This is a genomic window from Chryseobacterium sp. MMS23-Vi53 (genome assembly GCF_047651245.1).
Lineage (GTDB): Bacteria > Bacteroidota > Bacteroidia > Flavobacteriales > Weeksellaceae > Chryseobacterium.
Genome location: NZ_CP180265.1, coordinates 1,901,371 through 1,959,041, shown reverse-complemented (window position 1 = coordinate 1,959,041; position 57,671 = coordinate 1,901,371). Strand labels below are relative to the sequence as shown.

Sequence of the window (57,671 nt, the reverse complement as noted above, 5' to 3'; positions counted from 1 at the left end):
TGGGCTTCTATTACTGGAAATATTGGAAATATAAGAATTACTAATCTGGATTATAGACCTGCAACGAGAACAGTTTTGGTGTCCACTTACGGAAGAGGAGCGTGGACGACGCAAAATACTACTGTTACTTTAGCAACGGGAGAGGTAAAATCTAAAAAAGATGAGGTAAGAATATATCCGAATCCTTCAAAAGGCATCTCGCATTTAAGATTTGATGCAGCTAAATACAGCACTGTAGATATCAGTATTTTCGATGGGTCGGGAAGATTGGTATACAGTAGAAAAAATGTTAAATCTGATGAAGAATTTGGTCAAAGACTAACACCTGGAAATTACGTCCTGAAAGCTGAATCAAAAGGACAGATTATTTACAGCGGAAACTATTTGGTTTTAGGAAAAGTGAGTGCTGACGGCGATGATGATTAAAAATGAATAATCAGTTATTAATAATGATATTTTGGATCCTGGCGTTTTCTTGTAAAGCGCCGGTTTCCTCATTATATCAGGATGGAATTTCTGTGATTTCTGCAGAAAAAACAGATTGGTTTGGCGGCAGACCCGGAATAAGAGGAACGGTTTATACCATTCGATTAAAATTAAAAGATAATAAAGATCTTATCACAATAAAATCTTTAAAAGCCGAAGGAAACAACATCAGTTTTACTCAGGCCCGTTCAGGAAATACGATTACCGTAAGAGGAAATTTGCAAAGTACACCTCAGCTCGAAAATTATGGAGATACAACTTCCGGATCTTCTGCTGAAAATTCTAAAGATTCGTCAAAATTAAATCCAAAAGACAATAGGATAGAATACACGACAAAAGATTCAAAAAAAACGTATAAAATAAGCATTCCGGAATTCGTTCCGGTAGAACCTATCGGAGAATTAATTCCCCAGAGACAATAATCATCTTTTTTTTGCATAAAAAACTATTCTTTATATTTTTATTTATTCCTTTAGCGATCGTATTTCTCAATATGATTCATCCTTTTATTTCCTTTATTAAAAACGAAGTATACGAAAAGACACAATACAATATTTCAAAAAAGACATTCGATAAATCCAAAACAATCTGCTTTTCAGAAAAAGATTTAACGAAAGCTGAATGGAAAGAGGAAAAAGAATTTATCCTGAATGATTTTTCTTACGATGTTATCAGCATTAATGTGGTCAATGGAACAAAATATTTTTATTGCTATGTGGATAAAAAGGATTTAGTCATCAATTCAATATTAAAATTATCAGGATTTTTTACATCTAAAAAAGTATACGCGTGGCGACATTTCGAGTTGCCGATGCAGGGAAAAAAACTGATCAAAACATCTAATTCCTTTGCAATATTTGATTACCGGGAATTTAATTTCAATAATTCATTTTATTTAAAATCAAAATCAGATTATTCTAAAAGATTAGAAAATACGTTTGATTTGTCGATAGTTATTCCACCACCGGAAAAAGTTCTAGATTCGATTCTGTTTAATGTAATTTAAAATTTAACCGCAATAGAAACAGAAGATCTTATTGAATGAATGTAGAGCATCTTTAAAAGTCTATAAAGAAAAAAATCTTTGATTTTTTAACTTATGTGTACTTCTTTACAGTTTATTATAAGCTTGAAATAACTAAAAGTGCCGAAATCTTTTGTGGTAAAATAAAAACTTAAACAGGGTTATTATAAGAAACTTAAACGACAAATAATTAATTTTTAATCAATGAAAAAATATATATGTGTTGCGGCTTTATTAAGCTGTATCATCGCTAATGCACAACAATCCCCGGACAGCACGATTGAGGAAGTAGCCATACAGGGAAGAAAAAAATCAAACAGGAACGCGCAGAATTCAAAAGGCACGGTCAGTCGGTAGAAACACTCTCCGAAGAGGAACTGAATAGAAACAATCCTGCAGCAATAGACCAGACTTTATCCACAATGCCAGGCTTACAAGTGGATAAGAGAACAAATTTCGGAGGGCAGAGACTGGTTGTTCGTGGTTACGGAAACGATCAAAAATTCAATAACTGGGGTGTAAAAGCATACTGGAATAATATGCCTTTGACAAATGCCGAAGGAATTACCATTCTGGATGACATCGATTTTGCTTATGTAAATAATGTTGAGGTCATTAAAGGACCGGCTGCAACGATGTACGGCGGTGGCGTTGGTGGAGTAGTACGCTTCTATACGCGTCCCGACTTTACAAAGGGAGTTACTGTTTCAGAAAATGCTTTGGTTGGAGCTTTCAAGACTTTCCAGACAAGAACACAATTGAATGTGGCTGATGAAAATTATTCTGTAAATGCCGCTTACGGACATCTGGAAACCGATGGCTACAGACCAAACGGAAGCGGACTGAAAAACTTTTTTAATGTAAACGGAACGGTTAAGCTTGGGAAAAATGATCAGCTAAGTTTCTTCGGAAGTCAGGCCTATTCGTACGAACATACTTCGGGGCAGATTTCTTACGATGATTATTATGCCGGGATCGATAACGGAAATCCTGCTTATATCCGTAAAAATTCTGGAACAAAGATAAAATCTACAAGAGTAGGACTAAGCAACTCCGTGAATATCCTTCCGAACCTTAGAAATTATACAACATTGTTTTATTATAACGGAAATACAGAAAGTGTTTCTGCGGGAGCTTATGGAGTGACAAGTGCGCCGAACGTCGGATTACGTTCTACATTTACCTTGAAAAATGATTTCAAAGACTTTGAGAACAGATTAGATTTCGGTACTGAGATTCAGAACTCTATGTCTACGGCTTCAAGTTACCGTTTCACGGGATCCATTACCAATCCTTTGGAAACGACGGGGATTTCCGGAGCTACCTATTTTAAGTTTAATAACAATCAGGCAACGTATTTTGCAATAGATTATTTAACGTACAAACCTTGGGGTGTAACGTTACTTGCAGGAATAAGTGCGAATAAAACAAATTACGACAGAAAAGATCTGTATGCTGTTCCCGGGTTAATTCCTGGTAAAAAAGACCAGTCATTCGGAAAGCAATATGAAACAGCCTATACGCCACATTTTGCACTACAAAAAGAATGGAAACATCAGATTTTTAATCTAAGTTACAGTGAAGGATATAATGCACCTACTGCAGGTTCGTCTTTCATTAATTATACCAATACAGCGAACAATGATCTTAAACCGGAACGCGCAAAAATGGTAGATTTCAGTGTGCATGGATTGTTGTTGGATACCAAATTGGACTATCAGGTTTCTGTATTCAGAATCGATTATTCTGATAAATTAACGCAATTAACTATTCCGAATTCCGGCAATCAGACATATTGGGCAAACACGGGAAACCAGAAAAACACTGGTTTGGAAGTAAGTGTCGGTTATCAGTATAGAAACGATAACTCATTTATTAACAGGGTTGTACCGTTTGTAAATCTTTCTTATTACGATGCGAAGTATAAGGATTTTAAAACAAGATTATTAGGAGCAGATCAGGTGTATGATCATCAGACTGTAGTAGGAGTTCCGAGAAATAAATATGCAATTGGTTTGGATGTGTACACGAAGCCTGGCTTTTATCTTGTAAATACATATAACTACTTAGGAAATGTATATACAGATTTTGCAAATACAAATATGGTAAAAGGTTTTGGATTGCTCAATTCAAAATTGGGATACAAAAAATCCTTTGGAAGGTTTGATCTTGATGCATATGTAATGGGAAATAACTTAACGAACCAGATTAATTATACATTCTTATTCTTAGGAAACAGTATCAATGATTCAGATACAGGAAATGGCTATCCGAAAGGTGTTGCGACCGATCTCAACCCTGGACCAAGTAAAGCATATTTCTTTTATGGTTTGAATTTAAAATATAGATTATAAGATTTAAAGTAAAAACTGTTTCATGGATAAATGAAGCAGTTTTTTTATTTCATTAATTGTTAAACCTTTTCGGTATTCTTATATTGATAATTGTTTAAATTTGTTTTTAGATATGATACACAGGATATGATAAATAATCAATTTATTCTTAATAAATTCGGCTTTTTGGGTGCAGATTTTTCAAATGAACTTCATAAGCATGCAATTGTCACGGATATTAAGGCAAAGACGGAAATCGTAAGAGAAGGTCAGAAAAATAAATTTGTACCCTTTTTAATAAAAGGATCAATCAGAGTTTTCACGCTAAATGATGGTCGCGAACTCATCTATTATTACATCAGGGCAAATGATAGCTGTCTGATGACGTTTTCATCTATTTTTACAGACTATGTAAGCAGAATTTATGCAGTAGCGGAAGAAGATTCTGAAGTGATGCTGATTCCTGTTTCGGTTGTTCATGAATGGCTAATTAAGTATCCGGAAATCAACAAGCTTTTTTACAGCGAATACGACAAAAGATTTTCGGATGTGATGAATATGGTAAATGATGCTGTTTTCCATAAGCTTGATAAAAGAGTTGTGAATTACATCAAACAACAGATTTCGCTCACAGGAAACAATCCTGTAAAGCTTACACACCGTGAAATTGCCAATAATCTGGGAACTTCAAGGGAAGTGGTAAGCCGTGTATTGAAAAAAATTGAAAATGAGGGAGAAATTATTCAAACAAAAGAAGGGATAAAAATACCTGTAAATGAAAATGTTAGACAGGTCTAATAAATAATGTTTTAATGATTTTAAAATCGTGATCGATAAAAACTATATAGTCGGTGACTTTTATCACACGATTTTGAATTCATAAGTCTATAAGTTTGTCATACTAATACTCTAATTAAAATTTTGTATGACAAAAACTCTCTTATTTTTGTCAGTATTTGCTTCAGGTCTTGTCTTTGCACAGGAAGATCTGCTGAAAGATATTGACACCATTCAGACCAACACTGAAACTTCCCAACCCGCCTTTAAGGCGCTCCAGATTGTCACGGGACAATCGACAAAGCTCCCCGCAAAGAACGAATGGTACATTGTTGTAGCACACCGTTTCGGAGACGTAAGCAAAGGTTTTAAAGATTTTTTCGGGTTAGATGATGCTTCTACAAAGTTAGGGGCAATTTATGGTATTACTGATGGAATTTCAGTAAGCCTTTCCCGAGAAACAAACTTAAAAACTTTCGAAGGAGCCGTAAAATACAAATTGGTGAAGCAAAGTGAAAATTTCCCTGTTGATATTGTGGGCTACAATGTTTTGGCGGTGAATACCGATCTTAGCAAAGACAATTATCCGCACCTTCAATTTGGAGACAGACTTTCTTATCTTACACAGGCTTTAATTTCAAGAAGATTCAGTGATAATTTTTCTTTGCAGTTAACGCCATCTTATGTTCACAAAAATCTTTATGAGCCGGCGATTGAAGACAAAAACCAATTCCTGACGGGTTTGGGCGGTCGTTATAAGATTTCGAAAAGAATTTCCATCAACGCGGAATATTTTGTGAATTTCGACAATCACAGTTTTTATAAAAATCCGCTCTCTTTGGGGATGGATATAGAAACCGGGGGACACGTTTTCCAGCTTTTATTCACGAATTCCCAACTCAATTCAGACATTGGTTATTTAACCAACGCTGCAGGAAAGTGGGAGAAAGGACAGATTTTCTTTGGGTTTAATCTTTATAGAGTTTTTTAAGTTATGAAAAAATTAATGTACTTAATTTCATCGGCAGTTGTATTCGTTGCTTGTGAAAGCAGAACCTATGAAGAAATATCGGATGCAACTCCTATCACGGAACAGGTGACGTATACAAAAGACATCAAACCTATTATAGATGCCAATTGTATCAGCTGCCATTCGCCGGGAGCACAGGCTTTAACCAATTACAGTCAGGTTAAAAACAATATCGATAACATCATCGACAGAATAAGCAGACCTAATGGAGATCCCGGAAAAATGCCTCAGGGCGGAAGCTTATCACCAACACAAATCAATATGTTCACCAAATGGAAAGCGGACGGGCTTACCGAAAATTAAAAAATTAATATGAAAAAGCTAGTATTACTAATGGTTTCGTTGCTTTTTGCCAACCTTGTTTTTGCTCAGAAGTATATGTCGAAAACAGGAAAAGTAACGTTTGAAGCGAGTGTGCCTTTATTTGAAGATGTTTTTGCACAAGATGATAACAATGTAGGCGTTATCAATGCAGATACGGGAGATTTTGCCTCGGTTTCTGTAGTTAAAAACTTTCATTTTAAAACAAAATTAATGGAAGAACATTTTAACGAAAGCTATGCTGAAACCGGAAAATATCCAAAAACAACTTTCACAGGGAAAATCGCTAATTTTGATAAGTCTAAATTATCTGCAACACCTCAGAAATATACTGTTCAGGGAACTTTAAATTTTCACGGTGTAGATAAAGCATATACTTCAACAGCAACAATTTACGCTAAAGACGGGAAAATCTATATGACAGGAGGTTTTGTTGTAAGACCGGCAGATCATAAAGTTGCAATTCCTAAAATGGTAACGAAAAAGATCGCTGAAAGTGTGAATGTTCAGTACAATTATGTTCTTTCAAAACAATGAGAAATTTAATTATATTCATAGGAATTTTTCTGAGTGTTACTTTCGTTTCTGCTCAGGAAAAGGCAAAATCTATTTTTGATATTGCCAGAACCGGAACTGTTACTGAGGTAAAAGAATTGATGAAACAGAATCCGGATATTATCAATCAAACCAACGAGGGTGGCTTCTCTCCGCTGATTTTAGCATGCTACAGAGGTAACGTAGAAGTGGCTAAGTTTTTGATGGACAATGTGAAAGATGTAAATTATAAAAGCCAGGAAGGAACTGCTCTTGCAGGACTTGCGGTGAAATATAATAAGGATTTGGTGGAGTATATTTTAAATAAAAAAGCCAATCCTAATATTGTGGATGCAAACGGAGCTACCCCTTTATTCTGGGCTGTGAAATTTGGTAATAAAGAATTAACAGAATTATTATTACAACACAAAGCCGACAAATCTATAAAAGATTCTCAAGGGATGACCCCTTTTGAATATGCCTTACAAACAAACAATACAGAAATCATTAACCTACTTAAAAATTAAAATATGAAAAAAGTTTTACTTACATTATCAATGGCTCTTGCATCTTCGCTGGGAGCGCAGTTTTTCTCGACAGGAACGGTAAATTTACCGACAGCTTCTATGACTGTAAAAATCGTTACAGATCCTACAACAGTTACAATGACTCTTACAGGTGATAGTACTTCAATGTTAGGCATTGGTTTCGGATCTAGTGGAATGGCAAGTGGAGCAGACGGATTTATTTATAATTCTTCCGCAAACAGAGATTATACTTTTAGTGGAATAGGAGTTACCCCTTCTGCCGATGCTTCTCAGGATTGGACAGTAACTTCTAATAGTGTTTCTGGAAGTACAAGAACGATTGTTGCAACAAGAAGTTTAGCAGGCGGATCAGGTGATTTTGCCTTTACAAATTCTAACTCTAGTATAAATATTTTCTACGCAAGAAGATTAGGAAATACAGGTTTGGGTTATCATAATGGAGACAGAGATTATGCAACGTTAACAAGGACATCTGTGCTAGCTGTTAATGATGTAGTTGCAGAAAGTAAAAAAGTTACTCTTTATCCAAATCCTTCTAAAGGTGAAGTAAATTTCAAAAATGCAGATAAAATTAAATCTGTTGATATTTATGAAGCCACAGGAAGAAAAGTGAAATCTGTAAAAATGGATGGACAAAACATCAGTATTTCTGATCTGAAATCCGGAAATTATTATCTTGAAATTACGTTGAAAGATGGTTCTACTTCTTTTGAACAGTTGATTAAAGAATAAGTTTTTTCTTTTTATAAATCTTGAATCCTGCGTTATTGGCAGGATTTTTTTGTATTGCCGAGACGAATTTGTTTATATAAAATCAGGCTGCCTTGAAAAGACAGCCTGATTGGTTTTATTCTGTTATACGAGCAAGACGCTTACATCTGCGGGTTGTACTTTTATTTGATGATTTGGAAAGGATTTTTTCGGTTCCAAAAATATATTTTCAAAATTGAGGATAAAATAAAACAGCTTCTGCTAAAAGCAATTGTTCTTCTATTTAGACGTTTTAGATGGGGTTCTAAGATTGAGGTTTTGTCTTTCGATTCCGTTTGTTCCGTATTTTTTGTTGTATGAATTTTCTTTGGAATCAGATATTGATAATTGATTAATCTGTCGGTATAGATTTTCTCTGCTTTTGCATTGAGTAGGGTCTTTACAACAGCATTTAAAGTCTTATTACTTCTTCTTCCGATATAAAAATTGGCGACTTGTTTTGTGTTTTTATTGATTGCATATACTAGCCATTGTGGATAGGATTTTTTACGGATAAAGAATCTCATTTCATCCAGTTCATACTGTTGATGGTTCAAAGTAATGGTTCGTTGAATATTGTTAGCAATAGAAATAATTCTTCTAAGCAATGTTGTTGCTGAAATTTTTAAGATTCTTGCTGTGCTGCGAATACCTAAACCTTCTTTTGTCAGTTGAATTATCTTGTAAAGGCTGCTCTATTTTTATGAATTGTTGAGTATTATTTTTTTGTTTGTGTTGATTGATAAAGGAAACCAACATGTTTGGTACATTACCACCTCCTGAGCGTAGACCAAAACTGTGCATAAGAAAAATGCACTACTGTAGAATTTCTTCATACTGTGTTTTTTTGAGTTGTTAATTATTAATTTTATAAGTTGTGCAAAAATATTATTTTTACTTCACGCTGAGAAGATTTATGAATAATATTTAATGTGAATGTTATCACATTTTTAATCCGTCTAAATATTCTGTCAAATATATTTCTACGAAGCGACAAAACCTGTCGTATTATTTATAATATATTGGTAAATTAAATTTAATGCAGGTGTTTTTCCGGTTTAAGAATTTATTTACACTAATTCCAAAAAATATTTTTAAAGTTTTTTTAACCCACAAAACTTTCCCCAACAAAACAGACACAGTAACTTTGACAAAAATTTACAATGAAGCGAGGATTACAATTTTTATTATTAATTATTTCATTCACTGTTTTTGCCCAGAAAGGTAATGTGGATACGACTCAGATCGTTATTCCTAACCGATATAACAGTTCTGAAGCGCAGACAAAACCTTATGTAATCATGATTTCTACAGACGGTTTTCGATACGATTATGCTAAAAAATATAATGCAGAAAATCTTTTAAAATATTCAGGTGAGGGAGTTCAGGCAAAGGCAATGATTCCCAGTTATCCGAGTATTACTTTCCCTAATCACTGGACTTTAATTACCGGATTATATCCTTCTCATCACGGTTTAATTGATAATTATTTTTATGATTATAAAAGAAAAGAAGCCTATGCAATGAGCGACCGCAAAAATGCAGAAGACGGAAGCTGGTACGGCGGAACTCCACTTTGGGGATTGGCTGAAAAGCAAGGAATGGTCTCTGCTTCTTTAATGTGGGTTGGCTCTGCAAGTGAAGCAGGAGGGAAAAGACCAACCTATTATTATCCTTATCATGAAAAATTTTCACCTTCTGAAAAAGTGGATAAAGTGATTAGTTGGTTGAAATTACCAATGGACAAAAGGCCTCATTTTATTTCATTATATTTTCCTGAGGTTGACGGAAGCGGACATCATTTCGGACCCGATACAAAAGAAACAGAAGATGCCGTTCATTTGATCGATAAAGCGATTGGTGAATTGGTTCAAAAAGTAAATGCCTTAGGATTAAAGAATGTAAACTTCGTTTTCGTGTCAGATCACGGAATGATAAAAGTAGATGGTGGAAGTCCTTTAGAAATTCCAGAAATGCTGTTGAATAAAGATAAATTTGATATTTATAATTCTCAAACTTTGTTAAGAGTTTACGTTAAAAATTCTGCTGAGGTTAAAAACGTTTACAAAGAATTAAAAGCCAATAAAACAGAAAACTACGAAGTTTATTTAGATAAAAAGCTCCCAAAATATCTTCACTTTGCAACTAGAGACGATAAGTATAATAGAATCGGGCAGATTTTACTGATTCCAAAAGCTCCGAAAATATTTCTGGAAAAAGGAAAGAAAACATCAGTTGGAAAACATGGTTACAACCCAAGAATTGTTCCTGAAATGAAAGCAACTTTCTTCGCTTGGGGACCAGAATTTAAAAATAATCTGGTAATCGATGAATTTGAAAACATCAATGTTTATCCTTTAGTAGCCGATATTTTAGGTTTAAAAATCGATCAACCTATTGATGGAAAATTAAAGGTTTTGAAAGAAACATTGAAAGAATAAATGGGAGTCCCGAAGGGACGACTTAAAACAGGGTAGAATTAAACTCTATCAACCCATCAAAAATAAAAATACAAAAATTTCGGCGAGCCAAAGGCTCGCCGAAATTTTATCTGATTAGCAAATAAATTAAGCATTAAACTTATCAGCAAATTCCTTCGCAAACTCCTCCAATTTAATCTCTCCATCAACCACAGAACCATGCTCAACAAAATCTTTCTGTACAACACCCGTTCTGATTCCTCGTCCCATTTCCGTGTACAAATCAGCGATTTCCTGTGGAAGACCAGCTTGAAGCATTCCATTTAGAGAATCTTCATCTTTAAATTCAACCCACGGAAGCTCTAGTTTTCTGATTGCGCTTCCAAAAACTTTAGCAAAATCACTTCCGGAACGAACATCACTTACAATATATCTTACATTTTTACTTTCAGAATTTTTCACTAATTCCTGTGCCGCTACTTTAGCAATATCTTTCGGATGAACTAATGGAATTTCAACATTTTCAGGGAAGTTTGCTCCAATAATTCCTGCATTTTTAATCAATGGAATATCGTTGAAGAAATTGATATAAAAATATCCGGCTCTCAAGAAAGTCACTGAAGTATTTTCCAGTTCATTGTAGAATTTTTCAATAAAATGAAGACCTTTGATGGGACCATTTTCGATTGGAGATTCAACACCGATGCTGCTTAACATAACAACTCTTTTTAAACCAGTTTGTTTTAAAGCTTCAGCATAGTTTTTCCCTGCATTAATGGTGTTTTCAACAATGTTTTGAAATCCCATATTCGGAGGAGTCATTAAAAATGCGGTATCGTTTTCTTTAAAAGTTTCAATTAAGAAATTTAAATCTGTAATAGAACCAATCGCTGCTTTTGCGCCTAAACTTTCAATTTCACTTTTTTTAGATTCGTTACTGCTGATTATAGTGATATCATGTCCTTCTGCAATTAATTGTTGTGCAAGTGGTTTTGCTACATTTCCTAATGAACCTGTGATTACAATTTTCATAATAATTTTTATTGTTTTTTGTTGATAAATATTTTTTTATTTCCTGATACAAAGTTATATTTGTACTTACTTTTATACAAGTACTTACCCTAAAGTATGTATTGATATGGCAGAAATTAAAGAAGCATCAACGATTCAGCAAAATAAGAAATACGCACTCGATTCTTGTCCGGTAACCTATGTAATGGAAAAAATCGGTGGTTTTTGGAAACCCATTATTTTGTATCATCTTTCAAACAGTGATAAAAGATATAGCGAATTGAAACGTGCAATTCCGGCAGTAACAGAAAAGATGTTGATTCAACATTTAAAACAATTGGAAAATGACGGATTGGTGATAAGAACAGCAAAACCTGTCGTTCCTCCACACGTAACTTATGAATTGAGTGAAGCAGGAAAAGGTTTAATTCCTGTTATCAATTCAATGGCGGAATGGGCGTTTAAAGATATGGAAGGGAAATATGAATTAATGTAGCAATTTAAAAATGTAGCAATCTAACAATGTAATAAGTGTAAATAATTTCAATAAAATCATCAATAGGAAGGGGTTTTTAGCTCATTTTCAAAAAAATAAACAAGTAAACTTGGCTTTAGCCAAAACATAAAAAAACAAAAAAGGCTCTCAAAAAAGAGAGCCCTAGTTAAAAAATATACGAAGAATTACAAAGATTGCATATCAATTACAAAACGATATTTTACATCGCTTTTCAGCATTCTTTCATACGCATTGTTGATGTCCTGAATTTTAATCAATTCAATATCAGAAACGATATTATGTTCACCGCAGAAATCCAATAATTCCTGAGTTTCAGCGATACCTCCGATCAAAGATCCTGCAACAGAACGACGTTGGAAAATCATTGGTCTTGTGCTTGGAGATTCATTTTCGAATTCACCTACAAATCCTACCAAAACTAAAGTTCCGTTCAATGCAACAGTCTGCATATAAGGATTGATGTCGTGTTCGTAAGGAACGGTATCGATAATTACATCAAATTTCCCTGCAACTTCTTTCATTTGAGACTCATCTGTAGAAATTACTACATGATCTGCTCCCAATTTTTTAGCATCGTCCGTTTTTCCTGGTGTTCTTGAAAATAAAGTCACTTCAGCACCTAAACCTTTTGCTAATTTAATCGCCATGTGTCCCAAACCTCCTAAACCTACAACGGCAACTTTAGAATTAGGACCAACGTTCCAGTGTCTCAAAGGTGACCAAGTCGTGATTCCTGCGCAAAGAAGTGGTGCAACTGCCGCCAAATCTAAATTTTCTGGAACGCTAAGAACGAAATGCTCATCAACAACCACTTTCTGAGAATATCCACCGAAAGTATGACCTCCCAAATGTTTGTCCTTTCCATTATAAGTGCCTACAAAACCATTTTGGCAATATTGTTCTAAATCTTGTTTGCAACTGTCGCAGTGTCCACAGGAATCCACCATACAACCAACTGCGGCTAAGTCCCCAACTTTAAACTTAGAAACCTCGCTTCCAACATTGGTGATTCTTCCTACGATTTCATGTCCCGGAACTACAGGATACAAAGATCCGCCCCAGTCGTTTCTCGCTGTGTGAAGATCCGAGTGACAAACCCCGCAATATAGAATTTCAATTTCTACATCTTTTGCCGTTACCTCTCTTCTTTCGATATTAATTTCCGCTAAATCTGCAGTTTTAGATTCTGCTCCGTAAGCTTTTACTGTGAGTGTGCTCATTTGCTTTTTTAATTTAAGTGTTAATTAAGTTTAGTTTAAAATATATTTTGTGAAGAATTTTTTGAAATTAAACAGCTTGAATTTACGACTAAATTTGATTTCATTTGATTTAAAATTTCATCACGGTTACAAAAGTCGAAACTTTTAGATAAACTCAACTTATATAAATTACAGAAAGATTTACCAATTTTACAGACCTTATAAAATGTCAACCGAGAAAGTGGTAATTTTGAATTGTAATAAAAATGTACTTCATGGAAAATCAGAAGGTTGAAATATTTAATACCGTTGCCGAATATAATAAAATGATGAATCACGAAACGATGCATCCTTTGGTAAGCGTGGTAGATTTTTCTAAAGCTAATCCTATTTGTCAGTACATCAGGCAATTTGGCTTTTATACTGTTTTCTTAAAAGATGTCATGTGTGGAGATATGCAGTATGGAAAACACAGTTATGACTATCAGGAAGGAACGTTGGTTTTCATTGCTCCGGGACAGACTTACGGGATTTATAACGCTGATACATATATTCAGCCGGCAGGTTTTGCCTTAATTTTTCATCCAGATTTATTGAAGGGAACCAATTTGGGTAAAAATATCAACAATTACAATTTCTTTTCTTATGAAGTTCATGAAGCACTGCACCTTTCAGAAAAGGAAAGAGAAATCATTCTGGAATGTTTTAAAAATATCAAACACGAACTTGGACAGGCAATCGATAAGCACAGCAAATCATTAATTGTGAATAATATTGAGTTATTCTTAAATTATTGTATGCGCTTTTATGACCGCCAGTTTATCACAAGAGATCACATTAATCAGGGGGTTATCGGGAAGTTTGAAAACTTATTGAATGATTATTTAAAATCTGATAAACCTAAAAATATTGGTTTTCCAATGGTGAATTATTTTGCGGAACAACTCAATCTATCAGCGAATTATTTTGGTGATTTAATTAAAAAAGAACTTGGCGTTTCCGCACAGGAATTTATTCATAATAAACTGATTGATGTCGCAAAAGATCAAATTTTCGATCCTGCAAAATCCATCAGCGAAATTTCTTATGATTTAGGATTCAAATATCCGCAGCATTTTACAAGATTATTCAAAAGTAAAGTCGGGGTTTCTCCTAGTGAGTACAAAACTCTGAATTAGCCTAAACACAAATTTCTACAAGTATTTTTCAGAAATAACACGAATATTTTAAGTAATCTATTAGTAAAATTAGTGTGAAAAATTGTGTCATTTGTGTTTAATTCAAAACAAAAAATCACTAAATTTAATATGAAAAAATAAATTTTGTTTCTGTCATGACCACACAGCAAAATATAGGAACTCATACATTTTTTACATCTTTCGGAAAAATTTTAGCTTTAAAAGAAAATGGAGTTATTAAAGCTAAAAGTATTCGTTATGCTCGTTCGGAAAGATATAAAATGCCAATTCCTTTAGAAGCTGCAGAGTCATATGAAATTTTAGATAAAACTCCTGTTTGTCCGCAACATATCAGTCCGTTGTTGGAAAGATTAATTGGTAAAACGGATATCGATAAATTCCTGCCGGATGAATCTCCACAATTTCTAACGATAACGCGTCCTGAAAAATTTAATGAAAACGAAAAATTACCCGTCGTAGTCTGGATCCACGGAGGTTCGTATGAAATTGGGTGTGGTGATTTACCGACTTCCGATCCTACACTTTGGGTAAAGGAACAGAATATCATTTTCGTTTCTATTTCTTATCGTCTCGGGCTTTTCGGATTTCTCGGCGGCGATGAAAACAGACCTGCTAATTTGGGGTTGTTTGATATTATTGAATCTCTAAAATGGATTAAGAAAAATATTCAAGATTTTGGAGGAGATCCGGAAAATATTACACTTTTCGGACAATCCTCGGGAGGTGATGCAATTGCCCACTTGATGATTTCTGAGGGTGTGGATAACTTATTTCAAAGAGCAATTATTCACAGTGCACCCCTTGGCTTTCGTATCAAAAGAAGCAAAATGTCATTTGATTTTTTTCAAAAAACAGAATCATTAAAAAACGAAATTGATGCATTGAAAATGACAGAAAGCTATGCGGAATTTTTACCATCATTCATGAAATATGGTTTAAAAACTTCGATGCCTTTTTGTACGCAGTATGGCTATCCTCCTTTATGCAAAGAAGAAGAAAGCCTTCTGAAATGGAAAGAAAATGCAAAAAAATATGATGTCTTAATTGGCTTAAATAACGACGAAACCGCTTTCTACGTAAAAACTGCCGAAGAAGGTTTATACACTTATTTACATGAAAAAATTCTTAATAAAATAGTTCGGAAAACGACAGAATCAATCTATGAAAAGCCCGCGAATATTTTTGCTCAAAACTACAAATCAGGAGATGGAAATATTTATCAGTTTAAAATTAAATCAACTTTAAAAAATAATTATATCGGAGCATCTCACTGTGTAGACCTCCCTTTAATTTTTGAAAACGAAGCAGCATGGAAAAATTCAGGATTACTGAAAGATGTTCCATGGACTCATATTCAGGAAAACGGAAAAAAATTACGCTCACTTTGGGCGGAATTTGCCAGAACCGGAAAAATATCTGATCATTCAGAAAGACCTGAAATTCTGAATCTCCGAAAAGTTTAGTTTTATATTTAAACAAAAATACCAAGAATTTTACACAAATAAAATATTCACAAATTTGTCTTTCTATAGGAACCCAGAGATAGTATTAGAGATAAAAATTATAAAAATATCAGTCTAGATTCCTACGGAATGACAAACGTTGGGGAAATGTGTGCGTATCAAACTTCCATTTTCCAGCACTCATCTTCCGGTCAAATTATTTAGCCACCCAAACACTCACATTTCCTGCCGGAGCCGGAAAATTTCCCCAACCATTTTCATCGATCGTTACTTTTTCTTCAAACCTTCCCAACAAATCATAAAAAATTTTTCCAACATATCTATTGCCCATTTCCATTGGCTTTTCGTAGGCATCTTTATTGCTTAAAACAACCGCACAACCCGAATGTTCGTCGTCTCCTTCACGAGTCCAGCCAACGCAGTTTGTGTCTTCAAAATAATCTCGTTGTTCGCCGTAAGCATGATCTTTTCTGGCTTTTAAAAGTTCTTCAATTCCATCAACTTTATTTAAAAATATTTCCTGATCGTTGCCTTCCTTATCTTTATCAACATAATGTGCACCATACAAATCAGGATAAAAAACGCAAGGATAGCCGTCTTTTCTCAACAAAATCAAAACATAAGCGATTGGTTTAAACCATTCTTCAACAGGCGCTTCCAAATCCTGCAAAGGTTGTGTATCATGATTATCCACCAAACTCACCGAATGAAGCGGATCTGCTTGGGTAAGGCTTCCATCAAAGATTTTACTTAAATCATAAGAATCTCCTTCTCTGGATGCATTGTGAAAATTGTTTTGCAAAGAACTGTCAAATAAACTCATGCAACCCTCAGTCACTTCAATATATTTTTGGAGTAAATTCAAATATCCGGGAGCCCAATATTCGCCTACAGCAAAAATGTTTTTTCCTGAATTGGAGCGGAGTAGGGTGATCCATTCTTTGTAAAAATCAAAGGAAATATGTTTTAAAGCGTCGAGTCTTACTCCATCAAAATCGGTCTGTTCAAAATACCATTTCGCCCAATTGTTCAGTTCTTCGCGTACGAAAGGGTTGCGATGCTCAATGTCGTTATACATCAAATAATCATAGTTCCCTTTTTCGTCGTCGATCATTTCTTCCCAGTCGGTTCCGTATTCGTTTTTAATTTTGAAAATATGAGAATCCATTCCCTCGGCATAGTCTACACCGCTGAAACAAGTGAAATTCCATTCGAAGTCTGAATATTTTTTATTTCTTCCGGGAAAGGTAAATTTTGTATAAGATTGAATTTCAATTTCTTCGGAAATTATTTTTTCGCGATTTTCCTCGTCTACTTTTACTGCCTTAAAAGTTTCGAGTTCGTCGCCGCCACCTTTGTGCCCCAAAACAATATCAACAATAATTTTAATATTTTTCTCTTTAAGCGCTTTTATGGCTTTTAAATAATCGTCTTTTGTGCCGTATTTTGTTGGGATTGTTCCTTTTTGATCAAATTCTCCGAGATCGTAAAGATCGTAGGTATCATATCCGATCGAATATCCTCCGCTTGTACCTTTGTATGCAGGTGGAAACCAGATTGTTGTGATTCCTAAATCAGATAAATATTGTGCTTGTGTTTCGGCTTCTTTCCAGAGCTTTCCTTCTCCTTCCGAATACCAGTGGAAGAATTGAATCATCGTTTCATTCATAAATTGTAAAATTTGGTTACTACAATGTAGTGAAAATTTTTCAACCACTGAACTTCAATTTCTTTAAACGAGATTTTTAGTTTAATGAATTGACTATGAATAAACAGAAAAATAATATTTTGGGATTTAATTATTCGTTTTCGAATTCTTTAAATGGTATTTTTAGTTGGACAGAAACCAATTTTTTTTCTTCTGTATTAAGATGAGAAAGAGACAATCCCAACAATCTTACTGGTTTATCGAAAGGGCGAAGTTCCCAAAGTTTTTTTCCAGTATTAAAATATTGCTCAATTGATGAAAAATATTCTTCTTTTGTAATGCTTCGTGTAAAAAGCGAGAAATCTTTATATTTAATTTTTAAAGTTAAAGATCTTCCGAGAATATTATTTTTCTGTAAACGCTGATGAAGCTCTTCGCTTAAGCTTTGTAATTTTTCGTTAACCTGCTGTTCATCAAAAAGGTCTTCAAAGAAAGTTCTTTCCACCGCAACGCTCTTTTGAATACGATGAGGTTTTACTTCAGAATTATGAATTCCACGAACGACATTGTAATAATACGCTCCAGATTTTCCGAACATTCTTGTTAGATCTTCAATGGATCTTTTCTTTAAATCTTTTCCTTTATAAATACCTAAACTAAACATTTTGTTAGCCGTAACCTTTCCGACACCGTAAAATTTTTCAACGGGTAATTCTTCCAGAAATCCTTCAATTTTATCGGGATGAATGGTTTTTTGTCCGTTGGGTTTATTAATATCAGAAGCTACTTTTGCTAAAAATTTATTCACTGAAATTCCGGCAGAAGCGGTCAATCCAGTTTCCTCGAAGATTTTCTGACGAATTTCTTTCGCAATCTGATTGGCAGATTCTATCCCTTTTTTATTTTCCGTAACATCTAAATAGGCTTCATCCAATGAAAGCGGTTCTACCAGATCGGTATATTCATGGAAAATTTCTCTAATTTTTCGCGAAATCTCTTTATAGCGGGGAAATCTAGGGGGAACAAAAATAAGATGCGGACATTTTTCTTTTGCCGTTTTACTCGGCATTGCAGAACGGACTCCGAATTTTCTGGCTTCATAACTCGCCGCGGAAACAACACCGCGATGTCCTCCTCCTACAGCAATGGGTTTTCCCTTTAATGCAGGATTATCATGCTGTTCCACGGAAGCATAAAATGCATCCATATCAACATGAATTATTTTGCGGATAGGAAAAGAAGAATCCATACCGCAAAGATATGGATTCCTGTATTTTTAATTATTTTCTTTTGACTTGAATTATTTTAATCGCAAGGCTACACAAAGATTGATAAGATTCAAATGTTTTTAAGATAAACAATGCTATTTCACTTATTTACTAAATACAATTGAATAAATTTGGTATTACCTTGTTAAGCGAAACACCATTGCATAACTTAAAAATAAATATCATTAATAGTAAAAAAGGCTTTGTTTTACTTTGCGATAAAAATAAAAATTATTTCAAAAGCTTATCAATAGTAGTTTGAATTTCAGGGTCTTCAGGAGAAATAGCGTAATATTTTGCAATGGCAGATTTTTGATCAATCACCATATATCTCGGAATCCAATTAAGATCAACGTAATTATTGAAATCATTTTTCCAGCCGGAAGCGAACCAATAATTTTCTTTGTCTTTCATTTCAAATCTTTCTAGACTTCTATCGAAACCTTCTTTAGAACTGTCTAACGAGAGGAAAACAAAATCAATATTTTTATTGTTTTCTTCTAATTCTTTGGCTTTGGGAAGGGCTTTCAAGCAATCTCTGCACCAACCTGCCCAAAAATCAATCACTAAAACTTTTCCTTTATGTTGATCTAAAATTTGCTGAATTGTAATGCTTTTCCCTTCTTCATCTTCCAGTTTTTGGTTTAGTGCTTCTTTAGAAAAGCTAGTTTTATTCGTATCTGGAACTTTTTGCGAGCAGCCTAATCCAAAAATACTTAACGTAAGAATTAATAATAACTTTCTCATTTCTTCAATTTCATTTTATGCAAATCTAAACAATGAAATGCAATTAGGGATTTATTTTTGATGATTTAGTAAAAATTTATGAGATTGAGGATTTCTATTGAGTTCAGGTTTTAATAGAGATGACCTTAATATTTAGCAATATTCAAAGCATTTGTCATCTAGGCACGAATATTTCCATACTATTTTTCTAATACTATATTTAGATCCTGTTAGGATGAGAAACGGAAAATAATTTATAATAAAAAAGTAGAGAATAATTTAAACTAAAATCTATGAATAATTTTTCACCAGACCTTTTACAACAGTAATCACATTCGGCATTGCTTTATTGGCAGCATTCAAAACTTCCTCGTGAGAAACAGAATGCGCAATATCCGGTCCGCCCAGATCTGTAATAATAGAAATTCCGAAAACATCCATTCCCATATGTTTGGCAACGATTACTTCAGGAACGGTGCTCATTCCGACCATGTCACCGCCCATAGCTTTAATCATGCCGTACTCTGCGGGAGTTTCGAAAGTTGGCCCTTGAAGAGCAAGATAAACACCCTGATGAATTTTAATATTGTTTTCTGAAGCAGCTTTTTCGGCAACTGAAATCATTTTTCTGTTGTAAGGTTCGCTCATATCAACAAATCGAGGACCGAAAGAATCGATGTTTTTGCCACGAAGCGGATGTTCGGGCATCATGTTGATGTGGTCTTTTATAATTGCGATATCTGCAACGTTATAATTTCTATTAATACCACCGGAAGCATTAGAAAGAATCAAATTTTTGATTCCTAATAAATGAAAAACACGAATCGGGAAAACTACCGTTTCAATGGAATGCCCTTCGTAGTAATGAAAACGGCCACTCATCATCAAGACTTTTTTACCTTCAAGAATTCCGTAAATAAGCTTTCCACCATGACCGGCAACTGTCGTCTGAGGAAAGTGTGGAATTTCAGGATATTCCAAAGTGTGAATTGCTTCAACTTCTTCCTGCAATTTTCCTAATCCCGAACCAAGAACAATCGCGAAATCAGGGGTTTCTTTAATGATGTTTTTAATAAACTCGGCGGTTTGCTTAATTTTTTCTAACATAATCTAAGATGATTTGATTGAATTCTTCCTTTCTATCAATAATCACATTGATAGGCCAGTAGTAAACAATGTCTCTAAGATAGTCAAAAGTTTTAAGACGAACGTAGTCTTTTTCGGTGGTTAAGATTAATTTATATTCACCTAATTTCTTATATTCTGCAACGATATTTTTGATATCCGCATCTGTAAAATTATGATGATCCCTGAATTTTAAATGCTTTACCCTTTGCGAAAACTTCGCAAGATGCGTCAGTAAAGGTTTCGGATTGGCGATTCCTGTGATTAAAAGAATGTCGTAATAATTCAGGTTGTTATCGGGAAGCATTTTTTCTCTTCCGTAGACATTTTCGTCGTATCCGATGGATGAAAAGAATACTTTTTGGGTACGATCCGGACGTATTCTGGAAATATAATATTGTTTGGTTTCCTCCGTTAATTCATCAGGACATTTGCTCACCATGACGATGTCTGCTCTTTTGGATCCCGCTCTGGATTCTCTCAAATCTCCTGCAGGAAGAAGATGATCTTTAAAATAAGGATCATTAAAATCCGTCATCATAATATTAAATCCTGGTTTGATGGCTCTGTGCTGCATCGCATCGTCCAACACCAGAACATCAAGATCCATATCATCGATTACTTTCTTTGCTCCGGGAACTCTTTCTTCGGAAACGGCGATCACAAAACGGTTTTTGAAACGTTCGAATAATTGCATCGCTTCATCGCCTACCATTTTATAGTTGCTTTCGTAGTTGGTGACGGCGTAACCTTTGGTCAGTCTTCCATAACCTCGGGAAAGTACTCCTGTTCTGTAATGTTTGGATAAAAACTGAGCAAGATACATCACCATGGGTGATTTTCCGCTTCCGCCCACAGAAAGGTTTCCGACACAGATTATCGGAGTTTTGAATTTCGTTGATTTAAAGATTCCCAGATCATACATTGTGTTTCGGATACCCGTTACCATGTGATAGCCGAGGGAAAAAGGATAGAGGTACCATCTTTTCATACGTTTGCAAAAATAGGAAATTTCGCATGGATTTTACTTAATATGGTAGCTACTTTTCAATATTTATTTTAAAAATTCGATTATTGATTATCATTAAATTAAAGTATTTTTGTAGAGTTATTTTATTACATTGAGGTATTTTATTGAATTTTCCTACAACGGCAAGAATTATTTCGGCTACCAGATCCAGCCGAATGCGATTTCCGTGCAGGAAGAACTGGAAAAGGCACTTTCCACGATTTTAAGAGAAGAAATTAAAACAACGGGAGCGGGAAGAACCGACACCGGAGTTCATGCGAAAAAGATTTTTGCACATTTTGATACAGAAAAAGTATTGGGCAATGAGCTTTCAAGAAGACTGAACAGTTTTCTTCCGGCAGATATTTCCATTAAAAGAATTTTTCCTGTTAAGGCTGATTTTCATGCAAGATTTGATGCAACTTTCAGAACATATGAATATTATATTTCTCTGGAAAAAAATCCGTTTACCGAAGAATCGGCGTGGCAACACTGGAGAAAGCCTTTAGATATTAATAAAATGAATGAAGCCTGTAAAATTCTATTTGAATATGAAGATTTTACAAGTTTCGCAAAACTACATACCGACAACAAAACCAACCTTTGTAAAATGTACAAAGCAGAATGGGAACAAAACGGAAGCGAACTGAAATTCACGGTTTCGGCGAATCGTTTTTTAAGAAATATGGTGAGAGCGATTGTCGGAACAATGGTAGAAATCGGTTCAGGAAAATTAAAACCTGAAGATTTACGAAAAGTAATCGAAGATAAGCATCGTAATTCAGCAGGAACTTCTGCACCGGCTCATGGATTATATTTGGTGGATGTTGGGTATGATTTTGATTGATATTTAAACACAAATGTCACAAATAATACCACGAATATTCACTAATAATTTGAAAATTGCTTTAAATAGATTTGTGTTATTTGTGAAAAAATTAGTGTAAGTGTTTAAACAAAAAACAAAAAACCATGGATGAAATCGAAAAACTAGCCTTTGCCCTCAATCATTTTGCCGGACTTACGGAAGAAGATTTTAAACTGTCTGAAGATTGCTGGCTTCCCAAAAGTTACAAAAAAGGAGATTTTTATAATCTTCGCGGAACAGTTTGCACCTATTTCGGATTTATTGTAGATGGTGTTTTCCGTTCTTACACAATCGACGAAAAAACAGGCGAGGAGAAAAATGTTTTCCTGTATTCTGCCAATGGTTTTGTGGTTTCTTTTAAAAGTTTTATCAATCAGATACCCTGCGATTATCATACACAGGCTTTGACGGATGCTTCTATCATTTATATTAGGTATACAGATTTGCTCGGGCTTTATCATCAGTCGCACCGATGGGAAAAGTTTGGAAGGCTTCTCGCGCAGGAAGCGTTTAATATTACGATGTCTAGGATTGAAGGATTTATTTTAAAATCCCCTGAAGAACGCTATTTAGACCTTATCAAACAGCATCCGGATATTTTTAACAATGTTCCGTTGTATCATATTTCCTCTTATTTAGGAATTCAGGGACCGTCTCTTAGCAGAATACGGAAAAGAATTTCGGGCAAGTAATACGATTTTAACCAAGGTTAAAATTATCCTCATTTAATTCGCGGAACTTTGTCTCATAATTTAAAACCAATAAAAAATAAAAGTTATGAAAACAAAAACTATCGTATTAATTCATGGATTATTTGTGAACAATACAAGCTGGAAAGAATGGAAAACTTATTTCGAAGCACAGGGTTACACCGTACATACACCTGCAAATCCGGGACACGCCGGAAATCCTGTTGATCTAAAGAAAAATATTCCCGCAGATCTGAAAGATGTAGGATTTGATGATGTAGTAAAATATTTATCAACATTTATCGATACCCTTCCGGAAAAACCAATTATTATTGGTCATTCATTCGGCGGATTGATGGTTCAGAAATTAATTGATATGGGGAAAGCGGTTGCCGGAGTAAGCATCGACGGCGCTCCTCCAAAAAATGTAATGGCTCCTTTTTCTACCGTGAAAATCGTTTGGCCTGTTGTAAATTTCTTTAAAGGAAACACCGTATTTATGGGTTCTAAAGAATGGTATCACAAAGCATTTTTCAATAATTATTCTAAAGAAGAAAGCGATAAATTATATGAAACCGTTGCTGCTCCTGAAAGCAGAAAACTGGCAAAAGATCCTTTATTTAAATCTTCCGCTAAATTAGATTTAAAGAAACCTCACGAACCATTATTGTTTATCGCAGGCCAGAACGATCATATTTTCCCAGCCGAATTTTCAAGAAAGATTGCCGGAGCCTATAAAGATAAAAACAGCATCGTAGATTTTAAAGTATTCCCCGGAAGAAGTCACTTTATTGCTGGTGAAAAAAACTGGGAAGAAGTTGCAGGATACGTTTTGGAATGGCTGAAAAAAGTAAATTAATAAATATTTTTCTTTAAAATCGAACCTTCAAAGTTTTCAAAACCTTGAAGGTTTCGCTATCTGTAAAAACCATCTACTCCATAAATAACACCGATCAGAATTTTTCATCACGAATTCATAAAGTTGTAAAGGCAGACAAATTATAAAGTCTTATTTTTGCATAGAATTTTATTTAATTCTTTTCTTCAATTCGTACAATGAAAAAACAAGATACCTGGGGAATTGTAAAGAGGCTGTTCTTTATCGGAATGAAGTTTCGTTCTTGGTTCATCCTTACTTTAGTCATCTCCATCATACTGGCAATGGTTTCCACGTACAGACCTTATCTTACTATGGAAGTGGTGGATAACGACATCACCAAACTGAAAGATAAAGCTCTGATGATGAAGCATATCTACATTTTGGTAGGTTTGGTGTTTGCGGAAACTGTTTTAAACTTTTTCTTGGTGTATTTCTCCAATTATATTTCACAAAATGTAATTCGTGATATACGAGAAAGGTTATATAATAAACTGATTTATTTCAAGACTTCATTTTTCGATAAAACTCCGATCGGGCAATTGGTAACAAGAGCGGTTGGTGACGTTGAAACCATCGCAACGGTTTATACAGACGGATTCCTGATGGTTTTCGGGGATGTACTGAGAATTGTTTTCGTTTTGGTAATGATGTTCAGTACAAACGTTCACCTGAGTTATATTACGTTGGCAATTTTACCTTTAATGGTTGTAATCACAAGATTCTTTCAGAAAAGATTGAAAACGGCTTTCGGAGACGAAAGAAACTGGACGTCTAATCAAAACTCTTTTGTTCAGGAAAGATTGGCGGGAATGCCAATTATCCAAGTATTCAACAGACAGGAATCTGAGTTTAAAAAATTTGATGATATTAATATTACATTAAAAGGAGCTTTGCTGAGAACGGTTTTTATCTTCTCATTGTTCTTTCCTGTGGTTGAATTAATTTCGTCACTTTTCATCGGATTTATTCTTTTCTACGGAGGTTATATCACGATCAGTGCGGGAGTTGTGATTGCATTTATTCAATATATTTCGATGTTGATTCGTCCTTTGAGACAGATCGCAGATCGATTTAACAATATTCAGAGAGGAATTGTAGGAGCTGAAAGAGTTTTGGGATTAATGGATGAAGACAATGCAATGCCTAATACCGGAAAAGTAGAAAAAGATCACTTTGACGGAAAAATTGAATTTAAAAATGTTCATTTTGCCTACGATGAAAAGCAGGAAGTTTTAAAAGGAATCGATTTTAAAGTGAATCCTGGAGAAACTGTCGCGATCGTTGGAGCAACCGGAGCCGGAAAATCTACAATTATTAGCTTGATTACAAGATTGTACGATATCAATTCAGGAAATATTTTAATCGATGATGTGGATTTGAAAGATTATGAACTGTATAATTTAAGAAGCCACATCGGAGTCGTATTGCAGGACGTTTTCTTATTTCACGGAAGTATTTTTGAAAACCTTGCTTTTGGTGACGAAACCATTACTTTAGATAAAATAAAAGCCGGAGCAAAAGAAATTGAAGTAGATGAATTTATCGAAAGTCTTCCTGGTGGTTACGATTATGTCGTAAGCGAGAGAGGTTCATCGATTTCTTTGGGACAGAGACAATTACTGTCCTTCCTGAGAGCTTATTTATCCGATCCGAAGATTTTAATTTTAGATGAAGCGACATCTTCCATCGACCACGAAAGTGAAAAATTAATCCAAAGAGCGACTGAGAAGATTACGAAAAACAGAACGTCCATTATCATTGCGCACAGACTTTCTACCATCGAAAAAGCAGATAAGATCATCGTAATGGAGCATGGTAAAATCGTTGAAGAAGGAAAACATTTGGAACTTCTTGATAAAAACGGATATTATTCTACTTTATATAAAGCTCAGTTGAGACATGAAATAGAATTGGAAGAGGAAGAAAAATAATCTTATTAGTTCAATTAAATAAAATTAAAAAAGTAGTTTGTAAATTTCAAACTACTTTTTGTTTATTCAAGATTTTGCCAGGCAGATTTTCCGTCTTTTGTAATTTGAAGGATTGCAAATAATACTCCAACTCCCACCAAACCTATTAGCGACTGAACAATTCCAAAATTTATATTAATATTAATTATCAGAGCACAGATTCCTGTGACTGTAAATCCCCAAAAACCAATTTTTTTCCACTGTAGAAGCATTCCTGCAAAAACTGCATTGGCTAAAGCAAGTAAGCCTAATAAATAAATCATTAGCGGAGATGCATCTGGAGCACTTTCACGAATTCGATCATTGGCAAGAAGATACAGAAGTGCTGTAAGTGAGTTTCCAAGAATAATTAATACAAGCCATGCTGTAACACAGCCGTGTCTTTCTTTGTTGTAGTTGTAATTTTGATTCATGAATTAATGATTTTTGTTAAAACTACAAAAAAAAATAGCTTTATCAATCAAACATTTTCCCATAAAACTTGCTTACATTGAAGTACATTCCTGGAATTTTGTATTTATCTTTTTCAAATTGCTGATAATCACATTTTCCATCAAAACTTTGTGATTTTGATTCCAGCTCAAACATATTCATCAAAACATATTCGTGGGTAACGGAAATGACATGGAAGCCTGTTTCGCATTTCAGTCCGTCTCCGGAAGAGAGAATTGCACCCAAAAGCCCATGAAGATTTCTTGAGATTTTTTTTGCTGTATTATCATCATTATTCAAATGATTCAGATACGCAAAATAATTCATCGCACGCATATCCAAAGGGTTTTCATCCAGTGCTTCTTTGAAAAGTTTAATTCCTCTTGGAAGATCCTTTTCAGTAATATTTTCACCACTTAAAAATTTTTGCATTTCATCCATTTTCTTACTTATTTTATAAGGTTTGTAATCGGGTTGAAATATTTGTCCGAAGTATAAATGACGATACTGTTCTGCTGTCATCACTGTATCGTTTTCCTTTAGTTGCTTTAAAAGATTAGGATAATAAAATTCTGATTTTTTGTTCTCAATATTTTTATGAATTAAATCATAATCAGGAGCTTTAAATTCCGGTTTCTGTGCATGGAAAATATTAATTAAAATTATAAGTAGTAATGTAAAAAATCCTTTGTTGTTCATGGTTTTAATAGTTTTCTTGTAATTTTTCTAAACGTGAAAAATATGAATTGCGTATGTTTATTGTAAAATTAATTTCATATTTTAAAATAAATTGCAAAAATGTTAACGAAATGTTATATTTGTATTGATAAATTTATTAACTTTAATGAGAAATTAAACATCACCCCTATAAAATGGTAGGGTGTTTGATATAAAAAGATAAATTTTCTAATTAAATCCAAAAATATAGATGAAGAATATCCACGACGAATTTCAAGTTTTTAAAGACGAACTGAGAAAATTGAACATTGATGTACAAAAAGTAGTGAAAGTAGGAAACGGAAGCATGGATTTCCATGAGGTTTTTTACAAATCGCCGCGGTACGAGGAAGTGAAGAGTGTATATGTTCAGCGTCATAATCTGGACAATATTCTTGCAAAGTTCAAGCAAGCTTATCATTAAATAAAAAAATGCGGCTCAGGAAAACCTGAGCCGCATTTTTTTAGGTATATCAATTAAGATCAATCTTTATCCAAAGTTGAGGTTTCTTTTGTGTCTTTCATTCTTGCGTATACTACGAACGAAAAGAAAATACAGGCGGTAATGTACCAGTAAAAATAATGCTCAACATTTTCCTGCTTAAACCAAAGTGCAAGATATTCTGCAGTTCCTCCAAAAATGGCCACCGTCAAAGCATAAGGTAATCCAACACCCAGAGCTCTAACTTCTGAGGGGAAAAGTTCGGCTTTCACCACGGCGTTGATGGAGGTATAGCCGCTCACAATAATTAAAGAGGACATGATTAAGAAAAATGCACCCCACATGGATGTTGTATGGCTCAAAGCATTTAATAAAGGATAAGTACAAAGCGTTCCCAAAATCCCGAAACTTAAAAGCAAAGGTCTTCTTCCGATTTTATCCGACAAAGCTCCGAAAACAGGCTGTAGGCAAGCGAAAATAAATAATGAAATAAAGGAAATTAACGTAGATTCTTCTTTTGTAAGATGAACCGTATTCACTAAAAATTTTTGCATGTATGTGGTGTAAGTATAAAAGGCAAGGGTTCCGCCCAGAGTCAATCCAACAACCGTCAATAATGCTTTTGGATGCTTTAATAATTCCGAAATCGATCCTTTCTTTTTTTCGCTAATGTCTTTTTTATTTTCAAAAGCTTCGGTTTCGTGAAGGTTAGCTCTTAAATATAATGCGATCACAGAAAGCAAAGCTCCGAACACGAAAGGGATTCTCCATCCCCAATCTTCGAGTTGAGCTTCTGTTAATAACAATTTTTGTAAAATTAGCTGGATTCCCAAAGCGATCAATTGTCCGCCAATCAGCGTTACATATTGAAAGCTGGAATAAAATCCACGTCGGTCGTTGGTTGCCATTTCGCTGAGGTAAGTTGCAGAAACGCCATATTCGCCGCCAACGCTCAAGCCTTGTAATAATCTTGCAATCAACAATAATAATGGTGCTAAAACGCCAATTGTTTTATAAGTTGGAGTTAAGGCGATTAATAAAGATCCGAATGACATTAATAAAACAGACAGCGTCATCGCTTTTTTTCTCCCGATTCTATCGGCAATGCTTCCGAAAAGCCATCCTCCGACTGGTCGCATCAAGAAACCGACTGCAAAAATTCCTGCTGTATTCAGCAATTGAGCGGTAAGATCCGAATCCGGAAAAAAAGAGTGCGAAAAGTAAATAGCAAACGCTGCATAGGCATACCAATCGTACCATTCTACCAAGTTTCCGATTGATCCGCCGACAATAGCTTTGATTCTTTGGGCGGTGGTGATTTGTGAAGTGTTCATGAATTTAATAATTAACCTTTACCAAAAAGCTTTTTAATCTTACCCAAAAATCCTGAATCAGATTTTTGTACAGTGGAATTTAATTTCGTGGATTCCTTAACAGGTTTCTGTTCGTGATTATTGTAATGAGCTTCTTCTTTTTGAATATTCTCGCTAAGATCCTTTGCGGCTGGACTTTCGTTGATATGAACTCTTTTGGGCTCTTCAATTTTTTGTCCTGTTAATCTTTCGAAATGCTCTTTTGCCAGATTATGAATTGCGATTTCACTTTCGGGTCTTTCGTCTGTGTAAGAAATTTCAGGGAAAAGCCCACTGCTTAATTTTACCGATTCACTTTCAAAATCATTCATAATTCCCTGATAAATTCTGATTGCGGTTTCAGTTTCTCCTACACTTTCATAAGAACTACCGAACTGAAGCATATCTTCTCCAATTTGATATTTCTCAATAGTATGTCCTATACAATTGCTTATTCTGGCTTTTGCAGCAGCTAAATTAGCAATCGCTTTTTTCTGATCAGAATCATTTTTTAAAATTTCAATAAGCTCTTGTATTCTGTCTCTAAGAATGGGATCAACTTTGTAGATATGTTCGATGTGTGATAAATTCAAACCTTTATTCATCGCATTTTCTGCCATAAGCTGAATAAAACCACTCATTTTAAAGGTTAATTCTACCAGCATGTGCAGAAATTTTTGTAGATATTCTTTATCAATTGTTGAAGTTTGAAGTGCTTTGTAAATTTCAAAACCTTCCAAAAATTCTTCCTGATATTTATCTGCATCAAAAGTTTCCGAATCAACTGCTACTATACTATCTCCATTTAAGATTTGGAGGAAATAGGTATGAATTTTTAAGTCTTTTGAATGATGTAGAATTTCTTTTAATTCCTCAAATTTATTTTGTTTAATTAAATCAATCATGTTGCCAAGATACAAATTTCAACAAAATAAAAACCGTCCTCAAAAGAACGGCTTTTAAAAAATATTTAAATAAAATATTAAAATCTATATCCAAGCGAAACCCCGCTTCTGAAACCAATCCAAGGACCATCCACTTTTACAACAGCTCCATTAGCATTGGTTTCTACGGTATAATTTATATAAGGAATATCAAGATCCTCAATCTCTTTTTTCAGCTGAGCCTGCATATCGGGCGTTAAAACAACATCGCTGGTCATCGTAAAATCACCTTGTCCTTTTCCGTAATGTGCTCCTGCAATCCATAAATCGAGCACTAAATTTCTACTTGTTGTAAGGAAAAACTGAACTCCGACCATCACTCCGCCACTGTGTGCGCTTGTATTTCCATTGCCTTTGACCGGAATTTGATACGTTGTTCCGCTAAAAGTATAATCATAATAAAAATCAAAAGTATTGGATGTTATTTTTGAATATCGGTAATAAGGAGCTACATAAAATCCTTTTCCGTAACCTGCTCCGAGATAAAATCTAGGTTCGATGGTGAAATTGAAAGATTTTACTTCAAGATTCTGAAATCTTTTTTCATCCGCATCACTCAAAAAAGCGTTGATAAAAGGAACTTTTCCTTCCGGCATGGCTCCAAAGCCCATATTTACGGAAAACCATTGATTGAAAGCTCTTTCATAAGAAAGATTGATATTTCTGAAAGCATAAGCTGTAACGTTCGTTTTAATGATATTCATCTTTTCCGAAGATTCAGCGCCTGATGTTTCCTGTGCATTTATTCCTGAAAAAACAAAACAGGGAAGTAGAATGAGGTATTTTTTCATGATTTTATATTTTAAGATGGGTGTGTTTCATAAGTGAGTACAAAAAACGGGCAAAGATGAAAAATTTACATTTTTTAATAAAAAAATAATTTTCTGTTTACTAGTTAATTACAATTTAATTAAAGATTTAAAGTTGCTTTGAATGTAACAAATATCGGATATTGACTGTCTTAAAGAATATATTATTCTATTTTAATATGAAAAAAACTATAAGTTCATTGCTTTTTCTTTGTGGGATTTTTGTGTTTTCGCAGGAAAAAGTAAAGAACGATACCATCGACGAAACCAAAACCGCAGAGATTCAGGAAGTGATTTTAAAATCTCAACGAAAAAAACAATTCGCAGATAAATCGGTTTATACTTTTGATAAAGAAGCACTTGATAAAGCACGTTATGCCAAAGATTTGATACAAACTTTACCGGAATTACAGCTTGACCCGATTTCAAACACCTTAAAAAGTACAAAAGGCGGAACAACTTTATTTTTAATCAACGGAATTGAAGCAACCGATATGCAGATGCGAAGTGTTGCGCCTTCGGAAGTTGTAAAAGTGGAGTATTACGACATTCCTCCTGCTAGATGGGCAACGAGAGCCGATGTTGTAGTGAATTTAATTACACGTTCTACCGAAACGGGATATGTTTTTGGAACAGATGTAAGTTCTGCTTTAAATACAGGCTTTGTTAATGGAACAGCGTATGCGAATTATACAAAAGGAAAGAACAATTTAGGTTTAGAATATTCCCTTAATTTCAGGGATTATGACAACCGTAAAGTGAACAGCATTTACGATTATTATTTGAATAGCACCCACTACCGTTCTGATGAAGATAAAACCGATCATTTTGGATACACTTCTCAAAATGTTGCGCTGAGGTATACAAGAATGGTTCCCGATAATTACGCTTTTCAGGCCAAAATGGATGTAGATATTTTCTCAAGTTTTGTGAAGGGAATTGGACAAAGTATTTTCACAAAAGATAATCTTTCGGAAGAACATGCGATGTTGAAAAATGGGTCTTCTAATTATACAATACCGAAATTAGATCTTTATTTCTCAAAAAATATTGGAAAGAAAGACGAATTCAGCATCAATATCGTAGGTTCAACTTTTAAAACAAATACGGTAGAATTTGCGAAGAAATGGATTATTTCTTCGGGAGATTCTGTTTTCGATAATGATATGAATCTCCAGACCAAACAAACAGGAATTGTTGGAGAATTGGCTCACGTTCATACTTTTGAAGCAGGAAAATTATCTTCCGGTTATCGAGTTTCAAATACGAATATATCGAATGATCTTCAGAATTTAGCAGGATTTTCAGAATACAATGTAAATTATCTCGAACAATATTTTTATACAGAATTTTCAGGAAAAGTTGATAAATTCAGTTATCGAATTGGAGCGGGACTTACGAATATTCACAACAAAAGTGCAGAAAATACTTTCGATCAGTGGTCTTTTACTCCAAAAGTAATTTTGGGGTATCAATTGAAAGATAATCAAAGTCTTCGTTTTACGAGCAGTTACCGACCAGTAAGTCCTTGGAGTGCGGCTTTGAGCAGCAATATTGTACAAATGGCTCCGAATATTGTACAAAAAGGAAATCCGTTTTTAAAGTCTCAGCAAATGTTTGCGAATAATTTTATTTATTCATTTAATAACAAAAAGTTTGATTTTAATGCGAATGTATTTTACAGATACACAGACAGAACGATCAATCAATATTATGTGTTGGATCAGGATTTTGGATATGCTTTGACTTATGAAAATGCTAAAAATTCTCAGCAATTTGGGGTACAATTGTCTGGTTTTTATAAACCTTTCGGAAACAGCCTTCTGGTGGCAAAATTGTATTTAACTCCGGCTACGGAAACGATCCGAACAAGTAGTGGAGCTTTGATTAAAAATAATTATCTAGCGAATAATTTGGTGTTGTCGTCGGAATACAAATCTTTCAGTATTCAATATCAATTAAATATTCCTGTTTACACTTTGAATGGAGCTTTTCTAAGTACGAATGAAAATCAGAATCACGCTTTCGCGAGTTATAAAAATAAGGAATGGACTTTCATGGCGGGAATGTACTGGATCGGAATGCCATCGGAATATAAAACAAAAAGTTTACCCGAAAGTTTGGTAAATTACAGTCGTGTCAACCAGATTATGAATAACAAATCAATGTTTGTTCTAGGTTTCAGCTATGATTTTTCAAAAGGTAAAAAGACCGAATTACAAAAGAAACTCAACAATTATACAGCTCCGGCTGCGACTTTCTAATTTTTTATCTTGATTAAATAAAAAGTCCGCTCAGAATTTTGGGCGGATTTTGTTTTTTATTGAGCTAATTTTTATTTGGAGCAATTTCCCGCTTTCTGCTATATCTTTTTTGCCAACGCCTTTGTCTCTGCAAAAAAAGATGCCACGGCAATCGGGGCTAGGTGTAGCCTATCAAATCTGTACCATACAATAACCACAAAGTTTGTCATCCTGAAAGGATCTAAACATAAATTTTTTATTTTCTAATACTACGCCTAGATTCCTACGGAATGACAAACTGCGGGGTATAAATTTTATTTCTTGATAAATTTCGTTGTCTCCGCCTTATTATCTTTTCCAGAAACTTCAATGAAATAAGATGCAGAAGGAAGATCAGAAACCTGAACTTTTCCGGATTTTAAATCAGAAGTTTTCACCAATTTTCCATCTAAGCTGTAAATTTTTGCTAATGAATAATTTTCACCATTTCCTTTTAATTCAATAAAATCTTGAGCAGGATTTGGATAGATTTTTAAACTTTCTTTTTTAACAGCCAAATCTGCCGTTGCCAAAGTTGTAAGACTTAAAGCTTGTGCAGCGTTTGTCGTTTGATTGTTGATTCCCGCCAAAGGAACATTCACAACGACTTGAGTTGTACTGAACAAAGGAAATTTGTGAGTCGTATCATAATAAGAGTACGCTGTATTTACAATCGTTCCGATCGGAAATGTGAAAGAAGTATCGTTAGGTAAGTAAAGATTGAAATTCTGTGTTGATTTCACTCTTAAAACACTAGTATATGTTGATGAACCTAAAACTAAAGTTCCCCATGCATCTGCGGCAATATTAATCGTTCCTTTACACAAACCATTAGCACTTGAAGATGAAAAAGTTCCTTGTGCCTGATCTGTTTCTGTGTAACCGAAAGCTGCGGGATAACTGATAAAAGTTCCATTATTTGCAGATAAATTCAAAGTTGCATCAGAAGTTACCAACCCTGTAATCTCTAATTTTGATGCAGATTGTTTATAATAAACTGTATTTCCGCTTCCTACCATTTTTAAAGTTGAACCTGGAAAAGTAGAAATTTCACTTGCATTTGGAGTAGAATATGCTGTTGGAGTTGCAGATCCTAATGTCAAAGATGCGTTGTTGAACGTAGTATTTGCTCCGGTTGCAGAATTATCGGGTGTTCCACTTACGGCTAAATAGTTTGCTGTTTCACCAGAAATAGGATCGTGAAATGCCTTGGTAATTGTGGTTTGCGCCGACAAAATGCCAGAAGCTGCCAGTAGAAAAAGTAGAGTTCGTGTCATGTTTAAAATTTTCATTAAAGATAATTAAAAACCGATATTGAAAAATAAATTTTCTTTAAACAAACATTAATTTAAATATGATTTTTGTATGTAATAAATATTTAAGTTGAATTACAAAAAGTTTTTCATCTTCTTGATTGGATTTAATTGAATAAAAAAACCGCTCAAAGAAATTTGAACGGTTATTCTGTACGCTAAATTTTGGTTAGGAGAATAAAGATGGATAATGGAAGTTTCAGGCATAAAAATATCCACAATAATGGTAACTTCCAGCCTCAATCTTCCAACTTCCAGCCAATTCCTAATTCTGACTAATGATCATCTTTCGGTAAGAATAAATATCTTCGATTGTAACGACCGTCATTTCTTTTTTCTCGGCGAAATCTACAATTTCAGGAAGTCTTGCCATCGTTCCGTCTTCGTTGGTGAGTTCACAAAGAACAGCATCATCACCGAGATTCGCGAGTTTTACCAAATCCACACTTCCTTCCGTATGTCCGCGTCTTTCGAAAACACCGTCTTTTCTTGCAATTAAAGGAAAAACATGTCCCGGACTTGCAATGTGTTCGGCAACTGCATTTTCTGCAATCGCTGTTCTGATAGTTGTTACGCGATCTTTTGCCGAAACACCGGATTCGACACCTTCTTTAGCTTCAATGGAAATGGTAAATGCCGTTTGATTTTTTGAATTGTTGGTTTCCACCATTGGACGAAGATTCAGAAGTTTGCTTTTCTCTTCAGAAATACAAAGACAAACAATTCCGCTGCATTCGCGGATCAAAAGTGCCATGTCTTTTTCTGTAATCGTGGAAGCGGGAAATATGATGTCGCCTTCGTTTTCGCGGTTTTCATCATCGACTAAAAGAATACCTTTTCCCTGTTGTAATGTAAAAAGTGCTTTTTCTACACGTTCTATCGGAGTTGCTCCGAATTTTTCTAATAATTTTTCCATGTTATTTTACTTTTTGAAAGTTAAAATACACTTCGGTACATGGAAATGAAATACAATACAATGAGTCCATCGAAATAGCCTCACTGATTGCTCCATTTTCTTCTCCCATCCAGACTCTAACTGTCGGTTTTGGAATTTCACCAAATCAGTCCCTTCAAAAGAAAGGAGTCGCGGACTGTAACCGCCGGTAGGGAATTTCACCCTGCCCCGAAGAAAACTTATACTAAGTTTTTACTGTATGTTTTGTTTAAATTTTTCTTTAATTCATTAATTTTTTATTTAACGCACAGAAGACAAATTTCGGGAAGTTTTTTGTAATGGAAAAAAATTTATGAATAATCATTTTGTATTATTTTTCTCTGCAAGCGCATTCATGATTTTCATTTAAATAAGCAATCGTTGCTTTGCAGATTTTTTCTAAAGTATCAATATTGATATCAGAAAGTTTTTTAACATAAATACAGGCTTTACCCATCTTAAATTTTCCAAAATCGTTTAATAAAGGCTCGCTTTCTTTCGTTGGCGAATAAACGTACAATGAAAATTCAGCTTTGCGTGGTGAAAACCCAATTAAAGGCATATTGCCTTCGTGTCCACTTTCATATTTGTAATGATAACTGCCAAATCCGATGATGGTTGGTCCCCACATTTTCGGTTCAAATCCTGACCAGTCGCTCATGAGTTTAATGAGTTCAAAACTGTCTGCCTTTTTTTCGTCTTTTTCTACGTATGAATTAATGAAATCTTCTACGCTGACTGTTGTTTCTGTGGTTTTGTTTTTAGCCATGACTGTTGGATTTTTATTACTTTGTTTCGAAAGTTTTTAAAAAAATTAAAAAATACTTTTAACTAAGTTACATGGATTCTATTTCTTTTACAAGATGTTTATCTACATAAAATTTGTAATTATGTGTTCTTAAACCTGCGAAAAATAGAGGTCTTGTTTTGATAACCGTAACAGTAGAATTTCCAACTTGTAATTCATAAGCTCTGGATAACTGAACGGAAAAATGAGTGAAAGGATTTAAAGCACTGTCTAAAGTTTTTGTTCTTCCATCTATTGTGTAAGTAAAGCTTCCTGTAAACCAGTTTCTTTCGAATTCAACGGTTTGGCTTTCAATTTCTAAAACTATTTTAATTACTTGTAATTTTAATTCATATAAAAATAAAAAATGCTCTATAAATCAGAGCATTTTTCTAAGTTATTCTTTCATAATTTTCTCTTTTTCCTTCTGAAATTCCTCTTCCGACAAAACTCCCGAATCTTTCAGTTCTTTTATCTTTTTCAATCTATCATATTTGGTTTCGGAATTTTGATTTTGAGATTTTTCTTTGGGTAAAAATTCATCAGGAACAGTAATTTCACCTGATTTTATCGCGTTTTCAAGATCAACTTCATAATTAATCATTCCGCTTCCGATTTTAGCATAATAAATAAAACCATTCTTTTTGCTTCCCCGCGTCATGATTTTCTTTACTTTAAAAGTCAATCCGGAATTGCTTCTTCTGAAAGAGTTGGCTTGATTGGCTAAGCCTTGATAGCCTGTCGTCGAATAATAATTGAACATCGAACTGGCGTTGGTTCGGATGAATTTAAAATCGCCGTCGTTCATAGAACCTGTTCCAATCTTTAAATCTAAACCTACGTAAACCTTAAATCCTGTTGAAGTTGTCAAGGTGTCGTTTTCGAATTTAGGAGCAGTTTGAGAATAATAAATTCCGAAAAATAAAAGTGTAAAAATTAATAATACTTTTTTCATTGTTTTATATTTAATTATCAAAAAAATTGAAAATCAAAAGTAAAACAAGCTATCAAGCTAACCTTACGGAAATCCTTATTCCATCGGTGTTTTATTAATTGTTATTGATTTTTTTTTGTCAGCTGATCTATATATTTTTTCAAAGTAACAGAAACCGAACTTGAGTTTGAAAGTTTCAGCGCTTTTTCATAATTTTCAATGGCTTTTAAATCATCAATATCTGTGTAAAGATGTCCCAGCAATGAAAAATAAAAAGGATTGTCGGTGAGTTGAAGTTTTTCGGCTTCGGAAATAGCGGCAGATTTTCCTCTTACTTTCGCAAAGGCAAAAGTTCGGTTGAGTGCGGCGATAGGAGAGTATTCGATTTGTAAAAGCTGGTTGTATAATTGAAGAATATTTTCCCACTTTTCATCGGTGTTTTGTTTTTTTGTATGCCAAAAGGCGATGGCTGCTTCGAGGTGATATTTAGTTAAAAAATCTCCGGATGCACTTTGATTTAGATATTCAATTCCTTTTTCGATGAGGTGGTAATCCCAAAGTTTGTCATCCTGTTCTTCATACAAAATACTTTCTCCTTTTTCGTTGAATCTTGCATTAAATCTGGAAGAGTGAAAGGACATCAACGATAATAAAGCATTCGTAGCCGGAGTGTTTGTCATTTTATTTTCGATTAAAAGAGATGTCAACCGAATGGCTTCCAGACAAAAATCCTGTCGGAGAATTGTGTTTTGGGAAGTGGAATAATAGCCTTCGGAAAATAACAAATACAAAGTGGTAAGAACCGTTTGTAAATTGGTATTGATTTGTGAAACAGTAGGCTGTTCGATTTTAATGCCTTCCGTTTTTAATTTCTCTTTGGCGCGTTGTAGTCTTTTGTAAACCACTTCTTTATTAATTAAAAAAGCATCTGCAATTTCCTGGGTTCCGAACCCGCACAATAGATTTAAGGCTAAAGAAATCTGAGAATCTTTTGAAATTGAAGGATTACAGATTGTAAACATCATCGCCAACTGACTGTCGGCAATATTTTTCTGAGAAAGATCGATTTCAAATTCTTCTCTGTCGTTGGAAGAATATTTTATCTCAGTTGAAATTTTTTGCTGAAAAAGCGAATCTCGTTTAAAATAATTTTTCGATTTGTTCTTTGCAACAGTATACAACCAAGCAGTCGGATTTTCCGGAATTCCATTGATGCTCCAGGATTCTGTGGCAGAAAGAAAAGTGTCGCTTACGATGTCTTCAGCGATTTCGATGTGATTAATACCAAATGTAGAACAGAGCACAGAAACTATTTTTCTGTACTCTGTTCTGAATAAATTGGGTATTAATGCTTTTTCTTGCATTTAATTTAAATATAAAAATTATTCAGTTACGGGTGGGATCGCCATTCTCACTTCTACACTTGCTCCCCACTCAAGAATAGGGCATCCTTTTGCAATTTCTACCGCTTCATCATAATCATTGGCTCTGATGATAAACATTCCTCCGATTGATTCTTTAATTTCTGCGTAAGGACCATTGGTTACGGTATTATTTTTTACGACTCTTCCACCAAGATCCCATCTTTTTGGAGGTACGACCAGTTTGTTTTGAGCTGCAATTCCTCCTAACCAATCCTGAAAAGGTTGGATTGCTGCCTGCATTTGCTCAGGAGAAGGCGATGCGTCTTTGTTGATGATATCTCTGTGTATGGCAATTAAAAATTCGTTCATGATATTAGGTTTAAAATTTTAATAATTGTAATTGGATTGTATAAATTTAATAATAAAAAAACGGTTGTTTTTATCTCTGATTTTCAGGGTTAGAAATCCATTCGTCATAATGAATTGTTCCCAATTTTGCATCTGCGTTTGGAACTAAAGTTGAATCATTCAAGGGTGCTCCAAAGTAGGTTGCATCAGGATTTGAAACGACTTCGTCTGTATTTTTCATGATCGTAGTGTATTTTTTAACCAAATCTGATAATTTAATTTTATCAGGACCTCCAATTTCTATGGTTGTGTTTTTCGGTTCGCCGATGGCAACTTCTGTCATTGCCTTTACAACATCGTCTGAAGCGATAGGCTGAATTAATGCCGGAGAAACCAAGATTTTGTTATCAACCGTGCTAGATTTTACAATTCCGCCAACAAACTCGAAAAACTGTGTTGAATGAACGATTGTGTAAGGAATTCCCGCAGATTTAATAATGTCTTCCTGAACCTGTTTTGCTCTGAAATATCCGCTGTCTTGTAAACGTTCTGTTCCTACAACAGATAGTGCGATGTGATGATTAACACCTGCTTTTTTCTCTGCTGCCATTAAGTTTTCGCCCGAAGTTTTGAAGAAGTTCATAACGTCTTCGTCTGCAAAAGAAGGGGAATTGGCAACATCTACAACAACATCTACGTTTTCTAAGGCTTGGTCTAAACCTTCTCCTGTAAGTGTATTTACCCCTGAGTTTGGGGAAGCAGCCAAAACTTCTTGCCCTAAATTTTTAAGGCTGTTCACCAGTTTGCTTCCAATCAGTCCTGTTCCGCCGATTACTGTGATTTTCATTATGTATAATTTTATGGGTTATATACTTAATGACAAACGAATTTTGACGATTGGACAAAAATTGTGAAAAATTTTATTGGAATGGAAGATGGAGGAGGGAAGTTGGATGTTTTGAACTATATATTAAGTTTTTAAACAAATTTGAAAATATTTTATTCAATCAACCAAAAACTATCAACCATCAACTAGTTTATAATTTCAGCTTCGGGATTTTCGCGAAGTTTTGCGATTCTTTCTTTCCAGTTTTGAAGTTCTTCATCTGTGAGTTTGATCCATTCTTTTACTTCGCCAATAATTTTCACAGGTTGTGAACTTCGATAAGATCTTGTCGGGTTTCCCGGGAATTTTTTATCGGTTACATTGGGATCATTTTCGAATTCTCCGGTTGGTTCTACGATGTAAATTCGTTCATCTCCATTTCCTTGTGCCAATGCAGCAGCCAAACCAGCTCCGTTTTGTAAGGCTGTGAAATAGATGTGATTCATAATGATTTCGGGATAATAATTTGATTTGAATCCTGCAGTAAGTAGATCTCCGATTTGCAGATCGGCTTTTGTTCCGTGGTAGAATGGTCCGTTGTCTAGAATGTTTTCTTTTTTATTTTCCATTGTGATTTTGTTTATTGAAAAATTCAGAACCTGTAAACTTATGCATTTGTTTTTGAATAAAAAAACCGCTCGGGAAATTGAGCGGTTTATTGATTTTAATTAGTCTTTTATGCTTTTACATTTTCTTCTTTGTAAATATTCCAGAAGTTGTAGTCTGTCATTGGAGCATCCGTGATTCCGACGTTTCGTCCCATTGTTACTATTTGTCCTCTGTGATAGGTTCCATGTAAAACAATATGCTGAATGTATTCATATTTTGAAAAATCGCACTGAAACCATTGTGATTCTATTTTCACATTTTTCGTAAGGTCTTCTTCGGATAAGCTTTCTACATAGTTCATCAGCTTCTGAGAATTGTTTCTGATGCCATCGAAAATTTCTTCTTTGCCGATTGTAGCTGAGACTTTTGCAAAATCAAAATCATCATTTTCTCCGATATAACTCCACCAGTATTCCTGTGTCTGCCAGATGTGATGCAATGTTTTCATAATCGTCGTAAAGCTGGAAATAACTTCCTGATTAAGCTGCTCATCGGACTTTGTTGAAAGCCAGTCGATGTACTTATTGACCACCCAATTGTTGTACTGAACGGTGTGGGTGATTAGGGTTTTGAGATTCATTGTGAAATATTTTATAGTTTGGTGTTATAAAATTAATAAAAAGTCTTTGATTTTGATTAAAGAAAAAACCGCTCTATTCATTAAAGAACGGTTTCATATTATTTTGATGAATATCTATTTTTAATTTTGATTAGTCACGAGCGGGGAGTGCTCCTTCGCTAATATCCGCAACCTGAATGCTTTTAATGGCTGATTTAGTTGAAGACGTTGTACTTCCACCCATGATGTATAATTTATTGTTATAAACTTCTGCAGCAGCATGTCTTCGCGGAATCATGTTTGAAGATAATTGATGCAGTTTATTAGTTTCAGTATCAAAATAAGCCAAAAAAGTTTGATTATTGGAACCGCCTACAATAAAAATCTTATGACCTGATACCGCTAATGCATGACCGGATATCCCAACAGGCATCGTATATTGCTCAGTCCAGAGATTTTTGTTGAGGTCAAAAACATTAACCAGACGGGAAGAGGTACCGTTGAAACCACCAATGACATACAACTTATCATTCACAATTTTGCCCTTTGTTTCTCTGGCTGTAGGCATATCCGGTAATGGATGCCATGTATCGGAAGCAATATCGTAGTATTGGAATCTGTTAGAAAATATGGTGGTTGCAGCATTGTTTAGTCCGCTACCGCCGAAGGTATATATTCTTCCGTTGTGGATGGCAGAACCGGCATTTCCTGTGTAGGCACGATTAACAGCTCCCTTTGTTATTTTATTAGTTTCAAGGTCTACTATTTCAAGATGGCTATTTCCCCAGCCATTAAAAATATAAATTTTATTATTGTAAGTCTCCGAATTGGCGAATTTTCTGGGAAGCAATTTAGAGTTGATGATACTCCAGCGGTTATCTTTAATGCTGTATTTCTCCATAAAGTTGGCATTGCCATCAGTGCTTTTATACCCATTGCTCACATAGATATTATCATCTACAATGACACTGCTTGTAGCTCCTCTGCCCACAGACATACTCGCGAGATGTTTGAAATTTAGGGTTTGTGCATTCGCGAAGAATAAGCCGAAAAGTGAAAGGAGGAATAGTTTTGTTTTCAAGGGTGGTGGGATTTGGTTTTAAAGATAGGGAAAAGTCAGGGATTGTGAATCTGTGATGTTGAGTTTTTGAAATGGAAAACCGCTCTTGAGTTGAGCGGTTTTTTATATTTCTTGGCAGATACGAGCGAGGGATTTAGAGATAGAGAGAATCCATGAATTTTAAATTCATGACATTGGGACTATGTAAATAGTTGAATGCAATTTATACAATTATCTTTAAGAAAAGAAATTAATTTTTTACACTCATCATAGAATTCATCCCAAGTATAAATTTTTTCATTAATTTTTAATTTACTTGGAGCTTTACTTGAATTCTTAAATTCATCATCTGTAATTTCGCTGATTTTCTGAGATATCATTTTAAAAGTTTCTTGAATTAACATTTTCTCCATATTTTTTTTTATTTCCTCATAGGTTTCTTCTGGTTTGTTATCATATACTAAGTTAATATCAAAGTTTTCTAAAATTGGAACAATGTCAAAGTTGGAAATATTAGGAGATATAGTTTTTTTTTCTTCTTCCGATAAATTTAAGCGAGATAAAAGATTATTTCCTTCAATTGGAAACGGTGAATAAGTAGTTTCTGATTGAAAGTATTTATTAATAGTCTTTACATCAATAATATCTGGGAATCTATTCCCTTCTTTTTGATTAGTATTTCTAATATCGACTAAAACTTTAGCAAAATCATTTTGTTTCAGAGCATCTTGTACTCCTTGATACCAATCATCAAAACCCTCAACCTTATTTTTAAAGCATTTTTGAATAACAAAGGTTACGCTTCTACAACTGTTAACAAAGGAATTAAATTCATATTTAAATTCCCTTGAAATAATATTTTTTTTTGCTCCATCTGTTTGAATTTCAAACCATTTATCTTTCATCCTATCCATATGATAGATACATTCAAGCCATTTATCCTGTAAAATTTTCTCTTGTATAGTCATTTAAGATTGTATATTAAAGTTCAAAATTAAAAATTATGTAAAAAAAACCGCTCCACAAAAAGCAGAACGGTTTAATTTATTTATAGCAGTTAAGACTACATCATTCCCGGCATTCCACCACCCATTGGCATAGCTGGCTCATCTTTTTTCACTTCAGTGATCACACATTCAGTTGTTAAAAGCATTCCAGAAACAGAAGCTGCGTTTTCAAGAGCAACTCTTGTTACTTTCGTAGGGTCGATGATACCTGCTTCAAGCATGTTTACATACTCGTCAGTTTTAGCGTTGTATCCGAAGTCTCCGCTTCCTTCTGCCACTTTAGCAACGATTACAGAACCTTCACCACCTGCATTAGCAACGATTTGTCTCAATGGCTCTTCGATTGCTCTTTTTACAATTTTGATCCCTGTATTTTCGTCTGCATTTGACCCGGAAAGAGCCTCTAAAGAAGCGATCGCTCTTACCAAAGCAACACCACCACCTGCAACGATACCTTCTTCAACAGCTGCTCTTGTAGCGTGAAGGGCATCATCTACTCTGTCTTTTTTCTCTTTCATTTCAACTTCAGAAGCTGCACCTACGTAAAGAACGGCAACACCACCAGCTAATTTAGCCAGTCTCTCCTGTAATTTTTCTTTATCGTAATCAGAAGTAGATGTTTCCATCTGAGCTTTGATCTGAGCAACTCTTCCTTTGATTTTGCTTTCTTCACCACCACCGTTTACGATCGTCGTGTTGTCTTTATCGATAGATACTTTCTCAGCAGTTCCCAACATATCGATTGTAATGTTTTCCATTGTGAAACCTTGTTCCTCAGAAATAACAGTACCCCCTGTAAGGATTGCGATATCTTCCAACATTGCTTTTCTTCTGTCTCCGAATCCTGGAGCTTTTACAGCAGCAATTTTAAGAGAACCTCTCAATTTGTTTACCACTAAAGTTGCCAAAGCTTCACCTTCAACTTCTTCAGAGATAATTAATAAAGATTTACCACCTTGTGCGATTGGTTCAAGAACCGGAAGTAATTCTTTCATTGAAGAGATTTTTTTCTCAACTAAAAGGATGTATGGATTTTCTAGCTCAGCTAACATTTTTTCAGGGTTTGTGACAAAATATGGCGACTGGTAACCTCTGTCAAACTGCATACCTTCTACAACGTCTACTGTTGTATCGATACCTTTAGCTTCTTCTACCGTGATAACACCTTCTTTACCCACTTTTCCGAAAGCTTCAGCAATCAAAGCACCGATTGTTTCGTCGTTGTTAGCAGAAACTGAAGCAACTTGCTTTACTTTATCTGTAGAATCTCCAACAGCCTGAGACTGAGTTTTTAAGTTTTCAACAACAGCAGTTACTGCTTTGTCGATTCCTCTTTTCAAGTCCATTGGGTTTGCACCTGCAGCTACGTTTTTAAGACCTTCTCTTACGATAGCCTGTGCCAATACAGTAGCGGTAGTCGTACCGTCTCCTGCGATATCATTAGTTTTGGAAGCAACTTCTTTTACCATTTGCGCTCCCATGTTTTCTACTCTGTCTTCAAGTTCGATTTCTTTTGCAACAGAAACACCATCTTTAGTTACGTGAGGTGCACCGAAAGATTTTTCGATTACCACGTTTCTCCCTTTTGGTCCTAAAGTTACTTTTACTGCATTAGCCAATGCATCAACCCCTCTTTTTAAAGCGTCTCTTGATTCAATATCGAATTTTATTTCTTTTGCCATTGTTTTAAGCTTTTGGCGAATAGCTTTTGGCTGTTGGCCTTAGCGATTCGCAGTTTTGATTTTATAATTTGATTTTAATTTCCGTTGAGCCTGTTCCAAAGTGTTACAAGCTTTTTCTTTAAGATAGTTAATTCGAGTAACAGATTTTGGTAATCATTTTCATTAATGTAACCTAAATCTTTAGCAATAATTAATTGGTTTTCAGCTTCATTGGACGATCCTAGCGCAATATTGATAAAATTAGCAAATTCTTTATCCGAATTTCTTCCGCTTCCTTCCGAAATATTATATCCGATAGAAGCAAATGATCTTCTGATTTGAGAGGTCAATCCAAAAATTTCTTCCTTTGGGAAGCTTTTGGTTGAAGTATAAATTTTCAAAGTTAACTGATGGCTTAGTTGCCAAACTTCAAATTTTTTAAAATCTCTCATGCTAATTTATATGCAGTCACGCCATTAGCCAAAAGCCAACAGCTAGAAGCATCTTACCCGATGATACCCAATAAATCCCCTTCTTTTACAATTAAATAATCTTTCCCTTCCAATTTCAATTCAGAACCTGAATATTTTCCATAAAGAACTTTGTCACCTACTTTCACAGTTGTTGGCTCGTCTTTTTTACCAGGACCTACTGCTACTACAGTACCTTCTTGTGGTTTTTCTTTTGCGGTGTCCGGAATAATAATACCTGAAGCTGTTTTAGTTTCTGCTGCGATTGGCTCTACCAAAACTCTGTCTGCTAATGGTTTAAAGTTTACTAACATAATATATTTAATTTTTTAATTATTTCTGTGTTGAAATTCTCTAAATGTGTGCCATCGATTGTTCGTGACGGAAATGGCAGAATTTATTTTTTGAGAGTGGAAATTTTGGCAGAAAAAAAGTCACCTCGTTTTTGAGGTGACTTGTATTTTATTGGTGACAAGAATCTTTGTAATCGTCAATTAATTTTTTGTAAATATCAGTATAAATTGCCGATCTGTATTTCATATTGATTTTCGATGCTTCAGCGCCTCTTTTTCCTTTTAATGCAGCTTTTCTTTCATCATCTGTTGCTCTTTTCTTTTCCTTAAATGTTTTATTGGAAAAATAATCTTGCTGTCTTGCCTCATCCACTTTTTTCAAGAATTCAGGGCAGTCTGCTCCGACAATTTCGTAGGCTGTATAAAACTTTTTGTAAAGTGTTTTAAGATTAAATAAATCTAAAGGACTTAGCGAAGGATAATCTACCGGCGCGATAGCAACAGTGTCGTCCGGTTTGCTCAGATAGATCATTACATAGGTCAACTGACAGTCATTTTCATTTCCATTAGAAGCAGCAGAAAAATTATTTCCAAAATCTGCTTTACACAACATGCTTCTGTAACCATAAAGATTAATTGGTCCCTTTTCCATTAAAGGAAGCATCAGTACTTTTCCTTCCGATTCCAGTTCCTGATCTTTGTTGATTTCTTTTACGAGACGTTTGTCTAATTGAAATTGTTCCTGCGTCTCTTCATTGGTATAAAGCAAACTTTTAATAGTAGAAACAGGAATCAACTGTACCTGAGTATCGCTTTTAGAAGATTTAAATTTTACTTCTGTTCGGTCTAAGTTTGCATATTTAGGTCCTTTTCCCATCATGCTGAAAGTGGCAACATCGGGTAACATAAAATCCTGTGCAAATCCTTTTTTCGTACTTCCGTCTTCCATTAAAATTTCAATAGGAATAAAATCTCTTTTTCCGGTGTAAAATTGTAAAGATTGAGCAAAAAAGTTTTGTGCAGAAAGAATGAACAGCACAAAAAGACTAAGTTTTTTCATGGATATTTTTAAAGTTTTTTATTGAGGGCAAATCTAAAAAAAAAGTATCCAGATTCTGAATACTTTTCAAAGAAATTATATTATTGTTTCTTATTTCACAGTTTCCATGACCATTTTTCTTCCATTAGAGTCAATTTCTTGTTTTAAAACTTCTCTTGTTGCGATATCTAAATAATACGTAACAATGGTTTTTCTATCCTGAATATCATCCGTTGTTTTTACAATCCAGATTTGTTTGCCGTTCAGTTCTCCTTTATTTATATCTTCAATATAAGCTTTTATAATTCCTTTTTTTGCCGTTGGATTATAATCAAAAATCGGCATTTCAGTGGAATAATGCTCTTTTAAAGGTAAATATCTTATTAATCCCGGATACGCATTGCTGTCGAAATATTCAGTAGAAATATTTTCATTAATATCATCTTTTTTCTGAGTTTTTTTATCTAAATAATAACCGGTTGCTTTGTTTTTTTCAAATTTTAAAACCATTTCTCTCGACAAATTGTAAGACGAATGATAAATCGGCTGAAAGTTTGGAATTTTAACCAATGTTGAATCTACCCAAGGCTTATCCGGAGCCTGATTCATTCTTACTGTTGTTTCAATGAGAAGAGTTGCTTTATCTATTTTTTTAGTTTTTGTAGAAATCTTTCCGATTTCCATTTTCTGATCGCCCTTTTCAACATACCAAACAGCATTAGAAGTTTCATCTTTTATGAATTTAGATTCAAGTTTTACATTGCTGGGATTCAATGTTTTTTGAGCAAAAAAATTGGCACTGCTCATTATTAAAATTATCAGAAATATTCTCATGATTTTTTTAATAATAAGTAGTGCCTTTTATGTAAAAGTTACATTACTTTTTGTTTACTTTTTTCCTGCTGCCTGCATCGGATTTACTTTTCCGTTGGAGGCGCCTCTTACGTTTCCGCCTTCTTTTTGCTTAAATAAATCGAATTTCGAAACTGGTGTCGTTCCGCCATCATTTGTCCAAAAATTGTTGGAAGTATCAATATCGGCAGTTTCTCTCATCGGATCTAGTTGAATAGATTTTAATTTCTTTTCAAAATAATACGTTTTAGAAACTTTCTGCTCGTTCATTCTCCAAATTTGCGCTGAAGATTTATCCGTTAATTTAGTTCCGTCTTCAAAAGTAAATTCAAGAATAATCGGCATTACCAAACCTCCCTTGTTTGTAAAATCGATCTGGTAAGCGGTAATATTTTTAAACTTGTCCTTTTCTTTCTGCGTCAAAGGTTCTGTTCCGTCGAATTTTGAGGTATATTCTTTATTGTTATCAACTTTTTCCTGACCTCTGTCGTATCTGTAGTAAAAATCCTGAGCTTCTTTGTCCTTATCTACATAAAAAGTGATGTTCTTATCTTCTCTGTTTCTGATTTTTGAAATATCTTCAAATTCATTTACAGCAGGTTTGTCAACTTTATATTTGTTTTCTTTTGCCTCTCTTGGTGCTGTGTTCAAGTCCGGAGTTGCAACCGTTACTTTGTCGATCGCGATATCTACAGGATCTGTTCCGTAAAACCAACCTCTCCAGAACCAGTCTAAATCTTCACCACTTGCATCTTCCATTGTTCTGAAGAAATCTGCAGGTTCAGGATGTTTGAAAGCCCATCTTTTCGCATAAGTTTTAAATGCTTTGTCGAAAAGTTCTCTTCCCATAATGGTTTCACGAAGAATATTTAATCCTGTTGCCGGTTTTGAATATGCATTTGGACCAAACTGAACGATGTTTTCAGAATTCGACATGATGGGTTCCAATTGATCTTTCGGAAGCTTCATATAATCAACGATTGTCCAAGCCGGACCTCTTTTTGACGGGAATTTGTTGTCCCATTTTTCTTCTGTAAGATATTCAACGAAAGTATTTAAACCTTCATCCATCCAAGTCCATTGTCTTTCGTCGGAGTTGATGATCATGGGGAAAAAGTTGTGTCCAACTTCGTGAATTACCACGCCCAACATTCCGTTTTTAGTTCCCTCGGAATACGTTCCGTCTTTTTCTGTTCTTCCGTAGTTAAAACAAATCATCGGATATTCCATTCCGTTGGCTGCTTCCACAGACTGAGCAACCGGATACGGATAAGGAATCGTAAATTCAGAATACGTTTTTATCGTATGTGCAACAGCTTTTGTCGAATATTTTCTGTACAATCCATAAGCTTCTTTTGGATAAAAGCTCATCGCCATTACTTTATTATTGTTTTCAGGAATCGTGACGCCCATTCCGTCCCAGACAAATTTTCTTGAAGAAGTCCAGGCAAAATCTCTCACGTCATTCGCTTCGAAAATCCAGGTTTTTCTTTGTTTTGAATGATTTTTTTCTGCCTTTTTAGCTTCATCTAACGTCACGATTTCAACAGGTTCAGTTGATGTTTTAGCTTTATTGTATCTTGATAATTGGTCTGAATTTAAAACCTGATCGTAGTTTTTACATTCTCCTGTTCCGCCCACAACATGATCTGCAGGAACATTCATAGAAACTTTAAAATTTCCAAAAACCAAAGCAAATTCACCTCTTCCTGTAAACTGATGATTCTGCCATCCGTGGAAATCGCTGTAAACGCACATTCTAGGATACCATTGTGTCATCGTGTAAAGATCGTTTCCGTCTTCAGGGAAGTTTTCGTAACCACCGCGACCGCCCATTTTCATTCTGTTGGAAATATTGTAATTCCAATCTACTTTGAAAACAAGTTTTTCGCCTTTTTTAAGAACTTTAGGCAAATCAATACGCATCATGGTTTTGTTCACCGTATATTTTAAAGGATTTCCGGAAGCATCCGTTACTTTTTCAAGATTTACTCCAAATCCGTTATCCGAAACGGGGATTTCGGAAGCTTTTAGCTGCTGATCTGTCGAAGCTTTCGGAAGGGTAGAAGAGAACGGGAAATCTGCTTTTTTCACCGTTGATAACTGGTTTTCATCCAATTGCAACCAAATGTAATCCAGATCGTCAGGTGAATTGTTGTAGTAAGTGATGGTTTCCGAACCTTTTAAATTTCTTTTGTCTTCATCAAGATAAGCGGTAATGTCATAATCGGCTCTGTTTTGCCAATATGCGTGACCAGGGGATCCCGATGCGGTTCTATAAACGTTTGGTGTAGGAAGGATGGTCCCTAGCTGTTCGAATTTATTTCCGTGGTTGCTCCCTGGATTATTCTGAATATTTTGTGCGGTGAAACCTGTATACGCGAATACAGAAAGAGAAAGTATAGCAACTTTTAGTTTCATAACCGATATTGTTTTAAGGATTGTCAAATATAACAATAAGTAGTTGAAAAGTCAGAAATGTTTCAGACCTAAAAAGGAATTCTTTCTAAAGTCATTTTTAATGATAAGGCAAAGACTCCCGAAGAGACAAAAAGTACCCAGTCTTTCTGGTTAACCTTAAAGATTTTAAGCAAAATAAACAATAAAATTAAAATGCCTAAAACGATAGCAATTTGCCCCAATTCCAAGCCAATATTAAAGCCTAAAAGCGGAATAGCAAGACTCTGGCTTTTCGCTATCATTACTCTTGCGGTGTTCGCGAAGCCCATTCCGTGAATCAAACCAAAGATTAATGCAAGGTAATAATTGGCTTTCATCAACGTATTTTTTTTATTTTTCATTAAAATATTATCTAATGAAGTTAAAACAATGGTTAACGGAATCAGAAATTCCACCCACGCAGAATTGATTCTTACAATATCGAAGGTGCTTAACGCCAGGGTTATGGAATGTCCGATGGTAAAAGCTGTTACGAGAATCAGAATTTTCTTTAAATCATTAAAAGAATAAACGGCAATTAAAGCCAAAACAAATAGTTGATGATCAAGCGCATCCAAAGAAATAATGTGTTCCCAACCAAGGTTTAAGTAAAATAAAAAATCCTGCCACATAAACTGAAAATATAATGCTTACGAAAATAATGATTAATTTCGAACCAAATTTTAAATGTTCGGACTTATGAAAAATTTGTTGTTTTTCCTTCTTCCTGTATTCTTTTTACTGTCTTTTTCCAGAGCGAAACATCCCTATCATGTAGGTTCGGTGGAAATCAATTACAGTCAAAAGTCGAAAACATTCGAAGTGACCGGGCGTTTTTTTCTCGATGATCTTGAAGATGCTTTAAGCAAAAAATACGGAAAACCATTGCATTTTAATGATCCGAAATATAAAACTCAGCTTAACGAGTCGCTTAAAAGCTATTGCAACGAATATTTTAAACTTAAAACCAATAATAAGTTTTTAAATATAAATTTTATTGGATACGAAGAAGATCATGAGTCAGTAAATGTTTATCTGGAATCTGAAGTTGTGAACAATCCCCAAAAAGTAGAGGCCGCCGTAAGTTTTTTATATAATTTATTTGACGATCAGCTTAATATTGTGCATATTATTGTAAACGGTGATCGAAAAAGTGAGAAATTAACGTATCCGAATCGGTATTTATATCAACAATTTTAAATTTTTAACTAAAATTTTTATAATGCATTGCGCTTTTTAATGTCTAAAAATTACTAAAAATGTTAATTCTAAATTTGGTTATTTGTTTTTCTTATGAAAAATTTATATTTGCCATTATCGAAGGTTAAAAACAATACAAAAGCTTGTTTTATCCGTCAATAGTCTAAATAATTAAAAGCACAACCTTATGAAAATTAAAAATCTAATATCAGGCGAGTCCTCATTGTACAAATACTGTACTTAAAAAAATCAATTCAATTTTAAAACAATATTCTTTAAAATAATTCCCGATTTTAAAGATGATTTGTGATGTATTGATATAAATTTTCTGCTGAAACTATTCAGCAAATTAACTGTTTTCCATTAAAGGTAATTTTTAATCAATCTTTCATGTTCCCAATTTGAAAGGCTGATAAGGCATTTCTCTATTCAATTGAAATAAACTTATATAAAACAAAAAACAGTTATGAAAAAAAAGTATGTAATTTTAGTAATGCTTTCATCTCTTTGTACAGTAATGCATGCTCAGGTTGGCATTAATACGCCTTCTCCACAAGGCATCCTTCATGTGGATGGTGAAAAAGATAACCCAATTTCTGGCGTACCGAATGCTACTCAACAATCGAATGATGTAGTAGTTACAAAGACAGGAAATTTAGGGGTGGGTATTATAAATCCAAATCTTAAAATGCATGTAGTTGCGAATGCAGCCAATTCTTTCAGGTATACATTAATTGATGCTCCAGCAGGTGCTGGTTCGGGTACTGTGCTATCATTAAGAAATATTTCACCATTAGCAACCGGAAATATGTCTCTTTTAGGATTTAGTAATAGCGGACCTACAGGAAACGGTTCTGGATGGGGAATTGGTACCATTAGAACAGGAGCTACAATTACTACAGGAGCTGAGGAAGATTTTTATATGGCAAACACTGGTGCTCCCGGAATTTGGTCTGAGCGTTTGAGAATCAATGCTGTAACCGGAAATGTTGGGATTGGCTTAGGAAATAATGTTACTCCCACCAATAAATTACACCTGAAAGATACTGCTGATCCTTTAAAATTAGAAGGTGTTTCGCAGGGTGTTACTACAACAGATAGATTACTGGTGATTGATCCTACAGGAGTTGTAAAAAGCATCAATACTTTAGGAGGGTTGTCTATTCCTAATCCCGCTGTTTTCAGATTGGAAACACAACAGACGGATTTTTTAAATGGTGTAATTGCAGGAGCGTCTCAGGTTGTTCCTATGTCTGTGGTAAAAAATACGATTCCGGGACTTACTTATAATGCGGCAACAAGCACAATAACCTTTCCTGTAGGAACTTATGAAATGATGCTCGTTTATGAAGGAGATCATGATGCTCCAGGTTGTACCATTAGTTCATATTTTATTGATTTTCCTTTAAATACAGGAACCCAAAGAATCCATAGTACTGCATCGCATATACAGGGAGGATTATCAAATCATGGTGGCTCTATTGCCTATGCTAGTGCTATTCCTGAGGGAAGGCAATGGCAAATAAGATTAGGAAGAGGGCAATCCGGAAATTGTTCGGGTTCGGGAATGAAACTTTATGCTAGATCTACTCAATTATTGGTTTTCCGAGTAGGAAATTAATTACACTTCTATTTAATAATAAAGCATCTACCATGGTAGGTGCTTTTTTTTGTTTCTAGGCTTTAATTTTTGTTAATAAAAGAACTTTTTATGATTTTTTTTAAATTTTTAGCTGTTAAATTTTTTGTATTCACTTTATAATGATAAATATTCACTTTTTTAAAGTGCTTAATTTTTTCTTTTTTTTCTTTTAACCAAGCATATTAGATTTAATATTTAAAATCTAAACGATGTGATTTATAATGCTTTATTAAGAATGCTTATTATTTGTGAATTTTTTTTGCTTTATAGCCGAAAAACATTATATTTGCTTTATTGTAAATACGTTAAAATTGTATAAATTATAAATGTTTATATAATAAATATTTCACTTTTTTTCTGAATATCTTAAAAATAGTTGAAATAATGACTGAAATTCTTAAAGCTTAAATGCTTAACCAAAAAAATTAACAATTAAAATAAAACTTGACATGAAACTTAAAAAACTCTACTCCTTAATAACTATAGTTGGCGGAAGCTGTTTTGCTTTTGCTCAAGTAGGGATTAATACAACTACTCCACAAGCCTCTCTTGATGTTATCGGAAATGTTGGAGATATTTCCACAAAAGATGGTATTATGGCTCCCAGAATTTCAAAGCAACAATTGGCTGCAAAATCAGCAGGAACATACGGAACCGGGCAAACAGGAGCTCTTGTATATGTGTCGGATGTGACTCCTCCTACCGGTGTTACGCCAAGTTTGGTACAGGTTTCCGACATCACTGCCAATGGGTATTATTTTTTCAATGGAATTCAATGGAAAAATGTGAACGATAGTGCTGTAAACATTTATAATTCAAACGGAACACTTTCTGGTATAAGAACAGTCGCAACAGGAGGAAATACGCTAACTTTTAATAATGCTTCTAATAGTAGTGTGACGGTTGCTACCAGTGCTACTGAGGGTCGACTTGTTGCAACTGGTTCAAATAGAGGTTCAATTGGTCTTACATCGGGTACTTCTTTATTAAATGTTTTCCAGGATACCGGTTCTTTGGGACAGATTGTTACGTCTGGAGCTTCCACAGGTTTAAATGTTGCTACAAATAATGCAACTCCTATAAGCTTGCTGACCAATGGTGCCACAAGAATGACTGTGGCAAGTGGTGGAAATGTTGGCATTGGGACAACCGCTCCTTCCAACGCGTTGCATGTAAATGCAACCGATCCATTACGTTTGCAAGGGCTTACAGCTGGAGTTACATCTACAGATCCACTAATGGTTGTTGATGCTACAGGTGTTGTAAAAACGATAGGTACTCTTAGCAGTCTTTCAATTCCAAATCCTGCAGTATTTCGACTAGAAACAGCACAGACCGATTTTTTATCCTCACAAGGAATAGGTGGTTCACAAGTTGTTCCTATGTCGGTTGTAAAAAATACCATTCCAGGATTGAGTTATAATTCAGGAACGAGCACAATTACATTTCCTGCCGGAACTTATCAATTGACTTTTGTGTATGAAGGAACTCACAACCAAACATCATGTACACTAAGTTCTTATTTTGTAGATTTCCCATTAAATGCTGGATCAGCAAGGATTCACAATACTGCTGCGCACAATTTGGGAAGTACATCAAATCATGGAGGAACCATTACATATGCAACCACAGTTCCAGCGAATAGGACATGGACAATAGCCTTAGGAAGAGGACAGTCAGGAAATTGTTCGGGAACTGGAATGTTATTATTCGCAGGCTCCACTCAGTTACTAGTCTTCAGAATTGGAGATTAATAATTAATGAAAAAATAAAATAGGTACGTTCCCAATTACCTGCATCTATCTAGGCATAAAAAATTCTAATGACACAAATATACAGCACTTACTTCGGTAAGTGTTTTTTTATTAAAATTTGAAGATTTATTGTTAATCAATTGATAAAGATTAAAATAAAAATATTTTTATATGATTTATAATCTTTAATTAATATATTTGTTTTTAACAAAATTTAGCTAAAAATTTAAAATTATTATTATTTTATTAAGAGTTTTATTAATTAAAAAACTAAATATAAAACCAAACTAAAATAACTCAATATGAAAATTAAACAGATTTATTCTTCACTTACGATTTTAGTGACAACTACAGTCGTGTACGCGCAAGTAGGGATTAATACACCCAATCCACAGGCTACTTTGGATGTTGTCGCAAGTACAAATACAGCAGTACAGGACGGGATTATGCCTCCCAGAATTTCAAAGCAGACATTAGCATCAAAAGCAGCCGGAGTTTACAGCACTGCTCAGACTGGAGCTATTGTATATGTTGATAATGTTGTTGCACCTTCAGGAATCACTCCAAGCTTGGTTCAGGTTGCTAATATCAACAATACAGGTTATTATTATTTTAACGGAACACAATGGTTATCTTATGCAAACCTTTACAATTCTGATGGAAGTCTTTCGGGAAACAGAACTGTTACGCAGGGAACTAATACACTTTCTTTTCTATCTACTTCAGTAAATGGTTTTTCTGTAGATGGTACAACTTTTTCAATAGATGCTTCAAATGATAGAGTAGGTATCGGAACAACGACTCCGGAAACAAAATTTCATGTAGTTTCTACAGCACCTACAAGTGGAAGATATAATGTAATCGATGCACCACAATCTACAACTGAAGCTCCTATTCTTACCTTTAGAAATAATTCGGCACTTGCTACAGATAATAAAGCCTATATTGGGTTCAGCAATGCCGGGCCTACGGCAGGAGGATCAAACTGGCAAATAGGGAGCATCCGTACTTCTGCTTCTGGTGGAGGCGGACAAGAAGATTTTTATGTAGGTAATTCGACAGGAGGAGGTCTTATAGAACGCTTAAGAATTCTTCCGAATACAGGTTTTGTAGGTATCGGAGTTTCTGTTCCTACGAATAAACTTCACATTAATGCAACCAATCCTTTAAGATTAGAAGGTTTACAAGGAGCAGCAGCGACAGCAGGAAGTTTAACTGTTGACAATACAGGTGTGGTGCAAACTCGTAATTCATCAAACATAAGTGCAGTAAGAGCAACAGGAAATATAACAATTAGTATTAATAATACATTTACAACAATAGGAACTCCATCAGAAACATTTGATAACCTCAATGAACTAAATGCAACTACCTTTACAGCAGCTTCAACCGGACTATATAAAGTTGATTTTATAATCAATTACCCTCAAAGAGCGTCTACAGAAGATACCGGAGATGGATATTTAGGATATGCAAGAATTGCAGTGAATGGTACAGATTACGCAATAATGAATGTGAAAGTTACATTACCGGAAACAAGTGGAGCACCTTCATATAATACTTGTACGAATTCTTCTTTGGTAAAACTATCCGCAGGTAATACACTTACATTTCAGGGTTTAACGTTCGGATCAACTCCGGCAACTACAAATATTGTTGCTCCATACACAATTAATATTGTAAGAATCGATTAGAAAGTAAACAGGGTAAGTTCCCATACCTTTTATCAGTCAAAAATTCTAATTACACAAATAAAAAACACTTATCGAGAGGTAAGTGTTTTGTTTTTTAATATAATTTTAGTTATCAGTTTTCCAATTGTAAAAGAACATTCACGCCTTTTGCGTGTTCTAGCAAATCTGGAAAAAAATTATCATAACATTCTTGAAGGAAATCTTTATTCTTCAAAAAGGCATCATGTACAGGAATATCTGTATTTAAATATTTTGCTTTATTGAGAACGTTTCGCATACTGTAGCCAATATTTTGCTCTTTTCTATAATTAAAAAGCCAATCTCCTTCTTCCATTTTTTCCAACATTATTCTAAAATTTTCAGGAAGATATTGGTAGTTTTCATTCAAAACTTTGTAGACGTGAAGAGAATGAGCTTTCCATTGTGCTAAGGAATTTAAGCTTAAATCATTGGCCACAAAATAATCCATCGAAACATCTACAAAAGCTCCTGCGTACAATCTTACCAAAGGTGCAAAAACCTTTTTAGCTTCATGAATTGCAGGATGAGAATCTGTGAAAGTATCGATCGCACGATGTAGTGTAATTCCGTCCTGAATGTCTTTTGGAAAAGAAAAACGATCTTTGTTTCGGATAAAGTCTTCCAGAAACTGTCCTACAATTTGTCCGTCTGTAAAAGTAAGAAAAGAATGCGCCAGATAATTCATGTATTAAAGTTATGAATTATGAGTTATAAATTATGAATTGATCGCAGTAATTAATATAAACTATCAGCAGTAAATTAATAACACATAATTTATGACTCACAACCTTTAAAAAAGCCTTTCATGAAAATCTTCGATTTTACTTACTTCCTCTATTTTAATTCCGAATTTTTTCTTTGGAAGTTTATTCAAATTAGAAATAAAAATTTTCTCATAACCTAATTTTTCGGCTTCAGTTATTCGCTGTTCTGCCTGTGCAATAGGACGAATTTCGCCACTCAAACCAATTTCTCCTGCAAAACAGTAATGCTCGGAAATCGCAATGTCTTCATTCGATGAAAGAATGGAAGCCACAACCGCCAAATCCAAAGCCGGATCGTCGGTTTTTATACCTCCGGTGATGTTTAAGAAAACGTCTTTTGCACCTAATTGGAAACCTGCCCTTTTCTCTAAAACGGCAAGAAGCATATTCAGTCTTTTAGCATCAAAACCGGTGGAGCTTCTTTGTGGAGTTCCGTAAACTGCGGTACTTACTAATGCCTGAATTTCCAGCAACATCGGTCGGTTTCCTTCCAAAGTTACAGCTACCGAATTTCCGGAAAGTTCTTCGAATTTTTTTGTAATTAAAATTTCCGACGGATTTCTGATTTCTTTTAAACCTTGAGAAATCATTTCATAAATTCCAATCTCGGAAGTCGATCCGAAACGGTTTTTGTTGGCTCTTAATAATCTGAAAAGGTGATTCCTGTCGCCATCAAAATTCAAAACGACATCTACCATATGTTCCAAAACTTTTGGTCCTGCAATTTGTCCGTCTTTCGTGATGTGACCTACTAAAAAGACGGGAACGTTGTTTTCTTTGGCGTATTTAATGATTTCATTCGAGCATTCTCGGATTTGGGAAACCGTTCCGGGAGAACTTTCAATCAACTGAGATTGTAAAGTCTGAATGGAATCAATAATGACAAAATCTGGCTCTAGTTTTTTGGCTTCATGAAGAATTTTTTCCAAGTTGGTTTCTGTAAAAAGAAAACAATTCGGGTTTTGAATATCCGTTAATCGATCGGCTCTCATTTTAATCTGAGACGCGCTTTCTTCTCCTGAAACATAGAAAACTTTTTTCTTCATTTTCAGGGCAAGTTGAAGAAGCAGGGTCGACTTTCCGATTCCAGGTTCTCCACCGATCAACGTGACAGATCCTAAGACAATTCCACCTCCCAAAACCCGGTTCAGCTCTTCGGAGGGTGTTTTGATTCTTGGTTCTTCGTTGGTTTCAACTTCAACGATATTTATTACGTGTTGTTTTGTTTTTGAAAAAGGCGGTGTTTTATGTGAAGTGTTTTTTTCCAC

56 protein-coding genes and 1 riboswitch (2 of these 57 only partly in view) are annotated in these 57,671 nt (G+C 34.6%); of the genes, 23 read left to right on the top strand and 33 right to left on the bottom strand.

Annotated elements, in window-relative coordinates; translation table 11 throughout:
• The 10 genes from ACKX2A_RS08640 to ACKX2A_RS08595 all read left to right on the top strand — a co-directional run.
• On the top strand, positions 1-426 hold the 3' end of the coding sequence (locus ACKX2A_RS08640; RefSeq protein ID WP_415328967.1) for a T9SS type A sorting domain-containing protein. Its footprint begins 2,406 nt before the window's first position; only the last 426 of its 2,832 coding nucleotides appear in the window; the start codon falls outside the window, past its left edge; its stop codon occupies positions 424-426.
• Positions 427-449: 23 nt separating this feature from the next.
• Positions 450-908: a hypothetical protein gene (locus ACKX2A_RS08635; protein ID WP_415328966.1), complete on the top strand. Its 459-nt coding sequence runs from the start codon at positions 450-452 to the stop codon at positions 906-908.
• Between the two features lie 71 nt (positions 909-979).
• The gene (locus ACKX2A_RS08630) at positions 980-1,492 is read left to right on the top strand and encodes a hypothetical protein (RefSeq protein WP_415328965.1); all 513 of its coding nucleotides are present in this window, start codon (positions 980-982) and stop codon (positions 1,490-1,492) included.
• 329 nt (positions 1,493-1,821) lie between these two features.
• Complete coding sequence (locus ACKX2A_RS08625; protein ID WP_415329439.1) at positions 1,822-3,864, top strand: TonB-dependent receptor; 2,043 nt, start codon at positions 1,822-1,824, stop codon at positions 3,862-3,864.
• A 126-nt stretch (positions 3,865-3,990) separates the two neighbouring features.
• A complete protein-coding gene (locus ACKX2A_RS08620; RefSeq protein ID WP_415328964.1) occupies positions 3,991-4,641 on the top strand; it encodes a Crp/Fnr family transcriptional regulator in 651 nt (216 codons plus the stop codon).
• 127 nt (positions 4,642-4,768) lie between these two features.
• Positions 4,769-5,611 (top strand): DUF5777 family beta-barrel protein, encoded by an 843-nt coding sequence (locus ACKX2A_RS08615; RefSeq protein ID WP_415328963.1) that lies wholly within the window; start codon positions 4,769-4,771, stop codon positions 5,609-5,611.
• A gap of 15 nt (positions 5,612-5,626) precedes the next feature.
• The gene (locus ACKX2A_RS08610; protein ID WP_415328962.1) at positions 5,627-5,953 is read left to right on the top strand and encodes a c-type cytochrome; all 327 of its coding nucleotides are present in this window, start codon (positions 5,627-5,629) and stop codon (positions 5,951-5,953) included.
• Positions 5,954-5,962: 9 nt separating this feature from the next.
• Positions 5,963-6,508 (top strand): YceI family protein, encoded by a 546-nt coding sequence (locus ACKX2A_RS08605; protein ID WP_415328961.1) that lies wholly within the window; start codon positions 5,963-5,965, stop codon positions 6,506-6,508.
• Entirely contained in the window at positions 6,505-7,032 is a 528-nt protein-coding gene (locus tag ACKX2A_RS08600; protein WP_415328960.1) for an ankyrin repeat domain-containing protein, read from the top strand. The genes ACKX2A_RS08605 and ACKX2A_RS08600 overlap by 4 nt, the downstream gene beginning before the upstream one ends.
• A 3-nt stretch (positions 7,033-7,035) precedes the next feature.
• Complete coding sequence (locus ACKX2A_RS08595) at positions 7,036-7,785, top strand: T9SS type A sorting domain-containing protein (RefSeq protein WP_415328959.1); 750 nt, start codon at positions 7,036-7,038, stop codon at positions 7,783-7,785.
• Between the two features lie 161 nt (positions 7,786-7,946).
• On the opposite strand, the gene ACKX2A_RS08590 is transcribed toward ACKX2A_RS08595, so the two are convergent.
• Complete coding sequence (locus ACKX2A_RS08590) at positions 7,947-8,411, bottom strand: IS1 family transposase (protein WP_415328958.1); 465 nt, start codon at positions 8,409-8,411, stop codon at positions 7,947-7,949.
• Between the two features lie 555 nt (positions 8,412-8,966).
• Between ACKX2A_RS08590 and ACKX2A_RS08585 the strand changes: the two genes are divergently transcribed.
• Positions 8,967-10,244, top strand: coding sequence for an ectonucleotide pyrophosphatase/phosphodiesterase (locus ACKX2A_RS08585; protein WP_415328957.1), 1,278 nt, complete (start codon positions 8,967-8,969; stop codon positions 10,242-10,244).
• Positions 10,245-10,370: 126 nt separating this feature from the next.
• On the opposite strand, the gene ACKX2A_RS08580 is transcribed toward ACKX2A_RS08585, so the two are convergent.
• A complete protein-coding gene (locus tag ACKX2A_RS08580) occupies positions 10,371-11,255 on the bottom strand; it encodes an NAD(P)H-binding protein (RefSeq protein ID WP_415328956.1) in 885 nt (294 codons plus the stop codon).
• 106 nt (positions 11,256-11,361) lie between these two features.
• Between ACKX2A_RS08580 and ACKX2A_RS08575 the strand changes: the two genes are divergently transcribed.
• Positions 11,362-11,730: a winged helix-turn-helix transcriptional regulator gene (locus ACKX2A_RS08575; protein WP_415328955.1), complete on the top strand. Its 369-nt coding sequence runs from the start codon at positions 11,362-11,364 to the stop codon at positions 11,728-11,730.
• A 185-nt stretch (positions 11,731-11,915) separates the two neighbouring features.
• Here the strand turns inward: ACKX2A_RS08575 and ACKX2A_RS08570 are convergent, their stop codons facing one another.
• Positions 11,916-12,971 (bottom strand): NAD(P)-dependent alcohol dehydrogenase, encoded by a 1,056-nt coding sequence (locus ACKX2A_RS08570; RefSeq protein ID WP_415328954.1) that lies wholly within the window; start codon positions 12,969-12,971, stop codon positions 11,916-11,918.
• A 254-nt stretch (positions 12,972-13,225) separates the two neighbouring features.
• Here ACKX2A_RS08570 and ACKX2A_RS08565 point away from each other — a divergent pair, with 254 nt between their 5' ends.
• Both ACKX2A_RS08565 and ACKX2A_RS08560 read left to right on the top strand, forming a co-directional pair.
• Positions 13,226-14,128 carry a helix-turn-helix domain-containing protein gene (locus ACKX2A_RS08565; protein ID WP_415328953.1) on the top strand — a complete coding sequence of 301 codons (903 nt, stop codon included), beginning with the start codon at positions 13,226-13,228 and terminating at the stop codon, positions 14,126-14,128.
• A 155-nt stretch (positions 14,129-14,283) separates the two neighbouring features.
• Positions 14,284-15,612, top strand: coding sequence for a carboxylesterase family protein (locus ACKX2A_RS08560; protein ID WP_415328952.1), 1,329 nt, complete (start codon positions 14,284-14,286; stop codon positions 15,610-15,612).
• Positions 15,613-15,808: 196 nt separating this feature from the next.
• On the opposite strand, the gene ACKX2A_RS08555 is transcribed toward ACKX2A_RS08560, so the two are convergent.
• The 5 genes from ACKX2A_RS08555 to lpxK all read right to left on the bottom strand — a co-directional run bounded on the left by ACKX2A_RS08555 (position 15,809) and on the right by lpxK (position 21,370).
• Positions 15,809-17,281 (bottom strand): alpha-amylase, encoded by a 1,473-nt coding sequence (locus ACKX2A_RS08555; protein ID WP_415328951.1) that lies wholly within the window; start codon positions 17,279-17,281, stop codon positions 15,809-15,811.
• 130 nt (positions 17,282-17,411) lie between these two features.
• Entirely contained in the window at positions 17,412-18,509 is a 1,098-nt protein-coding gene (dinB, locus tag ACKX2A_RS08550; RefSeq protein WP_415328950.1) for a DNA polymerase IV, read from the bottom strand.
• Positions 18,510-18,759: 250 nt separating this feature from the next.
• The gene (locus ACKX2A_RS08545) at positions 18,760-19,275 is read right to left on the bottom strand and encodes a TlpA family protein disulfide reductase (protein WP_415328949.1); all 516 of its coding nucleotides are present in this window, start codon (positions 19,273-19,275) and stop codon (positions 18,760-18,762) included.
• Between the two features lie 270 nt (positions 19,276-19,545).
• On the bottom strand, positions 19,546-20,361 hold the full coding sequence (locus ACKX2A_RS08540; RefSeq protein WP_415328948.1) for a purine-nucleoside phosphorylase: 816 nt from the start codon (positions 20,359-20,361) through the stop codon (positions 19,546-19,548).
• A complete protein-coding gene (lpxK, locus tag ACKX2A_RS08535; RefSeq protein WP_415328947.1) occupies positions 20,345-21,370 on the bottom strand; it encodes a tetraacyldisaccharide 4'-kinase in 1,026 nt (341 codons plus the stop codon). Before lpxK ends, ACKX2A_RS08540 begins: the two co-directional genes overlap by 17 nt.
• 130 nt (positions 21,371-21,500) lie before the next feature.
• Here lpxK and truA point away from each other — a divergent pair, with 130 nt between their 5' ends.
• The 4 genes from truA (at position 21,501) to ACKX2A_RS08515 (ending at position 25,756) form a co-directional block, all read left to right on the top strand.
• Positions 21,501-22,235, top strand: a complete 735-nt coding sequence (gene truA / locus ACKX2A_RS08530; RefSeq protein WP_415328946.1) for a tRNA pseudouridine(38-40) synthase TruA — start codon at positions 21,501-21,503, stop codon at positions 22,233-22,235.
• A gap of 125 nt (positions 22,236-22,360) precedes the next feature.
• Positions 22,361-22,948, top strand: coding sequence for a Crp/Fnr family transcriptional regulator (locus ACKX2A_RS08525; RefSeq protein WP_415328945.1), 588 nt, complete (start codon positions 22,361-22,363; stop codon positions 22,946-22,948).
• Between the two features lie 85 nt (positions 22,949-23,033).
• Positions 23,034-23,804, top strand: a complete 771-nt coding sequence (locus ACKX2A_RS08520) for an alpha/beta hydrolase (protein ID WP_415328944.1) — start codon at positions 23,034-23,036, stop codon at positions 23,802-23,804.
• Positions 23,805-24,001: 197 nt separating this feature from the next.
• On the top strand, positions 24,002-25,756 hold the full coding sequence (locus ACKX2A_RS08515; RefSeq protein WP_415328943.1) for an ABC transporter ATP-binding protein: 1,755 nt from the start codon (positions 24,002-24,004) through the stop codon (positions 25,754-25,756).
• Positions 25,757-25,818: 62 nt separating this feature from the next.
• Here the strand turns inward: ACKX2A_RS08515 and ACKX2A_RS08510 are convergent, their stop codons facing one another.
• The 5 genes from ACKX2A_RS08510 to ACKX2A_RS08490 all read right to left on the bottom strand — a co-directional run bounded on the left by ACKX2A_RS08510 (position 25,819) and on the right by ACKX2A_RS08490 (position 30,473).
• On the bottom strand, positions 25,819-26,208 hold the full coding sequence (locus ACKX2A_RS08510) for a hypothetical protein (RefSeq protein WP_415328942.1): 390 nt from the start codon (positions 26,206-26,208) through the stop codon (positions 25,819-25,821).
• A 43-nt stretch (positions 26,209-26,251) separates the two neighbouring features.
• The gene (locus ACKX2A_RS08505; protein WP_415328941.1) at positions 26,252-26,926 is read right to left on the bottom strand and encodes a DUF4919 domain-containing protein; all 675 of its coding nucleotides are present in this window, start codon (positions 26,924-26,926) and stop codon (positions 26,252-26,254) included.
• Between the two features lie 501 nt (positions 26,927-27,427).
• Complete coding sequence (locus ACKX2A_RS08500; protein ID WP_415328940.1) at positions 27,428-28,720, bottom strand: MFS transporter; 1,293 nt, start codon at positions 28,718-28,720, stop codon at positions 27,428-27,430.
• An 11-nt stretch (positions 28,721-28,731) separates the two neighbouring features.
• Entirely contained in the window at positions 28,732-29,643 is a 912-nt protein-coding gene (locus ACKX2A_RS08495; RefSeq protein ID WP_415328939.1) for a hypothetical protein, read from the bottom strand.
• 77 nt (positions 29,644-29,720) lie between these two features.
• On the bottom strand, positions 29,721-30,473 hold the full coding sequence (locus ACKX2A_RS08490) for a DUF3575 domain-containing protein (RefSeq protein WP_415328938.1): 753 nt from the start codon (positions 30,471-30,473) through the stop codon (positions 29,721-29,723).
• A gap of 197 nt (positions 30,474-30,670) precedes the next feature.
• Here ACKX2A_RS08490 and ACKX2A_RS08485 point away from each other — a divergent pair, with 197 nt between their 5' ends.
• Positions 30,671-32,755, top strand: coding sequence for an outer membrane beta-barrel protein (locus ACKX2A_RS08485; protein WP_415328937.1), 2,085 nt, complete (start codon positions 30,671-30,673; stop codon positions 32,753-32,755).
• 293 nt (positions 32,756-33,048) lie between these two features.
• Here ACKX2A_RS08485 and ACKX2A_RS08480 read toward each other — a convergent pair whose 3' ends face one another.
• The 18 genes from ACKX2A_RS08480 to ACKX2A_RS08395 form a co-directional block, all read right to left on the bottom strand.
• On the bottom strand, positions 33,049-34,050 hold the full coding sequence (locus ACKX2A_RS08480) for a T9SS type A sorting domain-containing protein (RefSeq protein WP_415328936.1): 1,002 nt from the start codon (positions 34,048-34,050) through the stop codon (positions 33,049-33,051).
• 301 nt (positions 34,051-34,351) lie between these two features.
• On the bottom strand, positions 34,352-35,002 hold the full coding sequence (ribB, locus tag ACKX2A_RS08475; protein ID WP_415328935.1) for a 3,4-dihydroxy-2-butanone-4-phosphate synthase: 651 nt from the start codon (positions 35,000-35,002) through the stop codon (positions 34,352-34,354).
• Positions 35,003-35,095: 93 nt separating this feature from the next.
• A riboswitch (FMN riboswitch) is annotated at positions 35,096-35,221 on the bottom strand.
• 130 nt (positions 35,222-35,351) lie between these two features.
• Positions 35,352-35,789, bottom strand: a complete 438-nt coding sequence (locus ACKX2A_RS08470; protein WP_415328934.1) for a DUF1801 domain-containing protein — start codon at positions 35,787-35,789, stop codon at positions 35,352-35,354.
• 415 nt (positions 35,790-36,204) lie between these two features.
• Positions 36,205-36,762, bottom strand: a complete 558-nt coding sequence (locus tag ACKX2A_RS08465) for an SHOCT domain-containing protein (RefSeq protein WP_415328933.1) — start codon at positions 36,760-36,762, stop codon at positions 36,205-36,207.
• Positions 36,763-36,863: 101 nt separating this feature from the next.
• Positions 36,864-38,105, bottom strand: coding sequence for an RNA polymerase sigma factor (locus ACKX2A_RS08460; protein WP_415328932.1), 1,242 nt, complete (start codon positions 38,103-38,105; stop codon positions 36,864-36,866).
• A gap of 18 nt (positions 38,106-38,123) precedes the next feature.
• The gene (locus ACKX2A_RS08455; protein ID WP_415328931.1) at positions 38,124-38,474 is read right to left on the bottom strand and encodes a YciI family protein; all 351 of its coding nucleotides are present in this window, start codon (positions 38,472-38,474) and stop codon (positions 38,124-38,126) included.
• A 70-nt stretch (positions 38,475-38,544) separates the two neighbouring features.
• On the bottom strand, positions 38,545-39,300 hold the full coding sequence (locus tag ACKX2A_RS08450; protein ID WP_415328930.1) for an SDR family oxidoreductase: 756 nt from the start codon (positions 39,298-39,300) through the stop codon (positions 38,545-38,547).
• Positions 39,301-39,485: 185 nt separating this feature from the next.
• Positions 39,486-39,908: an NAD(+)--rifampin ADP-ribosyltransferase gene (gene arr / locus ACKX2A_RS08445; protein ID WP_415328929.1), complete on the bottom strand. Its 423-nt coding sequence runs from the start codon at positions 39,906-39,908 to the stop codon at positions 39,486-39,488.
• A 107-nt stretch (positions 39,909-40,015) separates the two neighbouring features.
• The gene (locus tag ACKX2A_RS08440) at positions 40,016-40,528 is read right to left on the bottom strand and encodes a DinB family protein (RefSeq protein ID WP_415328928.1); all 513 of its coding nucleotides are present in this window, start codon (positions 40,526-40,528) and stop codon (positions 40,016-40,018) included.
• A 130-nt stretch (positions 40,529-40,658) separates the two neighbouring features.
• Positions 40,659-41,588 (bottom strand): Kelch repeat-containing protein, encoded by a 930-nt coding sequence (locus ACKX2A_RS08435; protein WP_415328927.1) that lies wholly within the window; start codon positions 41,586-41,588, stop codon positions 40,659-40,661.
• A gap of 179 nt (positions 41,589-41,767) precedes the next feature.
• Positions 41,768-42,535 (bottom strand): hypothetical protein, encoded by a 768-nt coding sequence (locus ACKX2A_RS08430; RefSeq protein WP_415328926.1) that lies wholly within the window; start codon positions 42,533-42,535, stop codon positions 41,768-41,770.
• A 95-nt stretch (positions 42,536-42,630) separates the two neighbouring features.
• On the bottom strand, positions 42,631-44,256 hold the full coding sequence (gene groL / locus ACKX2A_RS08425; protein ID WP_415328925.1) for a chaperonin GroEL: 1,626 nt from the start codon (positions 44,254-44,256) through the stop codon (positions 42,631-42,633).
• A 74-nt stretch (positions 44,257-44,330) separates the two neighbouring features.
• A complete protein-coding gene (locus tag ACKX2A_RS08420) occupies positions 44,331-44,687 on the bottom strand; it encodes a four helix bundle protein (protein WP_415328924.1) in 357 nt (118 codons plus the stop codon).
• A 53-nt stretch (positions 44,688-44,740) separates the two neighbouring features.
• Positions 44,741-45,019 (bottom strand): co-chaperone GroES, encoded by a 279-nt coding sequence (locus ACKX2A_RS08415; RefSeq protein ID WP_415328923.1) that lies wholly within the window; start codon positions 45,017-45,019, stop codon positions 44,741-44,743.
• A 148-nt stretch (positions 45,020-45,167) separates the two neighbouring features.
• On the bottom strand, positions 45,168-46,058 hold the full coding sequence (locus ACKX2A_RS08410) for a hypothetical protein (protein WP_415328922.1): 891 nt from the start codon (positions 46,056-46,058) through the stop codon (positions 45,168-45,170).
• Between the two features lie 90 nt (positions 46,059-46,148).
• The gene (locus tag ACKX2A_RS08405; RefSeq protein ID WP_415328921.1) at positions 46,149-46,844 is read right to left on the bottom strand and encodes a hypothetical protein; all 696 of its coding nucleotides are present in this window, start codon (positions 46,842-46,844) and stop codon (positions 46,149-46,151) included.
• Positions 46,845-46,925: 81 nt separating this feature from the next.
• A complete protein-coding gene (locus ACKX2A_RS08400; protein ID WP_415328920.1) occupies positions 46,926-49,310 on the bottom strand; it encodes a M1 family metallopeptidase in 2,385 nt (794 codons plus the stop codon).
• Between the two features lie 68 nt (positions 49,311-49,378).
• Positions 49,379-49,960: a HupE/UreJ family protein gene (locus ACKX2A_RS08395; RefSeq protein WP_415328919.1), complete on the bottom strand. Its 582-nt coding sequence runs from the start codon at positions 49,958-49,960 to the stop codon at positions 49,379-49,381.
• Positions 49,961-50,027: 67 nt separating this feature from the next.
• On the opposite strand from ACKX2A_RS08395, the gene ACKX2A_RS08390 reads away from it, so the two are divergent.
• The 4 genes from ACKX2A_RS08390 to ACKX2A_RS08375 all read left to right on the top strand — a co-directional run bounded on the left by ACKX2A_RS08390 (position 50,028) and on the right by ACKX2A_RS08375 (position 55,618).
• Positions 50,028-50,528: a DUF6702 family protein gene (locus ACKX2A_RS08390; protein ID WP_415328918.1), complete on the top strand. Its 501-nt coding sequence runs from the start codon at positions 50,028-50,030 to the stop codon at positions 50,526-50,528.
• 466 nt (positions 50,529-50,994) lie between these two features.
• Positions 50,995-52,149, top strand: a complete 1,155-nt coding sequence (locus ACKX2A_RS08385) for a hypothetical protein (protein ID WP_415328917.1) — start codon at positions 50,995-50,997, stop codon at positions 52,147-52,149.
• Between the two features lie 470 nt (positions 52,150-52,619).
• Positions 52,620-53,924 carry a hypothetical protein gene (locus tag ACKX2A_RS08380; protein ID WP_415328916.1) on the top strand — a complete coding sequence of 435 codons (1,305 nt, stop codon included), beginning with the start codon at positions 52,620-52,622 and terminating at the stop codon, positions 53,922-53,924.
• 302 nt (positions 53,925-54,226) lie between these two features.
• The gene (locus ACKX2A_RS08375; RefSeq protein WP_415328915.1) at positions 54,227-55,618 is read left to right on the top strand and encodes a hypothetical protein; all 1,392 of its coding nucleotides are present in this window, start codon (positions 54,227-54,229) and stop codon (positions 55,616-55,618) included.
• 112 nt (positions 55,619-55,730) lie between these two features.
• Here ACKX2A_RS08375 and ACKX2A_RS08370 read toward each other — a convergent pair whose 3' ends face one another.
• Together ACKX2A_RS08370 and radA are read right to left on the bottom strand one after the other, a co-directional pair.
• Positions 55,731-56,324 carry an ACP phosphodiesterase gene (locus ACKX2A_RS08370; protein WP_415328914.1) on the bottom strand — a complete coding sequence of 198 codons (594 nt, stop codon included), beginning with the start codon at positions 56,322-56,324 and terminating at the stop codon, positions 55,731-55,733.
• Positions 56,325-56,429: 105 nt separating this feature from the next.
• On the bottom strand, positions 56,430-57,671 hold the 3' portion of the coding sequence (radA, locus tag ACKX2A_RS08365; RefSeq protein ID WP_415328913.1) for a DNA repair protein RadA. 111 nt of this gene lie beyond the right edge of the window; only the last 1,242 of its 1,353 coding nucleotides appear in the window; its start codon lies off the right edge, out of view; the stop codon is at positions 56,430-56,432.

What these genes read in the sequence shown, in the direction of transcription:
- ACKX2A_RS08635 (WP_415328966.1), top strand. Translation starts at nt 450, where the DNA reads ATGATATTTTGGATCCTGGCGTTTTCTTGTAAAGCGCCGGTTTCCTCA.
- ACKX2A_RS08630 (WP_415328965.1), top strand. Translation starts at nt 980, where the DNA reads ATGATTCATCCTTTTATTTCCTTTATTAAAAACGAAGTATACGAAAAG.
- ACKX2A_RS08620 (WP_415328964.1), top strand. Translation starts at nt 3,991, where the DNA reads ATGATAAATAATCAATTTATTCTTAATAAATTCGGCTTTTTGGGTGCA.
- ACKX2A_RS08615 (WP_415328963.1), top strand. Translation starts at nt 4,769, where the DNA reads ATGACAAAAACTCTCTTATTTTTGTCAGTATTTGCTTCAGGTCTTGTC.
- ACKX2A_RS08610 (WP_415328962.1), top strand. Translation starts at nt 5,627, where the DNA reads ATGTACTTAATTTCATCGGCAGTTGTATTCGTTGCTTGTGAAAGCAGA.
- ACKX2A_RS08605 (WP_415328961.1), top strand. Translation starts at nt 5,963, where the DNA reads ATGAAAAAGCTAGTATTACTAATGGTTTCGTTGCTTTTTGCCAACCTT.
- ACKX2A_RS08600 (WP_415328960.1), top strand. Translation starts at nt 6,505, where the DNA reads ATGAGAAATTTAATTATATTCATAGGAATTTTTCTGAGTGTTACTTTC.
- ACKX2A_RS08595 (WP_415328959.1), top strand. Translation starts at nt 7,036, where the DNA reads ATGAAAAAAGTTTTACTTACATTATCAATGGCTCTTGCATCTTCGCTG.
- ACKX2A_RS08585 (WP_415328957.1), top strand. Translation starts at nt 8,967, where the DNA reads ATGAAGCGAGGATTACAATTTTTATTATTAATTATTTCATTCACTGTT.
- ACKX2A_RS08580 (WP_415328956.1), bottom strand. Translation starts at nt 11,255, where the DNA reads ATGAAAATTGTAATCACAGGTTCATTAGGAAATGTAGCAAAACCACTT.
- ACKX2A_RS08575 (WP_415328955.1), top strand. Translation starts at nt 11,362, where the DNA reads ATGGCAGAAATTAAAGAAGCATCAACGATTCAGCAAAATAAGAAATAC.
- ACKX2A_RS08570 (WP_415328954.1), bottom strand. Translation starts at nt 12,971, where the DNA reads ATGAGCACACTCACAGTAAAAGCTTACGGAGCAGAATCTAAAACTGCA.
- ACKX2A_RS08565 (WP_415328953.1), top strand. Translation starts at nt 13,226, where the DNA reads ATGGAAAATCAGAAGGTTGAAATATTTAATACCGTTGCCGAATATAAT.
- ACKX2A_RS08560 (WP_415328952.1), top strand. Translation starts at nt 14,284, where the DNA reads ATGACCACACAGCAAAATATAGGAACTCATACATTTTTTACATCTTTC.
- ACKX2A_RS08555 (WP_415328951.1), bottom strand. Translation starts at nt 17,281, where the DNA reads ATGAATGAAACGATGATTCAATTCTTCCACTGGTATTCGGAAGGAGAA.
- dinB (WP_415328950.1), bottom strand. Translation starts at nt 18,509, where the DNA reads ATGGATTCTTCTTTTCCTATCCGCAAAATAATTCATGTTGATATGGAT.
- ACKX2A_RS08545 (WP_415328949.1), bottom strand. Translation starts at nt 19,275, where the DNA reads ATGAGAAAGTTATTATTAATTCTTACGTTAAGTATTTTTGGATTAGGC.
- ACKX2A_RS08540 (WP_415328948.1), bottom strand. Translation starts at nt 20,361, where the DNA reads ATGTTAGAAAAAATTAAGCAAACCGCCGAGTTTATTAAAAACATCATT.
- lpxK (WP_415328947.1), bottom strand. Translation starts at nt 21,370, where the DNA reads ATGAAAAGATGGTACCTCTATCCTTTTTCCCTCGGCTATCACATGGTA.
- ACKX2A_RS08525 (WP_415328945.1), top strand. Translation starts at nt 22,361, where the DNA reads ATGGATGAAATCGAAAAACTAGCCTTTGCCCTCAATCATTTTGCCGGA.
- ACKX2A_RS08520 (WP_415328944.1), top strand. Translation starts at nt 23,034, where the DNA reads ATGAAAACAAAAACTATCGTATTAATTCATGGATTATTTGTGAACAAT.
- ACKX2A_RS08515 (WP_415328943.1), top strand. Translation starts at nt 24,002, where the DNA reads ATGAAAAAACAAGATACCTGGGGAATTGTAAAGAGGCTGTTCTTTATC.
- ACKX2A_RS08510 (WP_415328942.1), bottom strand. Translation starts at nt 26,208, where the DNA reads ATGAATCAAAATTACAACTACAACAAAGAAAGACACGGCTGTGTTACA.
- ACKX2A_RS08505 (WP_415328941.1), bottom strand. Translation starts at nt 26,926, where the DNA reads ATGAACAACAAAGGATTTTTTACATTACTACTTATAATTTTAATTAAT.
- ACKX2A_RS08500 (WP_415328940.1), bottom strand. Translation starts at nt 28,720, where the DNA reads ATGAACACTTCACAAATCACCACCGCCCAAAGAATCAAAGCTATTGTC.
- ACKX2A_RS08495 (WP_415328939.1), bottom strand. Translation starts at nt 29,643, where the DNA reads ATGATTGATTTAATTAAACAAAATAAATTTGAGGAATTAAAAGAAATT.
- ACKX2A_RS08490 (WP_415328938.1), bottom strand. Translation starts at nt 30,473, where the DNA reads ATGAAAAAATACCTCATTCTACTTCCCTGTTTTGTTTTTTCAGGAATA.
- ACKX2A_RS08485 (WP_415328937.1), top strand. Translation starts at nt 30,671, where the DNA reads ATGAAAAAAACTATAAGTTCATTGCTTTTTCTTTGTGGGATTTTTGTG.
- ACKX2A_RS08480 (WP_415328936.1), bottom strand. Translation starts at nt 34,050, where the DNA reads ATGACACGAACTCTACTTTTTCTACTGGCAGCTTCTGGCATTTTGTCG.
- ribB (WP_415328935.1), bottom strand. Translation starts at nt 35,002, where the DNA reads ATGGAAAAATTATTAGAAAAATTCGGAGCAACTCCGATAGAACGTGTA.
- ACKX2A_RS08470 (WP_415328934.1), bottom strand. Translation starts at nt 35,789, where the DNA reads ATGGCTAAAAACAAAACCACAGAAACAACAGTCAGCGTAGAAGATTTC.
- ACKX2A_RS08465 (WP_415328933.1), bottom strand. Translation starts at nt 36,762, where the DNA reads ATGAAAAAAGTATTATTAATTTTTACACTTTTATTTTTCGGAATTTAT.
- ACKX2A_RS08460 (WP_415328932.1), bottom strand. Translation starts at nt 38,105, where the DNA reads ATGCAAGAAAAAGCATTAATACCCAATTTATTCAGAACAGAGTACAGA.
- ACKX2A_RS08455 (WP_415328931.1), bottom strand. Translation starts at nt 38,474, where the DNA reads ATGAACGAATTTTTAATTGCCATACACAGAGATATCATCAACAAAGAC.
- ACKX2A_RS08450 (WP_415328930.1), bottom strand. Translation starts at nt 39,300, where the DNA reads ATGAAAATCACAGTAATCGGCGGAACAGGACTGATTGGAAGCAAACTG.
- arr (WP_415328929.1), bottom strand. Translation starts at nt 39,908, where the DNA reads ATGGAAAATAAAAAAGAAAACATTCTAGACAACGGACCATTCTACCAC.
- ACKX2A_RS08440 (WP_415328928.1), bottom strand. Translation starts at nt 40,528, where the DNA reads ATGAATCTCAAAACCCTAATCACCCACACCGTTCAGTACAACAATTGG.
- ACKX2A_RS08430 (WP_415328926.1), bottom strand. Translation starts at nt 42,535, where the DNA reads ATGACTATACAAGAGAAAATTTTACAGGATAAATGGCTTGAATGTATC.
- groL (WP_415328925.1), bottom strand. Translation starts at nt 44,256, where the DNA reads ATGGCAAAAGAAATAAAATTCGATATTGAATCAAGAGACGCTTTAAAA.
- ACKX2A_RS08420 (WP_415328924.1), bottom strand. Translation starts at nt 44,687, where the DNA reads ATGAGAGATTTTAAAAAATTTGAAGTTTGGCAACTAAGCCATCAGTTA.
- ACKX2A_RS08415 (WP_415328923.1), bottom strand. Translation starts at nt 45,019, where the DNA reads ATGTTAGTAAACTTTAAACCATTAGCAGACAGAGTTTTGGTAGAGCCA.
- ACKX2A_RS08410 (WP_415328922.1), bottom strand. Translation starts at nt 46,058, where the DNA reads ATGAAAAAACTTAGTCTTTTTGTGCTGTTCATTCTTTCTGCACAAAAC.
- ACKX2A_RS08405 (WP_415328921.1), bottom strand. Translation starts at nt 46,844, where the DNA reads ATGAGCAGTGCCAATTTTTTTGCTCAAAAAACATTGAATCCCAGCAAT.
- ACKX2A_RS08400 (WP_415328920.1), bottom strand. Translation starts at nt 49,310, where the DNA reads ATGAAACTAAAAGTTGCTATACTTTCTCTTTCTGTATTCGCGTATACA.
- ACKX2A_RS08395 (WP_415328919.1), bottom strand. Translation starts at nt 49,960, where the DNA reads ATGTGGCAGGATTTTTTATTTTACTTAAACCTTGGTTGGGAACACATT.
- ACKX2A_RS08390 (WP_415328918.1), top strand. Translation starts at nt 50,028, where the DNA reads ATGAAAAATTTGTTGTTTTTCCTTCTTCCTGTATTCTTTTTACTGTCT.
- ACKX2A_RS08385 (WP_415328917.1), top strand. Translation starts at nt 50,995, where the DNA reads ATGAAAAAAAAGTATGTAATTTTAGTAATGCTTTCATCTCTTTGTACA.
- ACKX2A_RS08380 (WP_415328916.1), top strand. Translation starts at nt 52,620, where the DNA reads ATGAAACTTAAAAAACTCTACTCCTTAATAACTATAGTTGGCGGAAGC.
- ACKX2A_RS08375 (WP_415328915.1), top strand. Translation starts at nt 54,227, where the DNA reads ATGAAAATTAAACAGATTTATTCTTCACTTACGATTTTAGTGACAACT.
- ACKX2A_RS08370 (WP_415328914.1), bottom strand. Translation starts at nt 56,324, where the DNA reads ATGAATTATCTGGCGCATTCTTTTCTTACTTTTACAGACGGACAAATT.